The sequence below is a fragment of the Arthrobacter sp. AFG7.2 genome (assembly GCF_002892835.1).
Lineage (GTDB): Bacteria > Actinomycetota > Actinomycetes > Actinomycetales > Micrococcaceae > Arthrobacter.
The window spans coordinates 56,801-114,471 of sequence record NZ_PJMB01000007.1 but is presented as its reverse complement, the minus strand read 5'-3'; the positions used below and the strand labels follow the sequence as shown (position 1 = coordinate 114,471).

Here is a 57,671-nt window from a genome sequence, read left to right as displayed (position 1 = left end):
GGCTGCGGGGGCGGACGCGGCAGGTGCTGCTGCCGGGGCCTCTGCGGGAGCTGCCTTGGCTTCGGCTGCGGCCATAACGTCCTGCTTGCGGATACGGCCGCCGACACCTGTGCCCGAGAGCGAGGCGATGTCCACGCCGTGCTGGTTGGCCAGTTTCCGGACCAGGGGGGTCACGTAGCCTGACTCGGATCCGCCGGCCGGCGCAGCCTCTGCTGACGCCGGAGCTGCTGCGGGGGCCTGGGGAGCAGGTGCTGCCTTGGGGGCCTCCTGCTGGGGTGCCGCCTGGGCGGGAGCTGCCTGCGGCGCAGGTGCTTCTGCCTGCGGTGCTTCTGCCTTGGGCGCTTCCTGGACCGGCGCTTCGGTGGAGGGAGCCTCGGCCGGGGCGGCGGTTGCACCCGAGCCGATGACTGCAAGGACGGAGCCGACCTCTGCGGTCTCGTCCTCGCTGACGCGGATCTCCTGCAGGGTGCCGGCCACGGGCGACGGGATTTCGGTGTCAACCTTGTCGGTGGAGACCTCCAGCAAAGGCTCGTCAACCTCGACGGCGTCCCCAACAGCCTTCAGCCAGCGGGTGACCGTGCCTTCGGTGACGCTCTCACCGAGGGCCGGCAGTGTGACTTCGTGGCTTTCGCCGCCGCCGGCTGCCGGTGTCTCGGGTGCGGAAGCTTCCTGCGCTGGTGCTTCGGGGGCGGGCGCTTCAGTGGAAGGCGCTTCGGCGGGAGCAGGTGCTTCAGTGGAGGGGGCCTCGGCGGGAGCGGATGCCTGCTCAGCAGCAGGAGCTTCTTCGGCCGGGGCGCCGCCGCCGGAACCGTCACCAATCCGGACCAGGGGAGCGCCTACCTCGGCGGTCTCGTCCTCGGCAACCAGGATTTCCTCAATCACGCCAGCGACAGGAGAGGGGATTTCAGTGTCTACTTTGTCGGTGGAGACTTCGAGCAGGGGCTCGTCCACCTCTACCCGGTCACCTACCTGCTTCAGCCAGCGGGTGACGGTTCCTTCGGTGACGCTCTCACCGAGGGCGGGCAAGTTAACGGATTCAGACATGTCGTCCCCGTTCTCCTTATTGATCTTTAGTGCGGATGATTGCTGCCTGTTGGCCAGCCTAGTGCACCCGGCATTCCGTGCCGGGTGCACCAGGCTCTTTGGTGGTGGGGGAGACTAGCCGTGAAGCGGCTTGCCCGCGAGTGCCAGGTGGGCTTCGCCCATGGCCTCGTTCTGGGTGGGGTGCGCGTGCACCAGCTGGGCAACATCCTCAGGGTAGGCTTCCCAGTTCACGATCAGCTGGGCTTCGCCAACCTGCTCACCCATGCGGGCTCCGATCATGTGGACGCCCACAACAGGGCCGTCCTTCTGGCGGACCAGCTTGACCAGTCCGGAGGTGCCGAGGATGGAGCTCTTGCCGTTGCCGGCCAGGTTGTATTCCTGGGTCTGCACCTGGTCTTCGCCGAACTTCTCCTTGGCGGCCTTCTCGGTGTAGCCAACGGTGGCGATTTCCGGCTCGGAGTAGGTGACCTTCGGGATGTTGATATCCTCGACGACCACGGGCTTGAGGCCGGCAATTTCCTCGGCGACGAAGATGCCCTGCTGGTAGCCGCGGTGCGCGAGCTGGACGCCGGGGACGATGTCACCGACGGCGTAGATGTTCCCGACGCCCGTGTGCAGGCGCTCGTTGGTGATGACGAAGCCGCGGTCGATGGTGACGCCCGCTTCCTCGTAGCCAAGGTTGGCGGTGACGGGACCGCGGCCCACGGCAACGAGGAGGAGGTCGGCCTCGAAGGTCTTGCCGTCCACCAGGGTGACCTTGACGCCGTCGTTGTTCTGCTCGACGCCCTGGAAGAACACTCCGGTGGAGAACTTGATGCCGCGCTTCTTGAAGGCCCGCTCGAAGTTCTTGACGATGGTGGCGTCCTCGTTGGGGACGAGGGAGGGCAGGCCCTCCACGATGGTGACTTCCACGCCGAAGGACTTCCAGACCGAGGCGAACTCGACGCCGATGACGCCGCCGCCCAGGATGATGGCGCTCTTGGGAATGAAGTCCATGGTGAGCGCCTGGTCCGAGGTGATGACCTTGCCGCCGAGCTCAAGGCCCGGGAGGGTACGCGAGTAGGAGCCGGTGGCCAGGACGATGTTCTTGCCCTTGTAGGCGGTACCGTTCACCACGACGGTGTCCGTGCCCTGGAGCTTGCCTTCGCCCTCAATGACGGTGATGCCCTTGGACTTGATGAGTCCCTGCAGGCCCTTGAACTTGCCGGCGATGATGCCGTCCTTGTACGCGTTGACAGCGTTGATGTCGATGCTGTCCAGGGTGACGTTCACGCCATACTTGGCAGAGTCACGGGCGTGGTCGGCCAGTTCCGCGGAGTGCAGGAGGGCCTTGGTGGGGATGCAGCCGTTGTGGAGGCAGGTGCCGCCCAGCTTTGCTTTCTCCACGAGGCCGACGGTGAGGCCAAGCTGTACTGCCCGCAGCGCGGCGGCGTATCCGCCGCTGCCGCCACCGAGTACCAGGATGTCGAATTCTTGCGCAGTTGCCTGATCGGCCACTAAAACGCTCCCTCGCGTGAACGATGACGCGATCCTGCGCATCATCTGGTCTTGGAACTTGCACTGCCGTGATTATGCCAGCAGGCCTGTTCTCTTGCATTTGTGACTACCGTGGTTCACCTTAGCGAACCACTTATCCATGCTCCACCCTGGCACCACGTTTGTGGAGCGCTTGTGTCGAGTGTCACGCGGCTTTGTGGCACAGGGATCACCAGTTCCGCAAAGCCGCGTGACAACACGTTGGGGGCCGCCAAAACGCGTCAGGCGGCAGCCAAAATGTCTTCCACATAGGCCACCAGAGTCCGGACCGTGCAGCCCGTTCCCTGCTTGTGCGTGTAGCCATACGGGCTTCCGTTGTTAAAGGAGGGCCCGGCGATGTCGATATGTGCCCAGGGGATCTGTTCCCCGTCCTTGCCCTTACCCACGAACTCGCGGAGGAAAACGGCTGCGGTCATCATGCCGCCGTGGCGTTCCCCGATGTTTGCGAGGTCTGCGACCTGCGAATCGAGGCTGGGCCGCAGTTCCTCGGGAAGCGGCATGGGCCAAACGAGTTCCCCGGCCCGGTCCGCTGCCGCTTTCAGAGGCGCAGTCACGCTGTCGGATCCCATGACGCCGGCAGTCCGGTTGCCCAGGGCGATCAGCTGTGCGCCGGTGAGGGTGGCGACGTCAATGATGGCGTCGGGGTGCTCCAGGCTGGCGGCCACGATGCCGTCGGCCATCACCAGCCGGCCCTCGGCGTCGGTGTTCAGGACCTCAACGGTCTTGCCGCCGAACATCGTGAGGACGTCGGCGGGGCGGGAGGCGGCGCCGGAAGGCATGTTCTCGGCGATGCAGAGCCAGGCGGTGGCCTTGACGGGCAGGCCCAGTCCCGCAAGGGCCAGGACAGTGTTAAGGACGACGGCGGCACCGGCCATGTCGCTCTTCATGTCTCCCATGCCGAGGGCCGGCTTGATGGAGATCCCGCCGGTGTCGAACGTGATGCCCTTGCCCACCAGAGCGATTTTTGACGTTGCCTTGGCGGGCGAGTATTCCACCTTGACGAGGCGGGGCTGGCGGGCGGATCCCTTGCCTACGCCCATGATGCCGCCAAAGCCTTCCTTTTCCAGGCGCTTCTCGTCCCAGACCGTGACTTTCACCGGCAGGCCCTTGGCCAGGTCCTTCGCAGCCTCAGCGAAAGTCTCCGGGTAGAGGTGGCTTGGCGGCTGGTTGACGAGGGAGCGGGTGGCGTTGACGGCCTTGCCGATCAGCGCGGCCCGCTTGAGCGCAGGGGCCAGTTCTTTCTGGTCTGCCAGCTCCGTGAAAATCACGGCGTTGCGGACGGGATCCTTCAGGCCGTCCTTCGAGGACCGGAACTCGGTGAAGGAGTAGGCACCCAGGGCCGCGCCCTCGGCCACGGCCTCCACATCGGCAAGCGACGCCGTCGGAAACGCCAGGACAACTGTGGCAAGGCCGGCAAGCTGGCGTACAGCCGAGCCGGCAGCGCGCCGCAGTGCTTCCGCTCCCAGCGGGCCGGCCGCTGACACTTTGCCCACGCCGGCCAGGACCAGCACGCCCGCACCCGTCTCGGGGAGGCCAGGCAAACGCACCAGCTGATCGGCAGCACCTGTCACGCCGAGGCTCTTGAGGGAATCACCGAGAGCCTCGGCGGACCTGGCGGTCAGCGGGTTCTCCAGGAGGACGGGACCGTCCGCACCCTGCCCCACACCTATGACCACGGCGTCGCCGGGGCTCTTCTTCAGGTCCCGCGAGAGGGTACTAAGGTTGATTTCAGTATTCTTGACCACGCGGATCAGTCCTCGATTCTCGAAAGATGTTCGGGCAGGGGTGCATGTTCGGCGCTCTGCCATGGTTGCCCGGGTGCGGCCGTTCGGAACGCAGTCCGGGAGTCTGCGGGCCCGTCTGGCAGGCCAGTTCCGATCGTAGCCCGTCTGCGTCTGAGCTGGAGAATTTCCTGAGAGGTGCGCCACAGTGGCCGCCGGAATGCCCGGCTGTCCCGGGGCGTTGTAAAGAATGTCCACCCCACCTGTGAAAGGAACATGCCGTGCTTGAACGGATTTCCGGCTCCCTGCTGGACCCCGATGCGCTCTATGCGAGCAACATTGAGCTGTTCCACAGTCCCGACCTTCGCGGGCTGAACCTGGTGATGGGCTTCACGGGTTTTGCCGACGCCGGCCAGGTGGTGAAGCAGATCAATGCGGAGCTCCTGGACTCCCTCGACGCCCAGCCGGTCGCTGTTTTTGATGCGGACCAGCTGATTGACTACCGCTCGCGCCGTCCGCACCTGACGTTTGTTGAGGATCACCTTCAGGATTACCAGGAACCCCGGCTCGCGTTGTACCGGCTGGTGGATGGCCTGGGGAAGCCGTTTCTGCTGCTCGCAGGTTTCGAACCGGACCTTCAGTGGGAGCGGTTCGCCAGGGCTGTGGTGGGCATCGTGGAGAAACTGGACGTCAACCTCGTCACCTGGATCCACTCCATCCCCATGCCGGTTCCCCACACCCGGCCGGTGGGGGTAACCGTCCACGGAAACCGGCCGGACCTGATCGAGGGCATTTCTGTATGGAAGCCAACGGTGGAAGTTCCCGCAGCCGTAGGCCATATCCTGGAACTCCGCCTGGTGGAGGCAGGCCGCAACGTTGCCGGCTACGTCATCCACGTGCCGCACTACCTTGCCGAAGCTGAATACCCCACCGCCGCCGTCGCAGGCCTTGAATACCTGGGCGCCGCCACCTCCCTGATGCTGCCTTCAGACAGGCTCCGCGAGGCCGGCCGGGAGGTTGGCCGGCAGATCGCGGAGCAGATTGATGCCTCCGAAGACGTCCAGCAGGTGGTGTCACGGCTGGAGGCCCGTTATGACGAGAAGGCCGAAGGCACAGTCCGCCGCTCGCTCCTGGCGGACGAGAATGACGAGCTGCCCAATGCCGACGTTTTGGGCGCAGCAGTGGAGGCGTACCTGGCGCGGGAGAACCCGGCGCAGTAAGGGCTCTTCGGGGCGCGGGCATAATGAAGTGGTGACTGCACCCCGCGCCTGGCTCATCTGGACCATTGGAATCTTCGGGTACATGGTGGCCGTGGCGCAGCGCACGTCGTTCGGCGTGGTAGGGCTGGAGGCCACTGAGCGGTTCCAGGCCAGTGCGTCCGCGATCTCCTTTTTCACCGTCCTGCAGCTCCTCGTCTACGCCGGCCTCCAGATTCCGGTGGGCCTGCTGGTGGACCGGTTCGGCTCGCGCGCCATGATTGCCGGCGGGGCGGTCCTCATGGGACTCGGGCAGCTCCAGCTGGCTTTTGCCGACAGTGTTCCCGGGGGAGTGGCAGGCCGCATCCTGGTGGGCGCCGGTGACGCGATGACCTTTATTTCCGTGATCCGCCTGATCCCGCTGTGGTTTGCCCCTGGCAGGGTGCCGCTGGTAACCCAGCTGACGGGCATGTCGGGGCAGCTGGGCCAGCTCTTCAGCGTTATCCCCTTCGCCTTTGTCCTGCACCTCTCCGGCTGGACCACCGCATTCCTGATGCTGGCCGGGATGTCGGCTCTCGCCGTCGTGCTGGTCCTGCTGCTCCTGCAGGACGTCCCGCCCGGCACAGAGCGGCCGCATGCCCGGCAAGGCCTGAAGGCCACCGGGGTCTCCCTGGCCCGCGCCTGGCGCCAGCCCGGAACGCGGCTGGGTATGTGGAGCCACTTCACCATCCAGTTCAGCGGCACGGTGTTCGCCATGACGTGGGGCTACCCCTTCCTCATCTCCGGGCAGGGCCTGGACGCCGGAACGGTGGCTGCCCTCATGACGCTCTACGTTGCTGCCGCAATGGCGGTAGGTCCTTTCATCGGAAGGTTCGTGTCGCGGCATCCGCTGCGCCGTTCCACCATGGTGCTGCTGATCGCCGGGGCCACTGCTGCGGCCTGGGCTGCCGTCCTGTTGACTCCCGGGCGGGCTCCCCTGTGGCTGCTGGCGGGCCTCGTGGTGGTTCTCGCCGTCGGCGGGCCGGGTTCCATGATTGGTTTCGACTTCGCGAGGACCTTCAACCCGGCACACCGGATCGGCACCGCGACGGGCATCGTCAACGTGGGCGGGTTCATCGCAGCGCTGATAGCGATCTTCCTGATCGGGCTGGTGCTGGACGTTCTGTATACCAGCGGTTTCTCCAAGGGCGTGCTGTACGGGCTGGACCCGTTCCGGATCGCACTCAGTGTCCAGTTCCTGCTGCTCGGCTCCGGTGCCGCAGCAATGCTGGTATGCCGCCGGAAGGTGCGGCGGCAGATGGCTGCCCAGGGCATTGTGGTCCCGCCGCTGCGCAGTGCGCTGGCCCGGCAGCGCCGCGAAAACCTGGCCCGGCGCAGCCAGCCGGGTTCCCGGGACGACTGACTGGTCCTCCACAGGGCCGGCTGCAGGGCCACGGTTTCCACATACCAGCGGCCCTTACTGTCGGCTGGCCCCGTCGCCGCGAATGCTGGAGCCATGACACCTCCAGAACGGCTCACAGTCCGCGGCCCGGAAGACATCCTGGGTTTCATTCCCCACTCGCTGGGATACTGGCCGGCGCAGAGCCTCGTGGCGATGACACTGCAGGGCAAGAGGCTTGGCGCTACCCTCCGGCTGGACCTGCCTGGACCTGATGTCCTTGCGAATCCAGCCCGGTTTCTGCGGGCCGTCCGGCGCTACCTCGAGGCGGACAAAGAGGCTGACGGCACCTTGCTGGCGATTTTTACAAGCAATGGCGGCGCGGCGCCGCCGTCCCGGTACGATGGCCTGCTCGCCGCCCTGGACTCCATGCTGCAAGGGGCGCGGATGCCTGTCCGGGAGGCCTGGTACGTCGGGGAGGATTTCTGGCGGGAGGCGTGGTGCCTGGATGTCTCATGCTGCCCGCCGGCCGGACGTCCCATCGACGAAATCCGCGACAGCCTGCTTAACACTGAGATGGTGTTCCGGGGAAGCAGCATTGGACCTGCACCGGAACAGCGGCAGCCGGCGGGCCCCGTTCCTGCCCTGCATCGGGCCGCTGTGCTGGATGCGGAGGCTGTGTGGTCTGCGCAGCTGGACCTCCGGCGGCAAAGCCGGCCCCAGTTTGCCGCAGTGCTGGGCCAGTGGGAGGCGATGCTGGCCCGCCCGGTCGGGGACCTGCAACAGCCATCAGTACACCGGGATGCTTTCCTTCGGGCCACACTCCTGGTGCCGGCCTGGCGCGACGCCGTCCTCGTTATGGCGGCGGCAGGAAAAACAGCGGCCGCAGCGGGGGCCGAAGAGTTCGGCGTTTTCAGCCCCGACGCGCAGCTGGGGCCGATGACCCCAGCGGCGGAGCAGGCGGGTGAAGAGGAACTGCCGTCCGCAGCGGATGGCAATCAATTTCCATCCTTGGCGCTTCCGGACCACTTCGGGCACGGCATCCCGATCTCCGGTGGCCAGGATGGAACTCCCCGCTATGGCGGCGTCCTCATGGGGCAGGAGCCGGCCGTTCCCCAATGGCACAGCCTGGACGCCCTCGACCTCACACTGGAGCACCTCGCCCTGATGGGCGGGCCGCCGGCCGCCGCGGCACTGACGGGAAGGGGCTGGATCGCCTGGTGCCGGGGGCGCGGCTCCTATGCAGCGGCGTACCTTGGGCAGGCACTTGAAGCGGAGCCCGGATACCGGCTCGCGGAGTTGCTGCTGGACCTGGTCCAGCGGGGGACCATCTGCGGCTGGGCGGCACGGAAGGAGGCCGCCTGGCAGAAGTTCGGGCCGGAGGCAGCTTGATCGGGGGGCGAAAGCATGTCGGTGGCGTCCACGAAGGCACGGACATGCAGCACGGCCAGTGGCCAAAGAACGGCGGAGAGGCCCGAATCCGGGAAAACATGAGACAATGGAGGCCGAGACCCGGTTGGGTCCGTGTATCGAGCGTCCGTCTTTGCGCCCTTCGGGGAACATAACAGCGGCTCCGGGAGTTGTGTTAACAGACTCTGCCGGCCGTGGTGGCGCTTGGTTTTCACCACGGACTTGACAGGGTCATAGTGGTGTTGCCCGTATGGTGATTCCACAGACCACCGCTAGAAAGGTTTTCTGTGACCCCGTCTTCCACGAAGAAGGACCCCTCCGCCCAGGACGAACTGTCCGCCGAGGAGAAGCAGGCTGCGACTAACGCCAAGCGGGCAGCTACGCGCGCAGCCAACAAGGCATCGGCCGGTGCGGCCGCAGCGGACGGCAAGCGCGAGCCCAAAAAGCGCGGCCCCAAGCCCGGCGCGAAGGCTGCTGCCGAGGCTGCCGGAAAGTCCGGTGACAGCGACGAGGCAGAAGAAGTTGAGGCAGACCTTGACGACATCATCCTCGAAGGACCTGAGGTCGTTGAGGAGGACGCCGAGGCCGACCCTGCGAAGGCCGTGGCCGGATCCGGCAAGGGCTTCGTCTACTCCGACGCCGACGACGACGACGCCCCGGTCCAGCAGGTCATGTCCGCCGGTGCAACGGCAGACCCCGTCAAGGACTACCTGAAGCAGATCGGAAAGGTTGCACTGCTCAACGCCGAGCAGGAAGTGGACCTCGCCCTCCGGATCGAAGCCGGGCTGTTCGCCGAAGAGAAGATCAACGCTGACGACGGCTCCATGGATCCGAAGTACAAGCGTGAGCTCGAGTTCATCATCCACGACGGCAAGCGCGCCAAGAACCACCTCCTTGAAGCCAACCTTCGCCTGGTGGTTTCGCTGGCCAAGCGCTACACCGGACGCGGGATGCTGTTCCTGGACCTCATCCAGGAAGGCAACCTGGGCCTCATCCGTGCGGTAGAGAAGTTTGACTACACCAAGGGCTTCAAGTTCTCCACCTACGCCACCTGGTGGATCCGGCAGGCCATCACCCGTGCAATGGCGGACCAGGCCCGTACCATCCGTATTCCGGTCCACATGGTCGAAGTGATCAACAAGCTGGCCCGCGTCCAGCGCCAGATGCTCCAGGACCTGGGCCGTGAACCTACGCCTGAAGAGCTGGCGCTCGAACTGGACATGACACCGGAAAAGGTTGTCGAAGTCCAGAAGTACGGCCGGGAGCCCATTTCGCTCCACACACCCCTGGGCGAGGACGGCGACTCCGAATTCGGTGACCTGATCGAGGACTCCGAAGCTGTCGTTCCTGCCGACGCTGTGAGCTTCACGCTGCTGCAGGAACAGCTGCACTCAGTCCTGGACACCCTTTCCGAGCGTGAAGCAGGTGTTGTGGCCATGCGCTTCGGCCTGACCGACGGACAGCCGAAGACTTTAGACGAAATCGGCAAGGTCTACGGGGTAACGCGCGAGCGTATCCGCCAGATCGAATCCAAGACCATGTCCAAGCTCCGCCACCCGTCGCGGTCGCAGGTACTCCGGGACTACCTCGACTAAAACGGGCTGAGCCAGGAAAGCGGCCCGCCGGCTGCCGTGCCCCTCAGAGGGGCTGGCAGCGGGCGGGCCGCTTTCTTTCGCGCAGGCGTTCCTGGCGGGGCAATGCGTGGTGCGGTGGGACTGGTGCTTAAACGGATTGGGACCCCACCTTGCGGTGGGGTCCCAACAGCTTGAGGAAGCTAGTCGATTTCTACGGCTGCCTTCTCGCGAAGCTTGCCCGTCTCATCGTGCCAGTCAGAGCTCAACGGCTTGAGAGTCGCCTCGACTGCACGGGCGTGGTGGCCGCAGAAGAGCAGCTCACCGCCGGAGGACTCCAATACAACCCGGACGTAGGCCTGAGCTCCGCAACGGTCGCACCGGTCGAGTGCATTGAGTGTGCGGTCTGCCACTGCTGTTGTCATGTCGGCCTCCTTAGTAGATCAGTACGTCTATATAACCAGCATTCGTATCAAAACCATGGCAAGGATGGGCCAAGTTCGCTGTCCGCGTATCCGCAAAGTTGGCTCAAGATTCTCCGGGATGGCGGCGGCGCCGCGTAAGTGGCGGGGTCCACACCGGCTGCCAGGTGTGGCAGCAGGTCCATCGGCGCCGGGCCGACTACCCTAGGAAGAGCGTTCCAGCCCGCTGTTCCGTCCCTGAAGGAGTTCATCACCAGTGGCACCAAGCTCTGATTACACTGCCCGGCACCTGTCTGTACTGGAGGGCCTGGAGGCCGTCCGCAAGCGCCCGGGCATGTACATCGGTTCCACCGACTCCCGCGGGCTCATGCACTGCCTCTGGGAGATCATCGATAACTCCGTTGACGAGGCGCTGGCGGGGTTCGGCCACGACATCAAAATCATCCTGCACGCTGACAACTCCGTGGAGATCCACGACGACGGCCGCGGCATCCCAATCGACAAGGAACCCAAGACGGGCCTGACGGGTGTCGAGGTGGTCTTCACCAAGCTCCATGCCGGCGGCAAATTCGGCGGCGGTTCCTACACTGCCTCCGGTGGCCTGCATGGCGTGGGCGCATCAGTTGTCAATGCCCTTTCCTCCCGGCTGGACGTCGAAGTGGACCGCGGCGGCAAGACCTACAAGATGTCCTTCCGCCGCGGCGAGCCCGGGCGCTTCAAGGACACCGGCTCACGCAGCGACCCCGCCGCCCCCTTCACTCCGTTCGTTGACGACTCTGTGCTCGACATTGCCGGCAAGGCCAAACGGGGCGTCACCGGCACCCGCATCCGTTACTGGGCCGACCGGCAGATTTTCACCCCGGATGCAAAGTTCTCCTACGAGGAACTGGCCGCCCGCGCCCGGCAGACCTCCTTCCTGGTGCCCGGTCTCAAACTGACCGTGCGGGATGAGCGGAGAGTCGCAGGAACTCCCGGCGAGGCCGGAGTCCACGAGGAGGTGTTCCACCACGACGGCGGTATCTCCGAGTTCGTCGAGTTCCTTGCCGCTGATCCGGCGGTCACCGACGTGTGGCGGCTGCACGGCTCCGGCAAGTTCAAAGAGACGGTTCCCGTCCTGGACGAACGCGGGCACAGCCAACTGGCCGAGGTGGAGCGCGACTGTGAAGTGGATGTCGCGCTGCGCTGGGGGATCGGCTACGACAGCACTGTCCGGAGCTTCGTCAACATCATCTCCACGCCCAAGGGTGGAACCCACCAGTCCGGCTTCGAACAGGCCCTGGTCAAAACGTTCCGCAAAGCGGTGGAAAACAACGCCCGCAAACTCAAGGCCGGCAACGACAAGATTGAAAAGGACGATATCTTCGCAGGACTGACCGCTGTCCTGACTGTCCGCCTGGCAGAGCCGCAGTTCGAAGGCCAGACCAAGGAGATCCTGGGAACCTCTGCGGTCCGTGCCATCGTGGCTAAGGTCGTCGAGCGGGAAATCAGCGCCAAGCTCAGCTCCGCAAACCGGAATGACAAGGCCCAGTCCGCCCTGCTGCTCGAAAAGATCGTCAGCGAGATGAAGTCCCGCATCTCGGCCCGTGTGCACAAGGAAACCCAGCGGCGCAAGAATGCGCTGGAAACTTCCTCCATGCCCACTAAGCTTGCGGACTGCCGTACCGACGACGTCGGACGTTCGGAACTGTTCATCGTGGAAGGCGACTCGGCGCTCGGCACGGCCAAGCTCGCCCGGTCCTCAGATTTCCAGGCCCTGCTGCCCATCCGCGGCAAGATCCTCAATGTCCAGAAAGCGTCAGTGGGGGACATGCTCTCGAATGCCGAATGTGCTGCGCTCATCCAGGTGGTGGGCGCCGGTTCGGGCCGCAGCTTTGACATCAGCGCCGCACGGTACGGCAAAGTCATCCTTATGACGGACGCGGACGTGGACGGCGCCCACATCCGGACGCTCCTCCTCACCCTCTTCTTCCGCTACATGCGGCCCATGATCGACGAAGGCAGGGTTTTTGCCGCGGTCCCGCCGCTGCACCGCGTGGAAGTCATTAACTCCGGCCAAAAGGCCAATGAGATGATCTACACCTACTCGGAGGCGGAGCTCCACGTGCTGCTGGCCCGGCTGGCCAAGGAGGGCAAACGGTACAAGGAGCCCATCCAGCGCTACAAGGGCCTGGGCGAAATGGATGCCGAGCAGCTGGCCGAGACCACCATGGACCCGCGGCACCGGACCCTGCGGAAGGTGGGGATCGAGAACGCGAAGCAGGCAGAGGAAATTTTCGATCTGCTGATGGGTTCGGACGTGTCTCCGCGCAAGGACTTCATCATTGCCGGCGCCTCCAGCCTTGACCGGGAGCGCATCGACGCCTGACGGCAGCTCAGCCCAGCAGGCCGGGAACCACCAGCAGGGCAGTTGGCAGCGCCAGAAGCAGCACAGATCCCGCCATCACCAGGTTGCGGACAGGTGCCGGAAGCTCGGGCCGGGGCGAGAGCAGCCTGCTGACCCGTGACGCGGTGGTACGGGCCGAGTCGGCGCCGGAGGTCCCTGCAGCGGCGTCCAGTCCTGACAGCGCCAGACTGGAGGACCCCGGCCGGAGTTCGGCGGTGCCCGCGTTGGCTGCCGACCCGCTGGCAACAATGGCGATGGCCTTGATGAGTGTGGCCTTGCTTTCAGTCCTGAGCGCGACGTCGTCCGCCAGCATTTCAATCAGCGAGTTCACTGCTTCCTGGGCGAGGCGGGTGGTGGGAAGCCATGGCAGTGCCTGCCGCCAGGCCGCGAAGGCCCACAGCAGCAGGTGGTGGCGTTGGCTCAGGTGGGCGTTCTCATGGATCAGGACCGCACGGAGTTCGGCAGGCTCAAGGGCCGCCATCAAGCCATCCGAGAGGACTGTCACGGAACGAGAGCCGCCGGGAAGGCAATATGCCACAGGGGAGTTGTGGCTGATAACCAGCGTTCCGGTCCCTTCTGCCGACGGTGAGGCCAGCAGTGCCAGCAGTTCGCGGTGCCGCCGCCGCTGGCGCTCTATCTTGTAGTACGTCAACAGCAGGGTGAACACCAGATGGGCCGTGAGCAGTGCCGCCGCGGACAGGGCAAAAATGTGCCAGAAACCCAGCTCAGTGGTGGGGGCGTTGTACAGCACCATGCCGGCCAGGGCCCGGAGCCCTGCGATCAGGTTGTCGCCGATCGGCTCCAGGCCGTAAACCAGCATGGCACCGATCATGGACAGCCCGCCGGCCAGCGCGATTGCCTGCCACAGAATCATGGCAGTGAACGGTGAGCGGGCCGGCCACTGCGCCCGGGAGAGGAGGATAGGCACCGGCCACGCCAGGACTATCGCAAGGACCGCCAGCAGGTACGAGGCCCAGAACATGGTCCCTTAGATGTGGCCAAGCAGTTTGCGCAGAGTCTCGGCTTCGCCCTCGGAGACGGACCCGATAAAGCGGGCAAGTACAGCTTCGCGGTCGGGAGCCGAGCCCAGCACTTCATGCATCAGCTCAGCAGTGTGGTCCTCACGGCTGGACACTGCCTGGTAGCGGTGCGGGCGGGTGCCCCGTTCACGTTCAACCAGGCCTTTCTTCTCCAGGCGGGACAGTACGGTCAGCACGGTGGTGACCGCGAGTTCCTTGCCTTCGTGGCCGGCTGCGCCGTCCTTGCCGGCAGATGTCTGCGCCAGCCGGTCCCGGAGGGTATTAGCTGTGGCTGCTTCCTGGCCCGCCCAGAGCAGATCCATCACTGCCCGTTCCAGTTCACCAAGACTAGCCATTGCACTTTTCCTTTGTTTCCCCGCGCCGCCGCCGCAGATGCGGAGGAGGCGACATGCGTTTGTTTGGACTACAACCTCTAATTTACCCCGTTTTCTCGAGAGTTTCTACGTCGGGTAGAACAGCACGCCGCCCGCGGCTTTTCCGGCGGCTTTGAATGCCCGCAGCCAGTTTTACTTGGCTGCCAGCGTTGTTCTACACTCGGTAGAAGTTGGATTTCTACAAAACGTAGAAGATCCGCATCCGCTGACACGAGGAACCGCCTTGGACGCTTTGGACGCGCTGGAAATTGCACGCTGGCAATTCGGCATCACCACCGTTTATCACTTCATGATGGTTCCGCTGACTATTGGCCTCGGCCTGGTTGTCGCCGTCATCCAGACCGCCTGGCACCGGACCGGCAACCCGGAATATCTCCGCATGACCAAGTTCTGGGGAAAGCTCTTCCTGATCAACTTCATCATGGGCGTGGCCACCGGCATCGTGCAGGAATTCCAGTTCGGGATGGCCTGGAGTGAGTACAGCCGCTTCGTCGGAGACGTGTTCGGTGCGCCACTCGCCCTGGAAGCGCTGCTGGCGTTCTTTGTTGAATCCACGTTCCTGGGGCTGTGGATCTTCGGCTGGAAGCAGCTGAAACCCGGGATCCACCTGGCGTGCCTCTGGATAGCGGTCATCGGCTCGGTGTTCTCCGCCTACTTCATCATCGTGGCCAACAGCTGGATGCAGCACCCTGTGGGGGTGGAAATGGTGGACGGCCGCCCGGTCATGACCGATGCCTGGGCAGTCTTCACCAACAACACGGCACTGGTGGCTGTACCCCACACGCTGTTCGGCGCCCTCGCCGTCGCCGGCGGCTTCCTGCTCGGTATCGCCTGGTACCACCTCTGGCGGAGGCGGCGCGACGGCGTCGACACCGTGGGCCCTGACGGCAAGGTGGTTCCCGGTGAGTCGGCGGACATTTCCGGCCGCGACCGCGACGACCATAAGGTCTGGATCCGGTCCCTGCGCATCGGGGCAGTAGTGGCCATGATCTCCTTTGCCGGCACAGCCCTCACCGGCGACCTCCAGGGCAAACTGATGTTCGAGCAGCAGCCCATGAAGATGGCGGCAGCCGAAGCCGCCTGCCATGACGGCACCGGGTTCTCCGTCCTCAGCATCGGCAACCTTGGCTCACAGAACTGCGACGACATCGTTGCCCTGATCGAGGTCCCCGGCATCCTCTCCTATCTGGCGAAGGGCGACTTCACCACGGAAGTCCAGGGCGTCAACAGCCTGCTTCCCCAGTACAAGGAGGCCTACGGAACCCACCTTCCGGACAACCCCATCTACGGCGAACGCGCCGGCCAGGAAATCGATTACCTTCCCGTCATGGAGGTCACCTACTGGGGCTTCCGGATGATGATCGGTTTCGGCGGACTGGCTGCGCTGGCAGCGCTTGTGGCGCTGTGGATCACCCGGAAGGGAACCGTCCCGGAGTCCCGGTGGCTCATGCGGCTGGCCGTCTTCGGCATCCTGGCCCCCTTTGGCGCCAATGCGGCAGGCTGGATCTTCACGGAAATGGGCCGCCAGCCCTTTGTGGTGGCACCCAACCCCGACCCCAGCGGCATTGACCAGGTGTTCATGTTCACCGCCGCAGCCGTTTCCCCGGGCGTCTCGGCAGGAGAGCTGCTGGCTTCGCTGGTGACCCTGACAGCGGTGTACGCGGTCCTCCTGGTGGTTGAGGTCAAGCTGCTGGTCAAGTACATCCGCGGTGGGGTCGTCTCCGCCATGCCCGAACTGGTCCATGCGCCGGTGGACGAAAACGAGGACGCCACGCCGGGACCTGGCGGGCCCGGCGGCGGAAAGCCCGCCGACGACGTCCTGGCGTTCGCTTACTAAGCCGCTTACCAAGCAGAGGAAAACAAACAATGGAACTGCTGCCAACCATCTGGTTCATCGCCATTGCTGTGCTGTGGACCGGGTACCTCTTCCTGGAGGGCTTCGACCTCGGTGTCGGAATGCTCATGAAGGTGTTCGCCCGCAACAACACCGAGCGCCGGGTCCTGCTCAACACCATCGGCCCGGTCTGGGACGGCAACGAGGTCTGGCTCCTCACGGCCGGCGGCGCGACCTTCGCTGCCTTTCCACTCTGGTACGCCTCCCTGTTCTCGGCCCTCTACCTTCCGCTGCTGGTGGTGCTCGTTGCCCTGATTTTCCGGGCGGTGGCCTTCGAATACCGCGGCAAGGTGGACACAGCCCAGTGGCGGGCCCGCTGGGACTGGGCCATTGCGCTGGGTTCGTTCTTCGCAGCTTTCGGAGTCGGCGCCGCCCTGGCCCTCACCACCACGGGGCTTCCTCTGAACGCCAACGGCGACCGGGTGGGCGGCCCGCTCGCCTGGTTCAGCGGCTACGCAGTACTCGGCGGGCTCGCCGTGGTGGGGTTCTCACTGCTGCACGCCCTGGCATTCCTTGCGCTGAAAACCGACGGTGACATCCGGCACCGGGCCCGGCAGTGGTTCGTGCGGCTGCTGCCTGTCCTGCTGCTGCCCATCGCGGCCTGGGCACTCAGCATCCAGTTCCTGGACGGCAACCCCTGGACCTGGGCGCTGGTCCTGCTCGCCGTCGCAGCGGCAGCCGCCGCCTGGACCTGTGCACGCAAGGCAGCCGAGGGCAAGGCGTTCCTCGCCCTGGGCGCCTTCCTCGTCCTGGGCACGGCCTCCATCTTCGGTGCCGTCTTCCCCGTGGTGCTCCCCTCCACCCTGGACAGCGCTTTTGACCTCACCATTTCCAACGCTTCCTCCTCTGACTACACTCTTGGGCTTATGAGCGTTGTGGCCGCCTTCGGGCTCCCCTTGGTCATTGCCTACCAGGCCTGGACCTACTGGGTGTTCCGGCGGCGGGTCAGTGCTGCGCACATCCCCGAGGCCCATACCTTCCTGCCGGCCGTCGCCGCCAGGGCTTTCACCACGAAGGGCTGACATGCGGCCAAGTTTCCCTCCCGGCCCGGCCACGCGGTCCGCCATCTACCTGCTCGGACTGCTGGCAGCCCTCAAAGCCCTGTCACTGGTCCTGATGGGACAGGCGGTGGCATCGGTCCTGGCCGGACTGGTCGCAGGGGAGCCGGGCTGGGGAGACCAGCTTCCCCTGGGGCTGGCCGGCGTGGTCCTGCGGTCACTGACCGTCTGGGGGCAGGCTGTTGCTGCCCGCCGCGCGGCCCTTGGCATCAAGGAGGAGCTGCGCGCCGGTCTGCTTGAAAGGGCACTGCGGAACGGCGTCCGGGCGGCCGGACCTGCAGACGGCGGACTCGCCGTCCTGGCCACCCGCGGCCTGGACGCCCTGGACAGCTACTACACCCAGTTCCTCCCCGCCCTGGTGAACTGCGCCGCGATCCCGCTGCTGCTTGGCGCAAGGATCCTCTTCGCGGACTGGGTCAGCGCAGTGGTGATTGTCCTGACGGTGCCGCTGGTGCCGCTCTTCATGGTGCTCATCGGACGGTACACGGAAGACAACGTCCGGCAAGCGCAGGCCGCGCTGGGCAGGCTTTCCGCCCACATGCTGGAGCTGGCCAAAGGCCTGCCGGTCCTGGTGGGGCTCGGCCGCGCCACGGCACAGCGCAAGGCCCTCGAAGAAATTTCCGAAGAGTACCGCACCCGGACCATGGGAACCCTGCGGACAGCCTTCCTGTCCGCCCTGGCACTGGAACTGATTGCCACCATCTCCGTTGCCGTGGTGGCGGTGTTCATCGGCGTCCGGCTGGTGCATGGTGACATGCCGCTCGAGGCAGGGCTGCTGGCCCTGATCCTTGCCCCGGACTGCTACCTTCCGCTGCGTGAACTGGGCACGGCCCACCACGCGAGCGACGACGGCCGGGTGGCCCTTTCCGAAACCACTGCAGTCATGGAAGGCCCCGAACCCCGGCCGCTTCCGGCCGCCAAGGCGGGCAGGCCCGGAGCACCCCTCACCGTCACCAACCTGACCGTCAGTTACAGCGGAAGGTCAGGCCCCGCCGTCGGACCCCTCACCTTCACCGCGCCGCAAGGCAGGATCACCGCCCTTGACGGAGCCAGCGGCGCAGGAAAGAGCACAGTCCTCGGCGTGCTCGCCGGGACCGTTGGGGACGGGGCCGGGACCAGCGTCAGCGGTACAGTGCAGGGCCTTGACCGGACTGCGCTGGCATGGGTGCCACAGCACCCGGTCATGCTCGCAGAGACGGTCCTGGCAGAGGTGGTGCTGTACCTCTCGGGCGACCTCGACGATGGCACTGTCAGCCATGCCGGTGCGGAGGCAGCTGCACGCACCTGCCTCGCCCGCGCTGCCGCCGGCCACCTGGCCCACCAGAACCCCGCGGAACTGAGCCCCGGCGAGCTGCGGAGGGTGGCACTGGCGCGGGGCCTGGCGAGGATCGACGCCGGGGCCACTGTCCTGCTCCTCGATGAACCCACCGCCCATCTGGACGACGCCTCGGCCATGGTGGTGGAAGACGCGATCCGCCAACTCCGGGGCCGTGCCACGGTCATTTTGGTGGCTCACAACGAACGCACGCGCAACCTTGCCGACCACGTGGTCGCGGTTGGGGGAGCGGGCCGGACAGCCCCGGCCCGGCAGAACGCGGATGCCGGAAAGCCCCGGCCGGCCACCGCAGCCGTGCCGGTATCCCGCGAAAAAGCAGACGTAACAGCTGCAAGGACCAGCCCCGCCACGCCCGCCACCGGGGACAGCAGGGGCAGGCGCCGGACGTTGGGACTCCTGGCAGCCCTCCTGGCGCCGGTGCAGGGGAAGTTCGCCGCGGCTGCCATCGTGGGCACGCTGGCGGCAGTCTTCGCCGTGGCTTTGTCCGGTCTGTCAGGATGGCTGATCATCCGGGCCAGCGAGCAGCCGCCCATCCTGTACCTCCTGACGGCCATTGTCGGGGTGCGGTTCTTCGGGATCGGACGGGCTGTGCTGCGGTACTGGGAGCGGCTCCTCCTGCACGATGCGGTGTTCGCCGCCCTCACCGGGCTCCGCGGCCGGCTCTGGGAATCCCTCAGCCGCAGGGCCTTGTCGCTCCGCCGGCTGCTCCAGGGCGGAAACGTCCTCGGGACGATCATCGACGACGTCGATACGGTCCGCGACCTCCTGCCGCGCGTTGTCCTGCCGCCGGTCACTGCCCTGGCCGTGTCCACGCTGGCACTGGCCACCACCTGGCTGCTGGTTCCGGATGCCATGACCGCCGTCCTTGCGGCCGCGGCGGTCAGCCTGTTTCTGGCACCGGCTGTGGCCCTGTGGGCTGACCGGAAATCCGCCACCGCTGAGCAGGTCCTGAGGTCCGGGGTCCTGCGCCGCATCTCCTCAGCCCTGGATGCGCGTGCCGACCTGCACGCCAACGGGGTTTCGTTTCCGGTCCTGGCGGGCCTGCGCACCCGGGACCGCAGTGCGACGCATGCTTCCCAGCGGTCGGCCTGGGCTGACGGACTGGGCCACGCCATCACCACCGCCTCCTGCTGCGCGGGGGCCTTCGCGGCTGCCTGGCTCGCGGCTCCGGCCGTGCTGGAGGGCAGGCTCGCCCCGCCGACGGCCGCGGTGGTCGTGCTGCTGCTCCTCGCGCTGGTGGAACCTTACGCGGCCATGACGACGGCGGTACGCCAGTTCCCGGCGCTCCGGACGGTCATGCGGCGGGTGGCGGATTCCGGTGCCCTGGACGCCGCCACTGCACGTCCTGCCGACACAACCGTGGACGGACTGGAGAAGGTGCCTGCCCGCCGCGGTGGTGCTGCCGGCGTCGAACTCGTTGACCTTGCCGCTGCCTGGCCGGGCGGCGGACCCGTGTTCTCCGGGCTGGACGCCGTGGCGGAGCCGGGCCGTTGGCTGGCCGTCACCGGGCCGTCCGGGTCCGGAAAGTCGACGCTGCTCTCGGTCCTCCTGGGCTTCCTTCCTGCTGGCGCCGGGACTGCCCGCGTGACCGGGCGGGCAGCCTGGTGCCCGCAGGAAGCCCACCTCTTTGACTCGACCATCCGCGGCAACCTGCTGCTCGGCAGGGCTTCGTCCAACGGCCCTGCCGGGGACGGCGAACTGCGGGATGTGTTGGCGTCCGTTGGGCTGTCCGCCCTGGTGGAGCACCTCCCGGCCGGCCTGGACACCAGGATTGGGCCCGGCGGGGCGTTCCTGAGCGGGGGAGAGCGCCAGCGCCTGGCCGTGGCGCGGACGCTCATGACGGGCGCGGAGGTGATCCTGCTCGATGAACCAACAGCCCATTTGGACGCGGAATCAGCACAGGACATGCTGGCCGACCTCCGCCGCGGACTCCGTAACCGGACCGTGGTGCTGGTGACCCATAACCCTGCCGACATCCACCCGGACGATGCACGGCTTGTGTTGTCAGCCGGTGCCGGGCAGCCTGGACGCATCCCGGCTCCCGCTTATGCCGCCGTGGCGGAGGGCAGTCAGCCGTCCACGTCGTGAAGGTGGTGGACAACGTCGTGCAGGAAGTACCGGGCCAGGGTCAGGACCGTAAATTCGGACCCGTTGCTGCGCAGGCCTTTCCTGCCCCACTCCGCTTCCCGGACCCCCGCAAACGACTCCGCCACTTGCTTGCCCTCCGCCGTCAGCTCCGCGCTCACCACGGCGGGATCGGCGCTGGCGTAGTCCTTGTCCAGCGCTGTCCGGTCCTGGTCCCAGTCCTCGAACCGGGCGTCGTCTGAATCCAGCATGAGGTTAAGGCGCTGGTCGAAAAGGCTGAATACGTCCCTGACGTGGCAGGCGTACTCCAGGGGGGACCAGGTGTGGTCGTTGGGCCGTTCGGCCGCGTCCGGCCTGCGCAGGACGGCCCGCCAGCGGGGAAGCATGTTGTCGATGCTCCCCGGCACGGTTGATGGCGTGACCGTCGAGGCGTTGAACGAGCACTCCGGGCAGGGACGGGCCAGGACCCAGGTCCAGTCCTTCTCATCAGGAACGAAAGGCATGGAAGCAGTCTAAGCGGGATCAGGCCACGCCATGGCGGGACCCACCACCTCCACCGGCTGTGACAGGGGCACGCCGGAGCCGTCGCGCCGGCCGTGCTCCTGCGGCAGCGACCTGGCCACGCCTGCTGCTGAAGCGGCCTTGGCCGGACCGTGGCCCGCCCACGCCAGCAGCAGCGTGTCCTCGCCTTTCAGGAAGCGGTGGGCCCGGACGCCTGCTGTTGCACGTCCCTTGAGCGGGTACTCGGAGAATGCCGTCACCTTGGCCGTTCCGGGGGCGGTCCCGGGAAGGGCGCCTGTGGTCCCGGCAATGGTGACCACCACTGCTGCCTCGTCCTTGGGGTGGACTGCGCCGAAGAACAGCACCCGGTCACCCGCCGCCAGCTTGATGCCGGCCATGCCGCCGGCAGTCCGCCCCTGCGGCCGGACGCCGGCAGCAGCAAACTTCAGCAGCTGTGCCTGGCTGGTCAGGAACACCAGCTCGGCATCGTCGGCTCCCGCCGGCACGACGTTCACCACAAAGTCTTTGTCCTTCAGCGAAATGACGTCCCAGTCTTCCCGGTTCAGGGGGTAGTCCGGCTGCACGCGCTTCACTACGCCCTGGGCCGTGCCGATGGCCAGCACTTCGTCCAGCGGGACGAACGCCACCAGGGTTTCCCCCTTCAGCAGGGTGAGGAAATCCCTGGCCGGAACGCCGCCGGCGAGGTTGGGCAGGCCGGACATCGGCGGCAGGACCGGCATGTCCATCACCTGCAGCCGCAGCATCCGTCCCAGCGACGTGACCGCGGCGATCTCGCCCCGCGCGGAGGTTTTGACCACGGACGTGTACACATCGTGCTTGGCCCGGGGGCCGGCTTCCGCCAGTGGTTCCTGGTTGCTGGTGCGGGCCACCTGTCCGGAAGCGGTGAGGATGGCCCAGCAGGGGTCATCGGCAATCTCCAGGGCAAGCGGCGCGGGCTTGCCCTTCCTGCCCGCAGCCAGGGCAAGGTCAGCGGCGACGGTCGGGGCTACGGCTTCGGATTCCAGCAGGACAGTCCGTCGCGGCGTGCCGTGCTGCTCGGCAATCTCGCCCAGCTCGTCCGACACCAGGGTCCGCAGGCGCTCCTCCGAACCCAGGATCGCCTCGAGCTCCGCGATCTCGCGGCGCAGCTCATCCTGCTCCTTCTCCAGCTCGATCCGGGAGTACTTGGTCAGCTGGCGCAGCCGGAGCTCCAGGATGTAGTTCGCCTGGATTTCCGTGAGGTCGTAGATGGACATCAGCCGTTCCCGGGCAGCCGCCGCCTCATCAGAGGAACGGATGATCTGGATGACCTCGTCAATGTCCACGATGGCGATGAGGAGGCCCTCCACCAGGTGCAGGCGGTCCTTCTTCTTCCCCAGCCGGAACACGGTCCGCCGGCGGACCACGTCAATCCGGTGGGTCACGTAGACAGACAGCAGCTGGACCAGGCCCAGGGTCTGCGGCTGGCCGTCCACCAGGGTGACGTTGTTGATGCCGAAGGAGTCCTCCATCGGCGAGTAGCGGTACAGCTGCTGGAGCACGGCGTTGGGGTTGAAGCCGTTCTTGAGCTCGATGACCAGGCGCAGCCCGTGCTTGCGGTCGGTCAGGTCAACGATGTCGCTGATGCCGGTGAGCTTCTTGGCGTTGACGGCGTCCTTGATCTTTTCGATGACCTTTTCCGGACCCACCATGTACGGCAGTTCGGTCACCACCAGGCCGGTCCGGCGCGCGGAGAGCTGTTCCACCTCCACCTTGGCCCGGGTCTTGAAGGACCCGCGGCCGGTGGCGTAGGCATCGCGGATCCCCTCGAGTCCCACGATCCGGCCACCGCTGGGCAGGTCAGGACCCGGCACGAAGCGCATAAGGTCATCAAGGGTGGCATCCGGGTTGGCAATGAGGTGCCGGGCGGCGGAAATCACTTCCACCAGGTTGTGCGGGGCCATGTTGGTGGCCATGCCGACGGCGATGCCGGTGGCGCCGTTGACCAGCAGGTTGGGGAACGCGGCCGGGAGGACATCAGGCTGGGTCAGCTGGTTGTCGTAGTTGGGGACGAAGTCCACCACGTCTTCGTCGAGGTGGTTGGTGAGCGTCAGGGCGGCCGCCGCCAGCCGCGCTTCCGTGTACCGCGGAGCTGCCGGGCCGTCGTCGAGCGAGCCGAAGTTGCCGTGCCCGTCTATCAGCGGCAGCCGCAGCGAGAAGTCCTGCGCCATGCGCACCATGGCGTCGTAGATGGCGGTATCCCCGTGCGGGTGCAGCTTGCCCATGACCTCGCCCACCACGCGCGCGCTCTTCACGTGGCCGCGGTCAGGGCGCAGGCCCATGTCGCTCATCATGTAAAGGATGCGCCGCTGCACCGGCTTGAGCCCGTCCCGGGCGTCCGGAAGCGCCCGGGAGTAGATCACCGAATACGCGTACTCCAGGAAGGAGCCTTCCATCTCGGAGGTCACATCGATGTCCACGATGTTCTCCGTGTACGGGGTGCTGTCCACGGGAGGGGCTGAACTTTGGCGGCGTGCCATGGGGCTGGTAGGTCCTCTGCAGAGCTCTGGAAATGGTTAATTGGGCGCAAGCGGCGGTGCTGCGGGAGTTTTTGGCTAGGCTAAGCCTATGGTGGAACAGCCCGTGGACGGCGAATATCCGGAACATTGGGAAGCCGATGTCGTCCTGCGGGACGGCGGAACCGCGCATCTGCGGCCCATCCACCCCTCCGATGCGGACGCTGTCCAGAAATTCCACATGGGGCAGTCGCAGAACTCAATCTACATGCGCTTCTTCGCCTTCAAGGCCAAGCTTTCCAGCAAGGAGCTCAAGCGGTTCACGGAGGTGGACTACAGGGACAGGGTGGCGTTCGTCATCACCATTGGCGGTGAGATCGTGGGCATCGGCCGGTATGACCGGCTGGATGACCCCGCCGAAGCGGAAGTGGCGTTCAACATCGCTGACGCACACCAGGGACGGGGTATCGGCTCCATCCTGCTGGAGCACCTCGCCGCCGCTGCCCACGAAAACGGGATCCGGCGCTTCAGCGCCGAAGTGCTGCCGGAAAACCGGAAGATGCTGATGGTCTTCTCCGACGCCGGGTACGACGTCAAGCGGCATTTTGACGACGGCGTGGTGAGCCTTGAGTTCAACATCGACCCCACCGAAAAGTCCCGCGCCGTGATGGAGTCCCGCGAGCACCGCGCCGAGGCGAGGAGCGTGCGGGACCTGCTGACGCCGTCGTCCATTGCCGTGATCGGGGCCAGCCGCAAGTGGGGGACTGTTGGCTATCAGCTGCTCGAGCACATCATCGAGGGCGGCTTTCCCGGCCGGGTGTATGCCATCAACCCGGAAGCACTCGAACTGGCCGGCATGATCTCCTTCGGCAAGCTCGCCGAAGTGCCTGAACCCGTCCAGCTTGCCGTAATCGCCGTACCCTACGAGGAGGTTCCCGCCGTCGTCGCCGACTGCGCGGCAGCCGGCGTGAAGGGCCTGGTGATTGCTTCCGCGGGCTTCGCGGACGACGGCGAACGCGGCCTGATGCGGCAGCGGGACCTGGTGCGCCAGGCACGTGCCAACGGCATGCGGGTGATTGGGCCCGCGTCCCTGGGGATTGTGAACACGCACCCCGCAGTATCGCTGAACGCGTCGATGGCGCCTGCACTGCCGCTGCGCGGCGGGCTGGGGCTGTTCTCCCAGTCAGCAGCCATCGGCGTCTCCCTCTATGCCGCCTCCAGCAGGCGGCGGCTCGGCCTGTCCACCTTCCTTTCCGCCGGCAACCGCGCCGATGTGTCCGGCAACGACATGATGCAGTACTGGGAAGACGACGCCGACACGTCCGCCGTCGGCCTCTATCTGGAGTCGATCGGGAACCCACGCAAGTTCTCCCGGCTGGCGCGCCGGCTCGCGCGGATCAAACCGGTGATTGTGGCCAAATCCGATGCCATGGGGCTGCGGCTGCCCCCCGGTCACGCAGTCCGCACCACCCAGGCACCGGCAGGAGCGCTCGACGCCATGCTCCGCCAGTCCGGCGTAATCCGCGTGGAAACCATCGAACAGCTCGTGGATGTGGCGCAGGTGGTGTCCAACCAGCCCCTGCCCGCGGGCCCGGGCCTGGCCATCTTCAGCAACTCCCGGGCCCTGGGAACAGTGGTGGCGGACAGTGCTTCCGCGCATGGGCTCAGCGTTCAGGAACTGATGGCCGGGGTGGACCTCGACGTGGGCCAGTCAGTTGCTCTGCCCGCCCTGCGCTCGGCACTGCTGGCTGCGCTGGAGTCCGACACCGTCCACGCCGCCGTCGCTGCCTTGCTTCCTGCCCGGGGGCTCACGGTGGACAGCATCGCCGAGGTGCTTGCCGAATGCTCCGTCAAGACGGGGAAACCCGTGGTCGCCGCCTTTACCGGGATCCTGGATCCGTCGGTCTACGTTGAGGGCATGGTGGGTCCCACGGAGCAGGCCGTACCGTGCTTCTCCAACCCAGGGGCTGCCGTGGCGGCGCTCGCGGCCGTGGTGCGGTATTCAGAGTGGGTTTCGCGCGACCACGGACACTTCGTTGAACCCGAAGGCTGCCATCCCCAACGCGCGCGGGCGGAACTCGAAACCCTCCTTCGCGAGGTCAAGGGGGAGCAACTCAAGCAGCTGGACCCCGCGGCCACCCGTTCCCTTCTGGGCCATTACGGGATCACGGTGCTGCCGTCCGTTGGCTTTGACACCCCGGACCAGGCGGTCGAGGCGGCCGATGCACTCGGTTGGCCGGTAGCCCTGAAGACCACCGACCCCTCGCTGCGCCACCGCCTGGACCTTGGCGGAGTGCGACTGGACATCCAGGATGCCGAGTCACTGCGCCTGAACGTGCTGCAGATGCGGCGGATCCTGTCCCGGTACGGCGACCCTGCCCTGGAGGTGCAGAGCATGGCGCCGGTCGGCCAGGCCTGCACGTTCCGGGCAATCGAGGACCCGCTGCTTGGACCCGTCATTTCCTTTGGCCTCGCAGGGGATGCCGTGAATCTCCTTGACGACTGGGCGCACCGGGTGCCGCCGCTGTCCGCCGCGGACGTGCACGACTTCATCCGCGCGCCGCGGGCTGCCCGGAAGCTCTTCGGCTACCAGGGCTTGCCCGCGGTGGACGTGGCCGCCCTTGAAGACCTGGCCGGCAGGCTCGCCTGGCTGAAGGACAGCCATCCGGAGATCGCACTCGTGGAATTCAATCCCGTGCTCTGCGGGGCATCCGGTGCTGTAATCCTCGCCGCGGACGTCCGGATCGGCAACGCAGCCCAGCGCACGGACAGCGCCCGCCGCGCCATGCTCGGCTGACGCGGTTGGCAATGTGCGCGGCCGATCTGTGAAAATGGGGGAATGAGCTCACAGCCTCCCGCTTCGGCGCCCGAAACGCCCGGCAATGAAAACCAGGCAGTCCGCCACAGCTCACACAACCACAGCGCCCAGGGCCAAAGCCTTGACGGTGCACTGCAGAAGGCAGGCTTCTACCCGCGCCTGGTTGCCGACGTGGTGGACGATGCCCTGGACGGCCGCGAATGTGTAGCCCACCTGGTGCACCTGGAAACCCACTTTGACCGGGCCGAGGTCCGCCGCCACATCACGGTGCTGGTACTGACCGCGGACATGCTGGTGATCACCCATGTGGACGACCAGCAGCTGGATGAGGCCGGCGAACAGATCGTGGCCCAGATCTCCACCGAGTCCGTGCCTGTGGCGCAGATCCGTTCGGTGGTGCTCAGCTACATGTACGCCCAGCCGCAGAACTACAAGCCATCAGATCCGGTGCGCGAGGTCACGCTGTCCATCGCCTGGTCCGGCGGCCAGCGGCTGGACATGGGCCCGGCCAGCTGCGGGGATCCCCAGTGCGAGGCAGACCACGGCTACAGCGGCACCATAGCGCAGGAAGACATCGTCCTGCGGATCAGCGCTGAGGCGGATGGGCTGCAGGCAGTCCAGGACGCCAAGCTCTTCGCCCGTGCGTTGCGGGCAGTCAACACTGGCTCGGCAGCGCCGGCGCCCCATGTCCAGTCGCTCCCGCCCCGGCCGCGCCCGGGTGTGTTTGGCAACCGGCTGAGCCGCGGGCACCAGCAGCGCTGAGATGCCGGAAGAACGCCGCATCACCAGCTATGTCCCGTCAGCCCCTTCCAGCGGCTCATCCGTTCCGCCGGCCAACGCCCCTGACCTGCCGCCCGCTCCTGCCTACGGCCGTCGCTCAGTGGCGGATGTGCTGGGCAGCGCTGCGGCAAGCCTGGGCCTCGAAGGGTTCACCAATACCCTTGGCCTTCCTGCCGCCTCCCGTGTGTGCGTGGTTGTGGCCGACGGCCTTGGCCGGAACCTCCTGAAGCAGAAGTCCGCCCACACACCTTTCCTGCGCTCCGTCATCCAGGCCGGCCAGGGCGAGGTGCCCGTCTGGCTGGATTCAGCGTTCCCCTCGACCACCGCAGCCGCGCTGGCAAGTCTTGGCACCGGTCTGCCTCCCGGCCAGCACGGCATGGTGGGGTACGACGTCCTTGATCCGGACCAGGACAAAGTGGTCAACCTGCTGGGCAACTGGGACCCCGGAGTGGACCCACAGCTGTGGCAGCCGTTTCCCACGGTCCTGGAGCGTGCCGCGGAGGATGCCGCCGTCACCACTGTCAGCCTGCCCCAGTTTGGCGACTCACCCATGACCCGGGCCGCCCTCCGCGGCGGCACTTTCGTGTCCGCCACCACTTCCCACGCCCGTACTGCTGCTGCCGCAGAAGCGCTCGCCGCGCCCGGCCCCGCGCTCATGTACTTCTACCTCAATGAGCTGGATAAGGCCGGCCACCGCTACGGCTGCCAGTCGCAGCAGTGGGAACACCAGCTTGAGGAGCTGGATGCCACCATGAAGCGCCTGAACGCCTCCCTCCCGGCCGGTACCACCATCCTGTTGACGGCGGACCATGGCATGCTCGACGTTCCGGAGCAGCAACGCATCGATTTTTCCGCAGAACCGCACCTCGTGGAAGGTGTCAGGCACACGGCCGGGGAACCCAGGATGGTGCACCTCTACCTGGAACCCAACGCCGGCGCCCGTGCGCAGGAACGGCTGCTCGCAGCGTGGCGGGCCCGCTTCGGCACACGCATCTGGGCGTTTACCCGGGCGGACGCCATTGCGGCGGGACTTTTCGGATCGGTGCGGCCCGCTGTGGAGGGCAGGATCGGTGACGTGATGATTGCGGCCCGGGACGAACTGGCGCTCTACGACATCCGGCGGGTGCGTCCCGCCGCCATGGACGTGGTGGGTCAGCATGGATCCCTCACCAGGGCGGAGCGGGAGGTTCCGTTCCTGTGTTTCGCAGCAGACGGGAGGAGCGCACGCCGTGGCTGAACTCGTGTTTTTCTCGGGCACCATGGACTGCGGTAAGTCCACGCTCGCGCTCCAGATGGATCATAACCACCGGGCCCGGGGACGGGGCGGTGTCCGCTTCAGCCGCAACGACCGCGCAGGCGAGTCCCGCATCTCCAGCCGGCTCGGGCTGGAAACTGACGCCGTCGAGGTAGTGGACCGGACGGACTTCTGGGAGGAAGTCATGAAGCGGCGCACCCAGGGACAGCGCGTGGACTACCTCATCTGCGACGAGGCCCAGTTCTACACGCCCGAACAGGTGGAACAGCTGGCGAAAGTCGTGGACGAAATTGACGTGGACGTCTTTGCCTTCGGTATTACCGCTGATTTCCGCACCAGGCTCTTTCCCGGCTCCCAGCGGCTGATTGAACTGGCGGACCGGGTGCAGGTCCTGCAGGTGGAGGCGCTGTGCTGGTGCGGCCGCAGGGCAACCCACAATGCGCGGACCATGGACGGCGTCATGGTCACCGAGGGCGCCCAGGTAGTGGTGGGAGACGTGGACATGGCCGTGGACGGACCTGCGGCCGCAGCGGCGGGCCACGTCCCCCTGGTGGGGTATGAGACTCTCTGCCGCCGCCACTTCATGCGCCGCGTCACCGCACACGGCGCCAACCTGATGGCCGAACAGGACCAATTACTGCCGTTTGACGTGGATGCGTGCCTCTGGCGGGGCACGGGCGGTACGGCAACCGGGGCCTGACGGCCGGGTTGTCCAGCGTGCCCGCCCGTTTCCGGACTGTGGTCAGTCTCCCCGGGTACCGAAGACGATCTCGTCCCAGGATGGAACGCTTGAGCGCTTGGGCCTCGCGGGCTGCCGCTCGGGGGTAACTGCCTCAGGCAGTTGGCCTGTTGTGGGGGAGGCGTCATCGCCCCTGGAGGCCGGCCGCCTGGGACTGCCGCCCAACAGCTCGTCAAGGCCGCCGCCGCTGACTGCACTTCCGGCCTCCTCTGCTGCCTCGGCGTCCGGAGGGGCGGTCGACCCGCGGGTTGAGGCCACAATCGTGATTTCCCGGGTATCGGTACTGACGCCGTCGTGCAACCGCAGACTCTCGTCGGCGGGGTCCCGATGCGGAGGCATAAGGCTGAGCCGGGACAGCATGGACGGCCGGGCTTCCCGGCGCCGGATGAAGGAATCGCCCTGGGCGGCAGGAGCTTCGCCGCCGTCCGCTTCTGGTTCAGCGGCCGCTTCCCCGGCCTCCGGCACGACCTCGGAGGGCCGGGGATGGGCGGCGGGTACGCCGTTGGTTAGAAGCAACGCCAGGGCGTCGTCGGAATCCTCGTCCACGCCCAGCCGCTGGCCCCGCCGCGAGCGGAGCATGTCCAGGAGGCCGTCGGATTCCTTGTCCTTAGCGGAAGCCGTGCCTCCGGGGCCGTTCTGGTTGCCTGGAACGGCGTCGGCATCGGTCTCAAAATCAAAGGGCCTGTCGGACACCGCGGAAAGACGCCTGGCAGGCACCGGCCCGTCCAGAGGCTCCAGTTCGCTGAGCTGCTGGGCCCAGCGGTTGCCGTTGTGCAGGGATTTGCGCGCCGGACTGAAGGTCCACAGCGCCGGCGGTTCCTCGCCGATGCCCGGGCTGCCGCCGTTCTTTGTTTCGAAGGTGGCCGAGACGGTCCAGGTTCCATCCTGGCGGCGCCAGGAATCCCACTCAACAGTCCCGGGATCGATGCCATGCGCCGCAAGCCGGTGAGCCACCATGTCACCGAGGGTTGCCGGGTTATCACCGAAGGCCGAGCGGTAGACGTCGTGGCCCGGGGAGGGCGCGGCTACTTCCACCTTGCGGGCCTGCTGGGCAACATACTCCCGTTCTGCAAGGACGGGGCCCTCATAGCGTTCGACCTTGGCGAGCGGAAGCCCGGAAGCCTCGGCTACGTCCGCCGCCGTGGCGCCTGCCCGAATACGGGCCTGGATGTCCCGCGGGGACATGGGAACGGAGGGCCGCTCCGTCCGCGGTTTAACCGCAGACCTGCTTGCCGTCCTCAGCGCTTCATCGATCGGCAGCTGGAACATCTCGCCGCCGGCCCCGCTCAACAGGAGGTGAGTCCCGTCGTCGTGTACGCCTACAAGCCGTAGATCCTGCATACAAATCCTCCACCCTGGCATTACTATCACTCGAAACTTTGCCACCCGGCGGACACGTTTTGGGTCAAGGGGCAGGGCGCGCCGCGATTTTCCGGGACTTCCCGGCACATTGGAACGCCGGCTACTTGCGTGCGAGGGCCGCCGTCAGCTCGTCAGGACGGCGGGTGGAGGTCAGCCAGTAGGGCGTCGGATCGGACGGGTCGGTGATGTCAATCCTGACCACCGGATCGATCCAGCCCCTGATGCAGAGGTAGGCCAGGGCGTTCAGCCGGGTGCCGCGTTCCGCCGTCGCTTCCTCGCCGCGGAACGGCAGCGCGGCACCCACGTAGCGGCGCTCGATGGTGGCCCGGCCAACGGTCAGCGCCTTTTGGGTGACCACGATGCTGGGCGTGGAGAGGATCAGGAGGACGGCGATGATGGTGAAGAGCACTACCGCAGCCGTGTAGCCGGCGGCAGCGCTGATGGGCGCGAACACCAGGATTCCCGCACCGGAGACGCCCGCCGCAATGATCCAGATCCAGACATTGGGCCAGAGCTTCTCCCGGTACATCACGGCCGTCTCTGCGGAAGGAGTGCTGGGAACGGACGCGGCGGAACTTGATTCGGGCATGGGCCAAGCTTTCCACCTTTCCCTGGCTATTTCATCCCGGCCGGTTCCGCCCCGGCGAACGCTGGTCCGCCTGGCTCCGGCTGCACTCCTTCGGCCGCCAAGGGCGGCCTAGGTCCGATCCATGGGCGCGGGTTAGAGTGAGTGACTGTGACTGACCATTCCGCAGCAGTAGACACCTTTCCCACAGCAGCGACTGCCGGGGATGAGCCCGCCGCCGCAGCCCCCACCCTGCAGGTTCAGCTGAAGATGCTGGACCCGGGCCTGGAAGCACCCTCTTACGCACATCCCGGCGACGCCGGCGCGGACCTTCGCGCCAGGGAAGACGTTGTCCTGCAGCCGGGGGAGCGCAGGCTCGTTCCCACCGGGGTGGCGATCGCGCTGCCGGAGGGATTCGTGGCACTGATCCACCCGCGTTCCGGACTTGCCACCAAGCACGGCCTGACCATTGTCAATGCGCCGGGGACTGTGGATGCCGGGTACCGGGGGGAAATCGGCGTCACCCTGCTGAACACAGATGCCACCCACCCCATCGAGCTGCACCGCGGCGATAGAATTGCCCAGATGGTCATCCAGCGCGTCGAGTACGCGCAGTTCATACCCGTCAATGAATTGAGCGGATCGGTGCGCGGTACCGGCGGCTTCGGGTCTACCGGCGGATTCAACCGGCCTGGGGCCTAAAAGTAGAATTTTCCGTTCCGGCAGGCTCGTGCCGGGTCGCGGCACAGCACGACGGCGGGACCCGGCACGGGCCGGACCGGCACGATTTCACAACTAAGGAGACACCCTCATGGTCTTTGGGCTCGGCAGGAAAGCCAAGAAGGAAGAAGCAGGAGATCCGCTGGAGGACTCCCTCAGCGTTGAGGAGTCCTCCGACGCTGCTGCCGGCCCCGATGCCCGCGCCAATGGACCCTTCGATGAATCCGAAATCACCAGCCGTGACGGTTACGTGGACCTCGGTGCCCTGCTCATCACACCCAGCGAGGGACTGCAGTTGCGCCTCGAAGTGGAGGAAGCCACCCAGCGCGTGGTGGCAGTGACCCTGGACCTCAACGGATCCAGCCTGCAGCTGCAGGCATTCGCAGCACCCAAGACCGAGGGGCTGTGGGACGAAATCCGCGAACAGATCGGCCAGTCGGTGGGTGCCCAGGGCGGCCAGGTCGAAGAGATCGAGGGTGGGTTTGGCACCGAGCTGGTGGCAAAACTGCCGGCCGGGTTGCCGGACGGCAGCCAGGGCTACCGGGTGGCGCGTTTTGTCGGCATCGACGGGCCGCGCTGGTTCCTCCGGGGCGTGCTGGGAGGACCGGCAGCCCTGGAACGGGCGGCAGCAGAACCGTTGGAAGCGCTTTTCAGGCAGGTTGTGGTGATTCGCGGCGGCAGCCCCATGCCGCCGCGTGATCTGCTGCAGCTCCGCCTGCCCAAGGACACAGCCACCACCCCTCCGCCCTCCGACTCCTCCCTCCAGGAACCGGAACGTGGTCCGGAAACCACACAGATTGGCTGACCCGGGAGCGGGCGAGGGGCAGCAGGACACCGGAGCCCTCCCCGTCAGCCGGCTTCCGGAGAAAGGCCGTGTTACCTGCCAGGGACGGATCGACTCGGTGACCTTCCTTCCGGCAGACCAGGCTGCTGCCTTCAGCGCCATTGTTTCCGACGCCGGGCCCGGGAAAGCCCAGGCCGCCCCTGCAGGCGGACGGCGCGGGAGGCTCCGTGTTGTCTGGCTCGGGCGCCGGCGGGTGCCGGGCATTGAAACCGGCGCTGAGATCCGGCTGGAAGGAATGCTTTCCCGGAGTGCCGGATTGCCCACCATGTTCAACCCCCGCTACGAAATACTGTCCCGCCAGGAGGACGAATGACCGCGCCGCAGCCCGACCCTTCCGCCGGAGCCCCGAGGCCCGGCACTCCTGACAACGAAGCAAAGCCGGTCCCGGAGGCGTCACCCGTTGCCGGCTTCGCCGCCGAGTACGCGGCCAAGGCAGGACTGCACCGAACCCACGACGGCCGGGTCGACGTCCTGCGGAGCGCAGGCGGAGTCCAGGGCATTGCGGAGAGCATCATGCCTGGCCTGGTGTTCCTGGTGGCCTTCACCATCACCCGGGAGCTCACGTTGTCCCTCGTGGCGGCACTGGCGTCCGCTGCTGCGTTCACCGTGGTCCGGCTCATCCAGCGCAAACCGTTGACGCAGGCACTTGCCGGCGTGTTGGGCGTGGGAATCTCAGCGTGGCTTGCCAACACCACCGGCAAGGCGGAGGACTTCTACCTGCCCGGCTTCTTCACCAATGCCGCCTACATCCTGGCGATGGTGCTCTCCATCTTCCTCAAATGGCCGGTGGCCGGCCTGCTCTTCGGCTTCATCCGGAACGAGGGCCTTGACTGGCGCAAGGACCCGGTCCGGGTCAGGGCATACCAGCTGGGCACCTGGATCATCGTTGCGGTCCTCGCACTGCGTCTTGTAGTCCAGGTTCCCCTCTACCTCATGGGCCCGGAGGGACTGGCAGCACTGGCCACCACCCGGCTCATCATGGGCGCCCCGCTTTATATCCTCGGTGTCTGGGTTGCCTGGCTGGTGACTAAACCTGCCCCTGCCGACGACGACGGGCCGGGTACAGCCAAGGCCTGAGGTTACGGCGTGCGCGGCTGCTAACCGTCGAATCCGTCGTCCTCCAGCGCTTGCTGCCCTGCCCCGGCTCCCGCTGGTTGCGGTGGGCCTGCCGCACCAGACGTGTCCGGGGACGAGAGCAGGGCGCGCAGGTCGTCCTCCGCCGCAATGGTGGTAACAAAAAACAGTTCGTCGCCACCGTCGATCACGTCGTCCCGGCTGGGCGTAATGGGGGCATGGTCCCGCAGGATAGCCACCAGCGTGGAATCCTCGGGCCACCGGATATCCCCAACCGTCCGGCCAATCACGTGCGAGTCGTGCGGAACAGTGAATTCCACAATTGACGAGACGCCGGTCTGGAGGGTGAGGAGCCGGACAAGGTCGCCGATCTCCACGGCTTCCTCCACCAGTGCGGTCATGAGCTGGGGTGTGTTGACGGCGACGTCCACGCCCCAGGAATCGGTGAACATCCAGTCGTTTTTGGGGTTGTTCACCCGTCCCACTGTCCGGCCGACCCCGAATTCGGTTTTGGCCAGCAGGGAAACCACCAGGTTGACCTTGTCGTCACCGGTGGCTGACACCACGACGTCGGCCTCTTCCACTTTCGCTCCCTGGAGCGTGCTCAGCTCACAGGCGTCGCCCACAAGCCAGTGCGCTCCGCGAAGGCCGCTCCGTCCGATCACTTCGGGTTTGAGGTCGATGAGGAGGATGTCGTGCTTGTGCGCCAGCAGCTCCCTGGCGATGGAGGATCCGACGCTTCCTGCGCCGACGATCACGACTTTCACTGGTACTCCTTCACTGGGGCTTTGGCGAGGATCTGGGCGACCTGCGCGCTGCGGTCCACCTGGAGCATGGCGTGCACGGTGTCGCCGTCCTGGTACGCGGTGCCGGAAGAAGGCAGGATCCCTTCACCGAAGCGGGTCAGGTACGCCACGCGGATATCGGCGGCTTTCTCGATGCTGCTGACGCGGTGCCCGATCCATCCGGCGTCGAGGTCGAGTTCGGCCAGCACCAGGCGTCCCGAGGGTTCGCGGAAGTCGCCTGCGAGGTGCTGCTCAGGCAGAATGCGCCGGAGTACCTGGTCTGCACTCCAGCGGACCGCCGCCACGGTGGGAATTCCCAGCCGCTGGTAGATTTCGGCACGGCCGGGATCGTAGATCCGGGCCACGACGTGGGGAACGTGGAATGTTTCTCTCGCCACCCGGGTGGCGAGGATGTTGGAGTTGTCACCGCTGGACACGGCCGCGAAAGCGTAGGCTTCGGCAACGCCCGCCTGCTTCAGGGTGTCCCGGTCGAAACCGACACCCGTCACCTTGCGCCCGGTGAAACCTTGTCTCAGCCTGCGGAACGCGCGGTCGTCCTGGTCAATGATGGCCACCGAATGCCCGGCGTCCTCCAGTGTGTGGGCCAGCGTCGCCCCTACCCGGCCACATCCCATGATGACGAAATGCGCCACGGTCTCTCCTCTGTATTCCTGTCCAGGTCCTGCTGCTAGCACTCTACCGCCAGCGCCCGGGCTCCAGGCTGCCCACAGGCCGTCATGACACAGCCCGGGAATCAGACTAGCTTTGTGGGGTGCTGACAATATTGAACGCCGCCAAGCGTGTGCTGGTAGGCCGGCCGTTTCGGAATGACCGGCTGGCGCATACGCTGCTTCCCAAGCGGATCGCACTCCCGGTTTTCGCCTCCGATGCCCTCTCGTCCGTTGCTTATGCGCCGGATGAGATCCTGCTCACGCTGGCTCTGGCCGGCGTCAGCGCGGTGGCGTTCTCACCCTGGGTCGGGCTGGCGGTCATGGTGGTCCTGCTGACGGTGGTGGCTTCCTACCGCCAGAATGTCCACGCCTATCCTTCCGGCGGCGGCGACTACGAGATCGCCGGGGAAAACCTCGGCAAGTACGCGGGCCTCACGGTGGCGTCCGCACTGCTGGTGGACTACGTCCTGACCGTAGCGGTGTCCATGTCCTCGGCCGCCTCATACCTCACCACCGCCATTCCGGCGCTGCACGGCCGGCAGGCGCTCATTGCCACCATCGGCGTCGTGCTGCTTGCCCTGGTCAACCTGCGGGGGGTCAAGGAGGCCGGCAGCGTGTTTGCGGTCCCCACCTACATCTTCATGGCATCGATTCTGGGCATGACGGCCGTGGGCATCTTCCAGTCGCTCACCGGACAGTTGGGGCAGGCCCCCTCGGCTGCCTTCGAGATCGTTCCGGCGCCCGGGTTCGACGAGGGACTGGTGGGGCTTGCCGGCGCCTTTCTCCTGCTCCGCGCTTTTTCCTCGGGCGCGGCGGCGTTGACCGGCGTCGAGGCCATCAGTAACGGTGTCCCCAATTTCAGGCCGCCAAAGAGCAAGAACGCGGCCACCACCTTGCTGCTGCTGGGCGTTATCGGCGCCACCATGCTCGCCGGCATCATGTACCTGGCCAATGCCACCAAAGTCCGCATTGTCCTTGACCCGGCCACGGAGTTCCTGCTCAACGGCAGCCCCCTGCCGGAGGGATACATCCAGACCCCCGCCATCAGCCAGATTGCCCAGACTATCTTCGGGCCGGGATCCGTACTGTTCTATATCGTGGTGGCCGCAACCGGCGTCATTCTGGTCTTTGCCGCCAACACCGCCTTCAACGGCTTCCCCGTGCTGGGCTCCATCCTTGCCCAGGACGGCTACCTGCCCCGCCAGTTGCGGACCAGGGGTGACCGGCTTGCCTTCAGTAACGGCGTGCTTGCCCTCGCCGCGGGTGCGCTGGTGCTGGTCCTCGCCTTCAACGCCGACGTCACCAAGCTCATCCAGCTCTACATCGTGGGCGTCTTCATCTCCTTCACCGCCAGCCAGCTGGGGATGATCCGGCACTGGGGCCGGCAGCTCAAGCTGGCCAGGGACAAAGCGGTCCGGCGCCGGATGGCCAAGTCGCGCATCATCAACAGCATCGGCTTCGGCATGACAGCAACGGTCCTTGTGATCGTGCTGGTCACCAAGTTCGAGCAGGGCGCCTGGATTGCGCTGCTCGCCATGTTCATCCTGTTCCTGATCATGTGGAGCATCAGGGCGCACTACGACAATGTGGCCAGGGAACTGGCAGTGGACGAGGACTCTTCGCCGCGTGCCCTTCCCACCCGGGTACACGCCGTCCTGCTGGTATCTCACGTGCGCAAACCCGTCCTGCGGGCCCTTGCCTACGCCAGGGCGTCGCGGCCCTCCCGGCTGGACGCGGTGACAGTGGATATCGACGCCGAAGAAACCGCGCAGACGGTGGCGGACTGGGAGAAGCTGGAAATTCCGGTTCCGCTGACTGTACTCGCGAGTCCCTACCGCGAGACTGTCACGCCCATCATGGACTACATCAAACAGATGCGGCTGGACTCGCCACGGGACCTGATCGTCGTCTACATCCCGGAATACGTGGTGGGCAAGTGGTGGGAGCAGCTGGTCCATAACCAGACAGCCCTCCGTATCAAGACCCGGCTGCACTTTGAACCAGGAGTCATGGTGGCGAGTGTTCCCTGGCAGCTGAAATCATCCGAAGAAGCCAAAAACCTGCAGGATATCCAATGACTGAAAAGACACAAACCCAGCCGGCACTGACCGGAGAAGCGGGCACGGACGTAGTGCTCGACGTCGGACCCGTGGCGCATGGCGGCCATTGCGTCGCGAGGCACGAAGGACGCGTCATCTTTGTCCGCCACGCTGTCCCGGGCGAAAAAGTGCGGGCGCGTCTGACGGACGCTGACGAAAAGGCCACGTTCTGGCGCGCCGACGTGGTGGAGGTCCTCGAGGCATCACCGGACCGCGTGGACCACTTCTGGCGCCCTGCTGATTCGCGCCGCGCCTGGGGTCATGGACATCCTCCCGTGGGAGGGGCTGAGTTCGGCCACATCACCCTGGCCCGGCAGCGGAGCCTTAAGGCGGACGTGCTGAACGAACAGCTCAAGCGCCTCGCGGGGTTGGAACCGGTGCCGGACGGGGAGGCTGCCCTGGTGGAAGCAGTGGACGGCACCCCGGACAGCAGGGACGGCCTCCGCTGGCGGACGCGGGCCAGTTTTTCGGTAACCCCCGGCGGCAAGCTGGGGATGCACGCACACCGTTCGGGACACATTATCCCCATCCATGAGATGCCGCTGGCCATCGATGCCATCAACAACCTCCGCCTGTGGGACATCGACCTGCAGGGAATTGACCGCGTGGAGGTGGCCGCACCGGCCAACGGCTCGCGGCCTTTGGTGTTGCTGGCTGCTGCCAAGGGAACCAAGCCAAAACGCCTGGGCGCCATCGCGGCCCGGCTCCCCGCCGACGTGTCAGTGGCGGCTTTCGACCCCGCCACTGAGGACGTGCAGCAGGTGCGGGGACGCACCTGGGTGCAGGAATCAGCGGCGGGGCACGAGTACCGGGTGACCGGGGCAGGATTCTGGCAGATCCACCGCGACGCGCCCGGGACCCTTGTGGGGGCTGTCACAGAATTCCTGCAGCACGGCGGCTTCCTGCATGCCGGCGCCGTCGTTGCCGACCTCTACGCAGGTGCCGGACTCTTCACCGCGGTGCTGGCCGACGCGGTGGGGGAGACGGGGTCCGTCCTCTCGGTGGAGGGTGCTTCCGGAACCAGCCGGGACGCACGCAAGAACCTGCATGACGCACCCCAGGTGGAGATCGTCCAGGGCCGGGTGGAGCGGGTCCTCCGCCAGAAGCCGCGGGACTTCGACGCCCTCATCCTGGACCCACCGCGGGCCGGAGCGGGAAAAGCAGTGGTTAAGCAGCTTGTTGACGCGCACCCCCGCGCCATTGCCTACGTGTCCTGCGATCCGGCGTCGTTCGCCCGGGACGTGGGGTACTTCAGGCAGGCAGGCTGGGAGCTTGCAGGACTCCGGGCCTTCGACCTCTACCCCCACACGCACCACCTGGAGACTGTCGCGCTGCTGACACCGCGTCCCTGATACCGGAACCGGGATCGACTACTATGGCGGTAGTAGTCCCACGTCGCGCTCCGTAATCACGGCCGGCCGTGTGCAATTTTCGGGCCCTGCACTAATTAGGGCCTCCTAACTAGCAGGCGGTCAACCGCGCGACAAAGATGAAACTGTTGCGAGAGGAGTCCTGCGATGAGCACTGTGGACAGCTTCGGTTCAAAAGGCAAACTTAATGTAGCCGGAACCGAATACGAAATTTTCCGGTTGAACTCCGTTGAAGGTGCAGAAAACCTTCCGTTCAGCCTCAAGGTATTGCTTGAAAACCTGTTGAGGACCGAGGACGGCGCGAACATCACTGCCGATCACGTCCGCGCCTTGGCAGGCTGGGATCCAAATGCCCAGCCCGATACAGAAATCCAGTTCACGCCTGCACGCGTGATCATGCAGGACTTCACCGGCGTCCCCTGCGTGGTGGACCTGGCGACCATGCGTGAAGCCGTGAAGGAACTGGGAGGTGACCCGAAGCGGGTCAACCCCCTGGCGCCCGCCGAAATGGTCATTGACCACTCGGTCCAGATCGACGCCTTCGGCAACTCCGGCGCACTGGAGCGCAACATGGAGATCGAATACCAGCGCAACGGGGAGCGCTACCAGTTCCTGCGCTGGGGCCAGACCGCGTTCGATGACTTCAAGGTTGTACCGCCGGGAACCGGCATCGTGCACCAGGTCAACATCGAATACCTGGCCCGCACCGTCATGACCCGTGAAGTCGACGGTGTCCTGCGTGCCTACCCCGACACGTGCGTGGGTACCGACTCGCACACCACCATGGTCAACGGCATGGGCGTGCTCGGCTGGGGCGTCGGCGGCATCGAAGCCGAGGCTGCCATGCTTGGGCAGCCCGTCTCCATGCTGATTCCGCGTGTTGTGGGCTTCAAGCTGACCGGGTCCATCCCCGCAGGCGCCACCGCCACCGACGTGGTGCTCACCATCACCGAACAGCTTCGCAAGCACGGCGTTGTGGGCAAGTTCGTCGAGTTCTACGGCGAAGGCGTGGCGGCAGTGCCGCTGGCCAACCGCGCCACCATCGGCAACATGAGCCCGGAATTCGGTTCCACGGCAGCCATGTTCCCCATCGACGATGTCACGCTGGACTACCTGCGCCTCACCGGGCGTGCGGACCAGAACGTGGCCCTGGTCGAGGCCTACGCCAAGGAGCAGGGTCTCTGGCATGACCCCTCCCGCGAAATCAAGTTCTCCGAGTACCTTGAACTGGACCTGTCCACGGTTGTTCCGTCCATCGCCGGCCCCAAGCGCCCGCAGGACCGGATCGAACTCACCGAGGCCAAGGACGAGTTCCGGCACGACCTGAAGAACTACGTCTCCCACGAGGCCGACGCCGGCAGCCTGGACGAATCGCTTGAGGAGACCTTCCCGGCCTCCGACTCGCCCTCGTTCACCGCCGGCGCCACGCACATCTCCGACTCAGACCGCGAGCCGCCGAAGTACTCGGCCGGCCACGGGGGAGCAGGACGCATCTCGCAGCCCGTTCCGGTCAAGATGGCTGACGGCCGCGAGTTCGAACTGGACCATGGCGCCGTCACCATTGCATCCATCACCTCCTGCACCAACACGTCCAACCCCTCGGTCATGCTGGCCGCCGCGGTCCTGGCACGCAACGCCGTGGACAAGGGCCTCACGTCCAAGCCGTGGGTCAAGACGTCCGTTGCACCGGGTTCCAAGGTGGTCACTGACTACTACGAGAAGTCCGGCCTGACCCCCTACCTGGAGAAGCTTGGCTTCTACATCGTGGGCTACGGCTGCGCCACCTGCATCGGCAACTCGGGGCCGCTGGAAGCCGAAGTCTCGGAAGCCATCCAGGCCAACGACCTCGCCGTCGCGGCTGTCCTCTCGGGCAACCGCAACTTCGAAGGCCGCATCAACCCGGACGTCAAGATGAACTACCTGGCCTCCCCGCCGCTGGTCATCGCCTACGCCCTGGCCGGCTCCATGGACTTCGACTTCGAAACCGACGCCCTGGGCCAGGACAAGGACGGTAACGACGTTTTCCTGAAGGACATCTGGCCCAACCCGGTCGAGGTCCAGCAGGTCATCGATTCCTCGATCGACAAGGAAATGTTCGCCAAGGGCTACGAAGGCGTCTTCGAGGGCGACGACCGCTGGAAGGCGCTCGACACCCCCGCCGGTGACACCTTCGCCTGGGATCCGAACTCCACCTACGTCCGGAAGCCCCCGTACTTCGAGGGCATGCAGGCACAGCCTGAGCCGGTCAAGGACATCACGGGCGCCCGCGTACTCCTGAAGCTGGGCGATTCGGTCACCACTGACCACATCTCCCCGGCCGGTTCCTTCAAGTCGGACACCCCCGCGGGCCAGTACCTGCTGGCCAACGGCGTGGAGCGCAAGGATTTCAACTCCTACGGTTCCCGCCGCGGCAACCACGAGGTGATGATCCGCGGAACGTTCGCGAACATCCGCATCAAGAACCAGATCCTGGACGGCGTCGAAGGTGGCTTCACCCGCGACTTCAGCCAGGAAGGCGGTCCCCAGGCCTACGTTTACGACGCCGCGCAGAACTACCAGGCAGCCGGCACCCCGCTGGTGGTCCTGGCAGGCAAGGAATACGGTTCGGGTTCCTCCCGTGACTGGGCTGCCAAGGGTACCGCCCTGCTGGGCGTCAAGGCCGTCATCGCCGAGAGCTACGAGCGCATCCACCGCTCCAACCTCATCGGCATGGGCGTCCTGCCGCTGCAGTTCCCGGCCGGCGAGACCGCTGCGACCCTGGGTCTGTCCGGCACGGAGACGTTCTCCGTTGAGGGGGTCACCGCCCTGAACGAGGGCACCACGCCCAAGACCCTGAAGGTCACAGCGATTGCTGAGGACGGCAGCTCGACGTCGTTCGACGCCGTCCTGCGCATCGATACCCCGGGTGAAGCGGACTACTACCGCAACGGCGGCATCCTGCAGTACGTGCTGCGCCAGATCTCCGCGAACTAGCGGGCTCTGCCACCAGGCACCACCACCCGAAGCCCCGGCCGGTCACCGACCAGCCGGGGCTTCGGCTTTGCTGATGCGTCTGGTCCTGCGGACCAAGGCGTTAGAGTTAAACGGCACGTCTACCATCCGAAGGAGGGGTCATTGGGAATCTTGGACACCATCCGGAATCCGCAGGACCTGAACGAGTTGTCCGAAGAGCAGCTGACCCAGCTGGCTTCAGAGGTCAGGGATTTCCTGATCACGAACGTCTCGCAGACGGGCGGGCACCTCGGACCCAACCTTGGCGTGGTAGAGCTGACGCTTGCCGTGCACCGAATTTTCGACTCGCCCCGTGACAGCATCGTCTTCGACACCGGGCACCAGTCCTATGTCCACAAGCTGCTGACCGGACGCCAGGATTTCAGCACCCTTCGCCAGGAAGGCGGCATCTCGGGGTACCCGTCACGTGCCGAGTCAGAGCACGACATTGTTGAGAGCTCGCATGCCTCCTCGTCACTGTCCTGGGCTGACGGGATCTCCCGCGCCCGCCAGCTGACCGGTGAAGGCGACCGCTACGTCATCGCGGTGGTGGGGGATGGTGCGCTGACAGGCGGCATGGCCTGGGAAGCCATTAACAACATCGCCGCGGACAAGCGCCGCCGGGTGGTGATTGTGGTCAATGACAACGGCAGGTCCTACGCCCCCACAGTGGGCGGATTCGCCGACTACCTCGCATCCCTGCGTCCCACCATCGACTCCTTCCGGACAGCACCCGCCTACGAAGTGGCGCTCGACTGGTGGAAGAAGAAGCTCCAAAACGGAGGACCCGCCGGCCAGTTCACCTACAAGAGCCTCCATGCCATGAAAAAGGGCATCAAGGACTGGTGGGCCCCGCAAGGCATGTTCGAAGACCTCGGCATGAAGTACATCGGCCCCGTGGACGGCCATAACCTCCAGGCCATGGAAAACGCCCTGTCCACAGCCAAGCACTACGGCGGACCGGTCATTGTCCATGCGATGACCGAAAAAGGCCACGGCTACGCCCCGGCGCGCGCCCACGAGGCAGACCAGTTCCACGCCGTTGGCATCATCGACCCCGAAACCGGGGAACCCACCGGCACCGCCGGGGCCCAGTCCTGGACCTCCGTCTTCGCCGACGAAATCGCTGCCATCGCCGATGAGCGGAAGGACGTCGTCGGAATCACCGGGGCCATGCTGATCCCCGTCGGGCTGCACAAGTTCGCCGCCAGGCACCCGGACCGGGTGATCGACGTCGGCATCGCCGAACAGCACGCCCTCACCTCCGCCGCCGGCATGGCCTTCGGCGGACTGCACCCCGTGGTCGCTGTCTACGCCACCTTCCTGAACCGGGCATTCGACCAGCTCCTGATGGACGTGGCCCTGCACAAGGCCGGGGTCACCATCGTCCTGGACCGGGCTGGTGTCACCGGACCGGACGGCGCCAGCCACCACGGCATGTGGGACATGTCCATGGTCCAGATCGTCCCGGGACTCCACCTCGCAGCGCCGCGCGACGCCAGCCGCCTCCGTGAGGAGCTCCGCGAAGCCGTGGCCATCAGCGACGCCCCCACGGTGGTCCGTTTTTCCAAGGGATCTGTTGGCGCCGAGGTGGAGGCCCTTGAACGCCTGAGCGACGGCGTGGACGTACTGTCCCGTCGGCCCAGCGGCTCCACCGAAAACGATGTCCTGATCGTCAGCGTCGGCGCCATGTCCGAGCTTGCGCTGGACGTGTCCAACCGGCTCGGCGCGCAAGGCATCAGCACCACCGTGGTGGATCCGCGCTGGGTCCTGCCCGTCCCGCGGTCCATCATCGCGCTGGCATCCCACCACCGGCTCGTCATCTGCATCGAGGACGGCGTCCGCGCCGGCGGCGTCGGCTCCCGGATTCGCCAGGAAATGCGCGCTGCAGGGGTGGATACTGCCCTGAACGAGGTGGGATTGCCGGTCGAATTCCTGGACCACGGCACCCGTGCCCAGATCCTCGACCGCGTAGGCCTGACCGCCCAGCAGATCACGCACGACGTCGTAGCCCAGGTTCTCGGCACGAAGGTCCCGTTCGCGCGTCCCCTGCCCGGCCAGCAGCACCCGACCACCGGCAGCCTTCCGATCCTGTGAGGGGCGAGGTTGAGCTGAAATACCCCGGTGTCCTGGCGGAGCCGGCGGCGGAGGACCAGCACGGGACGACACGGATTCCGGAAAACCTCGAACCAGGGCAGCTGGTTGTAGCACGGAACCGGAAGTGGAACGGGAAAGCCCACTGGGTGGTGCCCGGACGTTACCTTGGCGAGGACCGGCACGGCTGGTGGATCTTCCAGGGAACCAACGAATTCTGTTCCCGCCCGGGAGCCGCGTTCTACACCAAATCGGACGCCGTGCTCCTGATCCCCCGGGAGGGGGACTGGGTGGCGACGTTTTACGACGACGCCCATCCCGGTGGGGTGCGGATCTACATCGACCTGGCCGTGGCGCATGAGTGGAACACCATCCGTCCGGCAGTTACTGAGTTCCACGTTATCGACATGGATCTTGATGTGGTCCGGACGGCGGGCAGGGGTGTGTTCATTGACGACGAGGACGAATTCGCGGAGCACCTGGTGGCAATGGACTATCCCGCGGCCCTGGTTGACTCCCTCGAGGCATCCGCGGACCAGCTTTACCAGGCCGTGAAGGCGCAGCACGCGCCCTTTGATGGCAGTGACATTGAATGGTTTACCAAGGGACGGTCATGAGCGGAATTGTCAGGGTCTACAAACGCGACGACGAGGGCAGCCTCCACTTCCGGGAGGCCTGGTATGACGAGGACTACGGCCAGTTCGTTATGAACTACGGCGCTGTGGGGCACCAGAGCACGACCGAGGAGACTGACGTCGCCACAGCCGAAGCCGCGGAGAGCCTCCTGGATGCCTTTGCCGTCCAGTGCGACGAGGACGGCTACGCAGAAATTCCGGACGAGGAACAGTTCTGGGTCGTGGCCCAGTTTGCACTGAAAACCCGGGAGGGCACCGACAGGGACCGCTACCTGGAAGGGAAGGCAACGGACGCCTTGATCAGTCATCTCGCCTGGCGCGGGCTGGGCACGGTTGAGCGCTCTGAATTCACTGACTACAAGCTCAACATCTTCTGCCTGTGCCCTGACGTGAACAAGGCAGTTGCCGCCATCAAAATCTGCGCCCGCGGCGATGACCTGGACTTCACCAAACTCAGCATCGGCGCAGCACCGTTCAGCGACCCGCAGAACTTCAAGCTCAAGCACTCAGCAAAGCCCGCCAACAGCTTCAGCCTCTAAGGAGCGTCCGTGACCACTTACCGCCGCGTCGGAAAATCCGGCCTGACTGTCTCCACCGTCGGCCTGGGCTGCAACAACCTGGGCCGGGCCCACACTGTCACCGAATCGCAGGAGGCCACCGACGCCGTGGTGCACGCGGCAGTGGACGCCGGGATCACCCTGTTCGACGTCGCCGATACCTACGGCAGGGAGCCCGGACTCAGCGAGACGATGCTCGGCAGGGCGCTCGGAAACAAGCGGGCCGACGTCGTCGTAGCCACCAAGTTCGGCATGGACATGAAGGGGGCCAGCGGCCCGGACTTCGGCGCGCGTGGCTCGCGCCGCTACATCATCCAGGCGGTGGAGGCTTCACTGCGGAGGCTGGGCACGGACTGGATCGACCTCTACCAGTTCCACACCCCGGATCCGCTGACCCCCATCGACGAAACCCTGTCCGCGCTGGACACCCTCGTCGGCAGCGGCAAGGTCCGCTACATCGGGCACTCAAACCGGTCCGGCTGGCAGATCGCCCAGGCGGAGTATGTGGCCCGTGAACTGGGCAGCGCCCGCTTTATCTCCACCCAGAACCACTACAACCTCCTGGACCGGCGGGCCGAGCTTGAGGTAACGCCGGCCGCAGCGGAATTCGGCCTCGGCGTCCTGCCGTACTTCCCCCTCGCCAATGGCCTGCTGACGGGCAAGTACGCGCCCGGCCACGCCCCGGACGGCTCCCGGCTCAGCCACACCCGCACGCACCTGATCCACGACGCAGACTGGGACCAGCTCGGCAGATTCAGCACCTTTGCCAGCGAACGCGGCCTGACCGAGATCCAGGTGGCTTTCTCATGGCTCGCGGCCCAGCCCTCGGTGGCCAGCGTCATTGCCGGCGCCACCAGGCCGGAGCAGGTCCGCCAGAACGCCGAATCAGCCGACTGGTTGCCCTCCGAAAAGGACCTTGCGGAGCTGGACAGCATCTTCCCTGCCGTGCCCAAAGTTGCCCTGTTCTAGAAGCCGGGAATGACAGCCTTCCTGATCGACGTGGACACGGGCATCGACGATGCCCTGGCCCTCACCTACCTTGCCGCACTGCCGGACACCGAGTTTGTGTCAGTCACAGCAACCCCCGGAAACGTGGATGTGGACCAGGTTGCGCTCAACACCCTGGCATTGCTGGAACTCTGCGGCCGGCCCGGAGTCGAAGTGGCCGTGGGTGCATGCGGGCCACTGGCCATACCGCTCCTCACAACCCCGGAGACGCACGGGCCCCAGGGCGTCGGCTACGCGGTCCTGCCCCAACCGGCCGGCAAAGTCTCGGCGCGGAACGCCGTCGACCTGTGGGTTGAACACGCACGCAACCGGCCGGGCGAGCTCACGGCACTCATCACCGCTCCACTGACCAACTTCGCGCTGGCCCTGCGACAGGAACCAAAACTGCCGGAACTGCTGGCCAAGGTGGTGATCATGGGCGGCAGCTTCTACCACCAGGGAAACACCACGCCCACCGCCGAGTGGAACACCCATGTGGACCCGCACGCCGCCAAGGAAGTCTACGCCGCCTTCCAGGGCCAGCCTTTGGAAAAACTTCCCATTGTCTGCTCGCTGGACAGCACCGAGCGGATGGAACTGCACCCCGCCCACGTCCGGCAGTTGGCGGAAGCGGCCGGCGCGGATGTTCCGGAACTGGTGCTGCCGGAACAGCCGGAGGGCCGGCGCAGCACCTCGGACAATACCCTGGTCCGGCACCTGTCCGATGCCCTGCGGTTCTATTTCGAGTTCCACCGGCACTACGACCAGGGGTACCTGGCCCATGTCCATGATTTCTTCGCCGCAGGCGTGGCTGCAGGCACCCTTGAATTCCAGGCCCGGCCCGCAACCGTTGACGTGGAGACCGGCTCCCGGATGCTCATGGGCACCACCGTGGCCGATTTCCGGGGCCTCTGGGGACAGCCGCCCAATGCCCGCGTGGTGTCGACGAACCATCCTGAAGCCGCTTTCCGGGAACTGGTGTCCGCCGTCGGCGCCCTGGCCCGGCGCGTCGGCTGACCGCTACGCCTCAACCCTTCGCCATGGTGCCTGCCTGGCAGCGGTAGAATAGTCCGCGGACCGGACAGGCGCAGCTGCCTGGCGGCAGCTGCCGAGGTGACATAAGCAGCGTTCCATCGGCCCGGGATCCCGGGCCTTCCGCGCTCACCCCGAAGGAACCCCCATGTCATCGCCCTCCCTGACGCTCCCGTCCCCGGCCCCGGCAGCGGCCCGCAAGCGCCGGCTGCTCGAAATCCTGGGGGCGGTGGCCATTGCCGGCACCTACATCTACCTGGTCCTCAACCAGCCGGCTGACATCACCGGGGGCCCGGGCAGCGCGTCCGCCCTTATCGCGTTGTCCGGATTCCTGGCCGGTGCCATCCTGCTGATCGTGGCCGTCCTGCCGACGCTGCCGGCCTCCACGGTAGTGCTGATCCCCGTGGCGCTGGTCCTGAACATCGTGCTCGGACAGTTCGTGGGCAGCACCCTGGTCCCGTTCTACCTGGACGCGATCGGCACCGTCCTGATCGCGGTGCTGGCAGGACCGGCAGCCGGCGCCGCAACAGGAGCGCTCAGCAGCATCGTCTGGTCCTTCTTCAACCCCACGGTCCTGCCCTTCGCGGCCGGTGCCGCCCTGATCGGCTGCCTGGCTGGACTCGCCGCACGCCACGGGATGTTCCGCCGCTTCTACCTCGCGCCCGTGGCCGGCTTCCTCACCGGGATTATCGGCGGCGTGGTGTCCGCTCCGGTGGCGGCATTCGTCTTCGGCGGGACATCCGGCGTGGCCACGGGTGCCATTGTCAGTGCCTTCAGGTCAATGGGCGACACGCTCCTGGCGGCCATCACGAAGCAGGCCCTGATTTCCGATCCCATGGACAAGGCAATCGTCTTCACCGTGGTTGCCATCCTGGTCTACGCCCTTCCCGGCCGTGCGCGCCTTCAGTTTCCGTTCATCCGCCGGTACCGGGTGCTTGCGGGCCAAGCGCCCAAACAGGGCTGCTGACAACCCGACGATGCGCCTGCACCCGCTGACCTCCCTTGCCGCCGCCGGCAGCACGGCAGTGGTAACGACGGCGGCAGCCAGCTGGCCGCTGTCCGTCGCCGTCATGGGGGCCGCCCTCGCCGTGTCCGTCCGGGTCGGTACGGCACGGAGGCTGCTGCCGGCCGCCGCTGTTGTGCTGCTCCCGCTGGGCTTGTCGCTGCTGATGGTGCACGGGCTGTTCTTTCCCGAGGGGCGGACCGTCCTGGGACAGTGGGGACCGGCCCGGGTGACCATGGAGGGGCTTGCCTTCGCCTTCGAAAGGGCGGCTCAGCTGGGGGCCGTGGTCCTTGCCCTCCTGGTGTTTTCGTTCAGCGTCAGCGTTCCGGACCTCGTGGCTGCTTTGTCCGCCCGCGGGGTGCACGGACGGTTCGCGTTCGTGCTGGCATCCACCCTCACCCTGCTGCCGGCCATCGCAGCCCGGGTGGAACGGATCCGGCAGGCCCAGGAATCGCGCGGTCTGGTGATCCGCCCGGGGCTGCTGCACCGGGCAGCTGCCTTCCGGCTGCAGGCGGTTCCTTTGGTCCTGTCCCTGATTGAGGATGCGGGAACACGGACAGCGGCACTTGAGTCACGCGGCTTCAGCAATCCCGGGCCGCGGACCAGCTACCGGGAGGTGCCGGACTCTGGGCGCCAGCGCGTGCTGCGGGCTGTCCTGGCAGTGTCCGCCGGAGCCGCGGTTGCGGCGCGGCTCTGGCTGTCCCGGGCGGGAGGCTAAGGCATGGCCGGCACCGGGCAAACGATCCGGACGTCGCGGCCGGTCCTGTCGGCAGGGATCCGGAGCTTCACGTTCCACGGCGATGCTGCCCCGGCCCTGGAAGCCGTGGACCTCCAGGTGGTCCCCGGGACGCTGACCGCTGTCCTCGGCCCGTCCGGCAGCGGGAAGTCCACACTGGGACGGTTGCTGGCCGACTGGCTTCCGCCGGAAGGCGCAGGCACCCTCGAGGGCTTCCTTGAGCTCGCAGGAACGCGTCTGCAGTTCCGCGGCCGCGAGGACCCGCGGATCAATCCCGCCGAATGGGGCCGGCACGTGGGTTTCGTTCCCCAGGACCCTGCCGCCGTCCTGTCCACGGTGCGGTCAACGGTGGCGGAGGAACTCGCCTTCAGCCTCGAGAACGCAGCAATGGAACGGCCTGCGATGAAAGCTGCAGTGGAACACTCCGCTGCGCTGCTGAAGCTCACGGAGCTCCTGGACCGGAATCCCGCCGGGCTTTCCGGCGGCCAGCTGCGCCGTCTTGCCATTGGCTGTGCCATCATCTCCGGTCCGGAGGTGCTGATTATGGACGAGCCCTTCGCGTCACTGGACAGTGCCGGAGCTGCCGACCTGGCACTCCTGGTGGAAGACCTCGTTCGGCGTGGCACCGCCGTCGTGGTCCTCAGCCAGGTGGTCGACGCGCCGCTGCTGGCAGCGGAAACCTGGATTGTCCTGGCGCGGGGCACGGTGACGGCAAGCGGTCCGCCGGTTGAGCTGCTGGGCCAGGGGCAGCTGCCGTCCGGCATCCGGTCTTCGGGCAGCGGGCCGGCAGCGGAGCCGGGCGTGCACCAGCCGGCAAAGGCGCCGGATACAGTGCCGCGCGCGCCAGTGCTGGAGCTTCGCGGCGTCTCCTTTGACTATCGCCCCGCCAACAGGACAGGGCGACGACGCCGGGCCCTGCGGGAAGCCACTGGGAGCGACCGGCGCGGGCACGGGGTGTTGAGCGGCATTGACCTGAAGGTCCGGCCCGGGGAAATCGTGGCAGTGACCGGACCCAACGCGGCAGGCAAATCAACCCTCCTGCGCCACGTCAACGGGCTGCTGCGGCCCACCGCCGGCAGTGTCCTGGTCCATGGCACCGACATCACCGGGGCACCGGCGGGGGAGACGGCGCGCTCTGTCGGCCTGCTGTTCCAGCAACCCCGCGACCAGCTGTTCGAACGGACCGTCCTCCGGGAGGTGCAGTTCGGCCTGGACCGCCTGTTCCATCCCGGCGAGGCCGCTGCACGGGCCCTTGCGGCACTGTCCGCCGTCGGCCTCGCAGCGGCGGCACCCCGGCACCCGGCTGAACTGCCGGCGTCAGGCCAGCGCCTCCTCGCCCTTGCCACCGTGCTTGCCCGCAAGCCCTCAGTCCTCGCCCTGGACGAACCCACGGTGGCGCTCGACGGCGACGGCCTTGCCCTGCTCGATGCTGCGGTGCGTTCCGCGGCAGGGGAGGGCGCCGCCGTCGTGCTGGTCACCCATGACCTCGACTATGCCCGGGCGACGGCCCACCGGGTTGTAACGCTCGACGGCGGCCGGCTGAACGGCTGACTATGCCGGGCGGGACGCCGCTCCCGGCGGCATGAACCGCCGGCCGTTGACCCGCTCCGAGGCGCCCACCCTGTCAAGGTAGGGGGTGATGCCGCCGAGGAACATGGGCCAGCCGGCGCCCAGGATCATGCAGAGGTCGATGTCCTCCGGGCCGGCAACCACATCCTCCGAGAGCATCAGCCCGATTTCCTCTGCCAGGGCGTCCTGCGTACGCCGCAGCACCTGCTCCGCGGTGGAGGGGGAAGTGCCAAAGGACATCAGCGCCAGGGTGGACTGCGGGATCTCCTGTGATCCGTCCGGACCGGTCACCCACAGGCTCTTTACGCCGTTGTCGATGAGCTTCTGCAGGTTGGCGGACACCGTGAAGCGTTCCCCGAAGGCCGCGTGCAGCGACTCCTGGACGTGCTGGGCCACGGGCAGTCCCACCATGGCGCCGAGCGTGAAGGGAGTCATCGGCAGGCCCATGGGCCGCAGGGCACTGTCCGCCACCTCAGCGGGGGTCCCCTCGTCAAAGGCTGCCGTCACCTCGCCCATGAGCCGCAGCAGGATCCTGTTGACCACGAACGCGGCGGCGTCCTTGACCAGCACCGCCGTCTTTTTCAGGCCCTTGGCCAGTTCGAAGGCGGTGGCCAGCACGGCGTCGTCCGTCTTCGGGGCGCGGACGATTTCCAGGAGCGGCATGACGGCCACGGGGTTGAAGAAGTGGAAGCCCACCACGCGCTCCGGGTGCTGCAGGTCCTCCGCCATGGCGGTGACGGACAGCGAGGAGGTGTTGGTGGCCAGGATGCAGTCCGGGGAGACAATTGCCTCTAGTTCCGCAAAGACCTGTTTCTTGACGTTCAGCTCTTCGAAAACGGCTTCGATCACAAAGTCAGCATCCGCGAAAACGTCCTTGGAAACTGAACCTGTCACCAGCGCCTTGGTCCGGTTGGCGGCGTCCTGGCTGATCCGCTTCTTCCCCAGGAGCTTGTCCACTTCGGCGTGGACGTAGCCCACACCTTTGTCCACCCGGGCCTGGTCGATGTCCGTCATCACCACGGGAACCTTCAGCTGGCGGGCGAACAGCAACGCCAGCTGGCTGGCCATCAGGCCGGCACCCACCACGCCAACCTTGGTGACGGGACGGGCCAGCTTGCGGTCCGGGGCACCGGCAGGCCGCTTGGAGCGTTTCTGGACGAGATCCAGGAAGGCGTAGACGGTGGCACGGAACTCGTCCGTCTGCATCAGGTCGGCGAGGGTTTCGCATTCCAGGGCAGCGGACTCGGCCCGGCTCATGGTGCGGTTGGCCTCAAGAATGTCCAGGACCTTTCCCGGAGCGGGTGCCGCGTTGGACGTCTTCGCGTCCACGAAGGCCCGGCCGGCCTCGATGGCGGCGGCCCACCGTGCGGCGGTTGCAGCATCGGCGGGATCGACGGCGTTGGCGCGTTCAGCCGTCACCTCGCCCGTGATGACTTGCGCGGCCCAGGTGAGGGACTGCTCCAGGAAATCGGCAGGTTCGAACATTGCGTCGGCGATGCCGAGGCCGAAGGCCTGGGGTCCGGTCAGTGTCCGGTTGTTGCTGAGCGGGTTTTCGATCATCACCTTCACGGCGTTCTCCGGGCCGATAAGGCGCGGAAGGATGTAGACGCCGCCCCAGCCGGGCACCAGGCCAATGAAAGCTTCCGGCAGGGCAAGTGCTCCCGCTCCCGTGGAAACTGTGCGGTAGGTGGACTGCAGGGCAATCTCCAGGCCGCCGCCCAGGGCTGCCCCGTTGATGAAGGCGAAGCTGGGCACGCCCAGGTCCGCCAGCGTGGCGTAAACGTCGTGGCCCAACTGGGCCATCCACAGCCCGTGTTCGCGCTTGTCCAGGTTCTTCACCGCGGAAAGGTCCGCGCCGGCCACCAGATAATAGGGCTTGCCCGTTACTCCGACGCCGACGATCTCACCCCGGCCGGCCCGGTCCCGAAGACCCTCCAGCACCGTGCCGAGTTCCACCAGGGTATTGGGCCCCAGGGTGGTGGGCTTTGAGTGGTCCAGGCCGTTGTCCAGGGTGATGAGGGCAAAGGTGCCGGGGCTGGGCTTCCCGGCCGGCGCGGGAAGCCGGATGTCCCGGACGTAGGAATGCGTGACTGTTTCGTTGGGAAAGAGATCGGCAAGTTCGGTGAAATCAGCGGCGCTCATGCTGCTCCTTCGGAAACGGTTTCGGTGGCTGCGGAATCCCCGGGCCGGGCTCCGCTGTAGTCGGCATGGTGCGGGTTTTCCCAGATCACGGTGGCCCCCATGCCCAGGCCGACACACATGGTGGTGATGCCGTACCGGACAGACGGGTCCTCCTCGAACTGCCGGGCCAGCTGGGTCATCAGCCGTACTCCCGAGGAGGCCAGGGGATGTCCGACGGCGATGGCGCCGCCATAGCGGTTGACCCGGGGGTCGTCGTCGGCAATGCCGAAGTGTTCCAGGAAGCTCAGCACCTGGACAGCAAAAGCCTCATTGATTTCAAACAGGCCGATGTCGTCTATGGCCAGCCCCGCGTTCTTCAGGGCCTTTTCCGTGGCGGGGACGGGGCCGATGCCCATGACCTCGGGTTCAACGCCGGCATAGGCGTAACTGACCAGGCGCATTTTGACGGGCAGCCCAAGCTCGATTGCGGCGTCGGCGGAGGCCAGGACAGCCGCTGTTGCACCGTCGTTCAGGCCGGCAGCGTTGCCGGCGGTGACGCGGCCATGGGCCCGGAAGGGTGTGCGGAGGCCGGCAAGGTCGGCGGTGGTGGTCCCGGGACGGGGCGGTTCATCCGCGCTATTCAAGGTCCAGCCCTGGCCCGGCTTCATGGCTGCTACGGGTACGAGGTCCGGCTGGATCCGGCCGTCACGGCGGGCAGCCTCATACTTGGCCTGCGAGGCCACCGCATAAGCGTCGGTGCGTTCCCTGGTGATGGACGGAAAGCGGTCGTGCAGGTTCTCAGCGGTATTGCCCATGTTGAGGGCGGCGGGGTCGACCAGCCGCTCCGACATGAACCGCGGATTCGGATCGGCGCCGGCGCCCATGGGGTGGTTGCCCATATGCTCGACCCCGCCTGCCAGTACCACATCGTAGGCGCCAAAGCTGATGCCGCCGGCAGTAGCGGTCACTGCGGTCATGGCCCCTGCGCACATCCTGTCGATGGCAAAGCCAGGAACCGTCCTGGGCAACCCTGCGAGCAGGGCGGCAGTCCTGCCCAGCGTGAGGCCCTGGTCTCCGGTCTGGGTGGTGGCGGCGATGGCCACCTCATCGATGCGCTCCGGCGGCAGGGAGGGGTTGCGGCGCAGCAGTTCCCGGATACATTTCACTATCAGGTCGTCAGCGCGGGTGCCGGCGTAGATGCCTTTGTCCCCGGCCCTGCCGAACGGTGTGCGGAGGCCGTCCACAAAGACGACGTCCCGGACAGTGCGCAAGGATGCGCCGCTTTCCTGGTGGCTCACGTATAACTCCTCATCGAGACGTAGGCGCCGGGTGCATGCCGGTATGCGGCAGCCGGCCTGGCGGCAGTACGTCCGATGTTACTCGTGAGTAACTTAGCCTGCAAGGGGTGCCGGGCGGGAGGAGCAACTGGCGCGGCGCTGCTCCCGGCGGGGCTACTGTTCGCCGGGGCCTGTATCCGGCCTGGGCTCCTTGGCCGGCAGGGGCAGCGGGCGGAGGAACGCTTCGGTGATCAGGGGTGCAGCCAGTTCCACCTGCCAGGGCCGTGCGCCCAGTGCGCGCAGATCCGACGCGACGGCCGCTTCGCTGACATCCGCGGGCGGCCGCCATGCCACCCTCCGCAGGTAGTCGGGTGTCAGCAGGTTTTCCAGGGGGAGGCTCAGTTGCTCGGCCTTGGCCTGCAGCAGCGGCCGGGCGGTGGCCAGGCGGGCCGCGGCCTCGGGGTCCCGGTCAGCCCAGACCCGCGGCGGGGGCGGCGCGTTGGTGGGCAGGTGCAGCGGCGGCAGCTCTTCCAGGTCCCGGGCTGCTGCAATGCAGCGCAGCCAGCGTGGAGCCTCGCGCTGCGCGGCCCGGCCGTGGAAGCCCTTGGTGCCCAGCAGTTGCGGCACTGTGGACGGCATGGCTTTGGCCGCAGCCACCAGGGCGGAGTCCGGGATCAGCCGGCCCGGAGCCACATCCCGTTTCTGCGCCAGGGAGTCGCGCTCCAGCCACAGCTCCCGCACGGCCGCGAGCTGCCGGCGGTCCCGGATCTGGTGGAGGCCGGAGGTTTTCCGCCAGGGGTCAACGCGCGCCGGCGGAAGCCCCGCGGCCAGGATCGCGGCGAACTCCTGTTCCGCGTACTCCAGCTTGCCGTCAGCTTCCAGGAGTTCAATAAGTTCCTCGCGCAACTCCGTCAGTACTTCTACGTCCAGGGCAGCGTACCGGAGCCAGGGTTCAGGCAGCGGCCGGGTGGACCAGTCTGCAGCGGAGTGCTCCTTGGCGAGTCCGAAGCCCAGCAGTTGTTCAATGACGGCAGCGAGTCCCACCCGGGGCAGTCCCGCGAGCCGGGCGGCCAGTTCTGTGTCAAAGAGCTTGTCCGGCCACATTCCCAGCTCGGAGAGGCAGGGCAGGTCCTGGCTGGCGGCGTGCAGGATCCATTCGACGCCGCGGAGGGCATCATTGACAGTGTCCAGGTTCTCGAAAGGTTCGGGGTCGATCAGCCAGGTACCTGCGCCCTCCCGGCGGATCTGGACCAGGAAGGCCCGCTGGCCATAGCGGAAACCGGAGGCCCGCTCAGCGTCCACGCCCGCTGGTCCCGTCCCTGCGGCTATGGCTGCGGCGCAGCGTTCCAGACCGGACTGCGTTTCGATGACCAGCGGAACGCCGTCCCGGGGCGAAGCGAGTTCAACGATTTCGGGGACGGGGCTGTCAAAGCCTTCCACCGTGATGTGGGGCGCGGTATCAGCAGCCGGGACGCCGGCCGTGGTGTTTTCCGGAATGTGAGGGGTCATGATGCCTTTAGTTTACCGGCCGGCCGGTAAACGCCTGTGATTGGCCCTCCAATCGTGCCTGCCGCCGTATCTGCGCTGTGGTGTGCCATGTAGCCGGGGGCGTCAGTTCCGGCGCCGGTGCGTCAGGGGCGTGACGCCGTCCGGGAGCGGGGGCAGGCCGGCGAAGGTGCAGACCATGTCCGACCACGCCTCGAGGTGGGCCCTCACATCGGAGGTGGCCGGTGTCCAGGAGGCGCGCAGTTCGATATCGATGGACCCCGGCCTCCCGGCAAGGGTTCCGAAGCTCTCCGAGAGGACCCGGGTGGCAGTGCCGCCCGCGGCCCGGTATGGCGCCTTGTGGTTCTCCAGCGCCTCCACCAGCCAGGTCCACGCCACTGTTCCAAGCATCTCGTCGTTGCCCATCTCAGGCTCCAGTTCCGCACGGATATAGGTGACGATGCGGAATTCCCCGCCCCAGACGTCCGAGCCGTCCGGGTCATGGAGGAGGATGAAGCGGCCCGTTGCCAGCTCAGTCCGGTCCTCGTCATCGTCCCCGGTTCCGGAAGCGGCAGCGAGTGCCATGGCGGCGGGGCCGTGCAGGGGCGTTCCGGGCGTTCCTGCCCCGGGAGCGAAAACCTCAGCGCCCAGGGCCACGGCAAAAGGCGCCAGCCGGGCGGGCGCCGGAATCTCCGCCAGGCGGAGCTCCCGGCGGCACTGGGCTTTCCTGAGGGTTCCCAAGGCGTGGAGAAACTCCGGGGGAACCTGGTCAAGTGCGTTCACCCTCGCAGGTTACGCAACTGGACCGGGGAGGGCGGGTAGGCTCGCCGCCGGCTGCCGCGCTGACCTGCAGCGTTACCCGTTGTGGTGCCCCTGCGGGTGCGCACGGAGCTCATGGCGGATTGCGGCAACAAAGGAATCAACATCCTCTTCGGTGGTATCGAAGGAACACATCCAGCGCACCTCCCGGGCGGCTTCGTTCCAGTCGTAAAAACGGAAGGAAGCGCGCAGCCTGTCAGCCACCCCTTCCGGGAGGATGGCAAAGACGCCGTTGGACTCGGTTTTCTGCGTCGGCTGCACACCGTCAATGGTGTCGACGGCGGCGCGTAGCCGCGCTGCCATCGCGTTGGCGTGGGACGCGGACCGCAGCCAGAGGTCACCTTCGAGGAGGGCGATGAACTGGGCCGACATAAAGCGCATCTTGGATGCCAGCTGCATGTTCATCTTCCGCAGGTAGACGAGCCCGTGCGCGGCTTCCGGATTGAGCGCCACCACCACTTCACCGAACAACAGCCCGTTCTTGGTGCCGCCGAAGGAAAGGATGTCCACCCCGGCGTCGCGGGTGAACGCCCGCAGCGGCACCTGGAGGTGGGCTGCGGCATTGGCCAGTCGGGCGCCGTCCATGTGCAGCTTCATGCCCTTGGAATGTGCGTGGTCCGCGATGGCCCGCACCTCTTCCGGCGTGTAGCAGGTTCCGAGTTCCGTGGTCTGGGTGATGGAGACGGCGAGCGGCTGGGCGCGGTGCTCGTCGCCCCAGCCCCAGGCCTCCCGGTCGATCAGTTCGGGCGTGAGCTTGCCGTCCGGAGTGGGCACGTGCAGAAGCTTGATGCCGCCAATCCGTTCCGGCGCTCCGTTCTCGTCCATGTTGATGTGGGCGGTGGAGGCACACACCACGGCACCCCAGCGGGGGAGCAGCGACTGCAGGGACAGCACGTTGGCGCCGGTGCCGTTGAAGACCGGAAAGCACTCGATGCCGGGCCCGAAGTGTTCCTCCATCAGTTCCTGCAGCCTGGCGGTGTAGTCGTCCTCGCCGTAGGAGACCTGATGGCCGTCGTTCGCGGCTGCCAGTGCGGCGAGGACTTCCGGATGTACTCCGGAGTAGTTGTCCGAGGCGAACCCCCGGACGTTCGGATCGTGGAGGCGGACCCCGGCGGCGGTTTCAGCGGTTGTTGTCATGGCTTTGGTCACGCTTTCAGTCTAAGTAAAGTCAGGCCGCCAGCAGCAGTCGGGTGCCGTTCAGTTCAGTGGCCGGGGCATCAAAGAGTCCGACGACGGCGCGCGCCAGGTCCTCGACGTCCGTTGCCCCCGGGAAGGAACGCTCCGGGTGGCTGCGGCGGAGCCCCTCATCCACGAGCGCCTTAACGACCAGGATGACGGCGGCTGCCGGGCCGCCGGTGCCCTGCGCCGCAGCCCGGCGGAAGCCGTCCGCGACGGCCATGGTCCAAGCCTCGGCTGCGGCCTTCGCCGCAACGTAGCTGGCCGTTGCTGCGGAGGGCCTGCTGACGGCAGTGGAGGACACCATGGCGAACCGCCCGTTCGGGGAGGCGGCAACGTCGTCGTAGAAAACCCGTGAGACGTTGCGGAGCGTGCTGACGGCTCCCCGTTCGAGGAAGTCCCAGTCCTCGTCGGTCTGGTCGGCGATTCCCTGCGCGCCCCGCCAGCCGCCCACCAGATGGATGACGGCATCGACCGGACCGGCAACGGCGGACACGTCTTTCCGCAGCTGCCGGACGTCGTCAAGCCGGGCGAGGTCGCACACGAACGGGGTAACGCCGTCGCCCGCCTGTTCCGCCGCCGTCGTGATCCTTGCCTGGTCCGTACCGACGGTGAAAACGCGGTGGCCCGCGTTCCGAAGCGCGCGGGCCACCGCTACGCCGG

45 protein-coding genes (2 of these 45 running past the window's edge) are annotated in these 57,671 nt (G+C 66.5%); 27 read left to right on the top strand and 18 right to left on the bottom strand.

Translation table 11 applies throughout. The annotated features are described in order from the left end of the window. The 3 genes from sucB to CXX84_RS13535 all read right to left on the bottom strand — a co-directional run. A protein-coding gene (gene sucB / locus CXX84_RS13545; protein WP_102977236.1) for a 2-oxoglutarate dehydrogenase, E2 component, dihydrolipoamide succinyltransferase crosses the window boundary here: on the bottom strand, positions 1 to 1,044 show its 5' portion. 753 nt of this gene lie to the left of the window's left edge; the window shows 1,044 of its 1,797 coding nt (coding positions 1-1,044); the start codon lies at positions 1,042 to 1,044; the stop codon falls past the left edge of the window. Between the two features lie 114 nt (positions 1,045 to 1,158). Next, positions 1,159 to 2,541 carry a dihydrolipoyl dehydrogenase gene (lpdA, locus tag CXX84_RS13540; RefSeq protein ID WP_102977235.1) on the bottom strand — a complete coding sequence of 461 codons (1,383 nt, stop codon included), beginning with the start codon at positions 2,539 to 2,541 and terminating at the stop codon, positions 1,159 to 1,161. Positions 2,542 to 2,801: 260 nt separating this feature from the next. Next, the gene (locus CXX84_RS13535; protein WP_102977234.1) at positions 2,802 to 4,325 is read right to left on the bottom strand and encodes a leucyl aminopeptidase; all 1,524 of its coding nucleotides are present in this window, start codon (positions 4,323 to 4,325) and stop codon (positions 2,802 to 2,804) included. A gap of 257 nt (positions 4,326 to 4,582) precedes the next feature. Between CXX84_RS13535 and CXX84_RS13530 the strand changes: the two genes are divergently transcribed. The 4 genes from CXX84_RS13530 to CXX84_RS13515 all read left to right on the top strand — a co-directional run bounded on the left by CXX84_RS13530 (position 4,583) and on the right by CXX84_RS13515 (position 9,880). Beyond that, positions 4,583 to 5,521, top strand: a complete 939-nt coding sequence (locus CXX84_RS13530; protein WP_102977233.1) for a proteasome assembly chaperone family protein — start codon at positions 4,583 to 4,585, stop codon at positions 5,519 to 5,521. A gap of 31 nt (positions 5,522 to 5,552) precedes the next feature. Then, the gene (locus CXX84_RS13525) at positions 5,553 to 6,899 is read left to right on the top strand and encodes an MFS transporter (protein WP_102977232.1); all 1,347 of its coding nucleotides are present in this window, start codon (positions 5,553 to 5,555) and stop codon (positions 6,897 to 6,899) included. Positions 6,900 to 6,992: 93 nt separating this feature from the next. Beyond that, positions 6,993 to 8,267 (top strand): DUF4192 domain-containing protein, encoded by a 1,275-nt coding sequence (locus CXX84_RS13520; protein ID WP_102977231.1) that lies wholly within the window; start codon positions 6,993 to 6,995, stop codon positions 8,265 to 8,267. A 305-nt stretch (positions 8,268 to 8,572) separates the two neighbouring features. After that, the gene (locus CXX84_RS13515; RefSeq protein WP_102977230.1) at positions 8,573 to 9,880 is read left to right on the top strand and encodes an RNA polymerase sigma factor; all 1,308 of its coding nucleotides are present in this window, start codon (positions 8,573 to 8,575) and stop codon (positions 9,878 to 9,880) included. A 179-nt stretch (positions 9,881 to 10,059) separates the two neighbouring features. On the opposite strand, the gene CXX84_RS13510 is transcribed toward CXX84_RS13515, so the two are convergent. Then, the gene (locus tag CXX84_RS13510) at positions 10,060 to 10,281 is read right to left on the bottom strand and encodes a hypothetical protein (protein WP_102977229.1); all 222 of its coding nucleotides are present in this window, start codon (positions 10,279 to 10,281) and stop codon (positions 10,060 to 10,062) included. A 253-nt stretch (positions 10,282 to 10,534) separates the two neighbouring features. Between CXX84_RS13510 and CXX84_RS13505 the strand changes: the two genes are divergently transcribed. Then, positions 10,535 to 12,643, top strand: coding sequence for a type IIA DNA topoisomerase subunit B (locus CXX84_RS13505; RefSeq protein WP_102977228.1), 2,109 nt, complete (start codon positions 10,535 to 10,537; stop codon positions 12,641 to 12,643). Positions 12,644 to 12,650: 7 nt separating this feature from the next. Here CXX84_RS13505 and CXX84_RS13500 read toward each other — a convergent pair whose 3' ends face one another. Continuing rightward, entirely contained in the window at positions 12,651 to 13,643 is a 993-nt protein-coding gene (locus tag CXX84_RS13500) for a M56 family metallopeptidase (RefSeq protein WP_102977227.1), read from the bottom strand. Positions 13,644 to 13,649: 6 nt separating this feature from the next. Next, positions 13,650 to 14,036, bottom strand: a complete 387-nt coding sequence (locus tag CXX84_RS13495) for a BlaI/MecI/CopY family transcriptional regulator (protein ID WP_102977226.1) — start codon at positions 14,034 to 14,036, stop codon at positions 13,650 to 13,652. A gap of 271 nt (positions 14,037 to 14,307) precedes the next feature. Between CXX84_RS13495 and CXX84_RS13490 the strand changes: the two genes are divergently transcribed. From CXX84_RS13490 to cydD, 3 genes are read left to right on the top strand one after another with little or no spacing between them, the layout of a single operon-like run. Continuing rightward, positions 14,308 to 15,912, top strand: a complete 1,605-nt coding sequence (locus CXX84_RS13490) for a cytochrome ubiquinol oxidase subunit I (RefSeq protein ID WP_102977329.1) — start codon at positions 14,308 to 14,310, stop codon at positions 15,910 to 15,912. Positions 15,913 to 15,941: 29 nt separating this feature from the next. Beyond that, positions 15,942 to 16,991, top strand: coding sequence for a cytochrome d ubiquinol oxidase subunit II (gene cydB, locus CXX84_RS13485; RefSeq protein ID WP_102977225.1), 1,050 nt, complete (start codon positions 15,942 to 15,944; stop codon positions 16,989 to 16,991). A gap of 1 nt (position 16,992) precedes the next feature. Beyond that, complete coding sequence (gene cydD, locus CXX84_RS13480; protein ID WP_102977224.1) at positions 16,993 to 20,451, top strand: thiol reductant ABC exporter subunit CydD; 3,459 nt, start codon at positions 16,993 to 16,995, stop codon at positions 20,449 to 20,451. On the opposite strand, the gene CXX84_RS13475 is transcribed toward cydD, so the two are convergent. After that, positions 20,433 to 20,951: a DinB family protein gene (locus CXX84_RS13475; RefSeq protein WP_102977223.1), complete on the bottom strand. Its 519-nt coding sequence runs from the start codon at positions 20,949 to 20,951 to the stop codon at positions 20,433 to 20,435. The genes cydD and CXX84_RS13475 overlap by 19 nt on opposite strands. Positions 20,952 to 20,960: 9 nt before the next feature. Further along, a complete protein-coding gene (locus CXX84_RS13470) occupies positions 20,961 to 23,468 on the bottom strand; it encodes a DNA topoisomerase (ATP-hydrolyzing) subunit A (protein WP_102977222.1) in 2,508 nt (835 codons plus the stop codon). An 88-nt stretch (positions 23,469 to 23,556) separates the two neighbouring features. Here CXX84_RS13470 and CXX84_RS13465 point away from each other — a divergent pair, with 88 nt between their 5' ends. From CXX84_RS13465 to CXX84_RS13450, 4 genes are read left to right on the top strand one after another with little or no spacing between them, the layout of a single operon-like run. Then, entirely contained in the window at positions 23,557 to 26,241 is a 2,685-nt protein-coding gene (locus tag CXX84_RS13465; protein WP_102977221.1) for a bifunctional GNAT family N-acetyltransferase/acetate--CoA ligase family protein, read from the top strand. 42 nt (positions 26,242 to 26,283) lie between these two features. After that, positions 26,284 to 27,024: a DUF5998 family protein gene (locus CXX84_RS13460; protein ID WP_102977220.1), complete on the top strand. Its 741-nt coding sequence runs from the start codon at positions 26,284 to 26,286 to the stop codon at positions 27,022 to 27,024. Position 27,025: 1 nt separating this feature from the next. Then, the gene (locus CXX84_RS13455) at positions 27,026 to 28,279 is read left to right on the top strand and encodes an alkaline phosphatase family protein (protein WP_102977219.1); all 1,254 of its coding nucleotides are present in this window, start codon (positions 27,026 to 27,028) and stop codon (positions 28,277 to 28,279) included. Next, positions 28,272 to 28,997, top strand: a complete 726-nt coding sequence (locus CXX84_RS13450; RefSeq protein WP_102977218.1) for a thymidine kinase — start codon at positions 28,272 to 28,274, stop codon at positions 28,995 to 28,997. The genes CXX84_RS13455 and CXX84_RS13450 overlap by 8 nt, the downstream gene beginning before the upstream one ends. A gap of 42 nt (positions 28,998 to 29,039) precedes the next feature. Here the strand turns inward: CXX84_RS13450 and sepH are convergent, their stop codons facing one another. Together sepH and CXX84_RS13440 are read right to left on the bottom strand one after the other, a co-directional pair. After that, entirely contained in the window at positions 29,040 to 30,377 is a 1,338-nt protein-coding gene (gene sepH / locus CXX84_RS13445; protein ID WP_102977217.1) for a septation protein SepH, read from the bottom strand. A 121-nt stretch (positions 30,378 to 30,498) separates the two neighbouring features. Beyond that, positions 30,499 to 30,987 carry a DUF3093 domain-containing protein gene (locus CXX84_RS13440; protein WP_102977216.1) on the bottom strand — a complete coding sequence of 163 codons (489 nt, stop codon included), beginning with the start codon at positions 30,985 to 30,987 and terminating at the stop codon, positions 30,499 to 30,501. Positions 30,988 to 31,134: 147 nt separating this feature from the next. On the opposite strand from CXX84_RS13440, the gene dut reads away from it, so the two are divergent. From dut to CXX84_RS13420, 4 genes are all read left to right on the top strand, one after another. Further along, positions 31,135 to 31,665: a dUTP diphosphatase gene (gene dut, locus CXX84_RS13435; RefSeq protein ID WP_102977215.1), complete on the top strand. Its 531-nt coding sequence runs from the start codon at positions 31,135 to 31,137 to the stop codon at positions 31,663 to 31,665. Positions 31,666 to 31,774: 109 nt separating this feature from the next. Then, positions 31,775 to 32,488, top strand: a complete 714-nt coding sequence (locus CXX84_RS13430) for a DUF3710 domain-containing protein (protein ID WP_102977214.1) — start codon at positions 31,775 to 31,777, stop codon at positions 32,486 to 32,488. Further along, entirely contained in the window at positions 32,481 to 32,840 is a 360-nt protein-coding gene (locus CXX84_RS13425) for an OB-fold nucleic acid binding domain-containing protein (protein WP_102977213.1), read from the top strand. Before CXX84_RS13430 ends, CXX84_RS13425 begins: the two co-directional genes overlap by 8 nt. Then, a complete protein-coding gene (locus tag CXX84_RS13420) occupies positions 32,837 to 33,604 on the top strand; it encodes a DUF3159 domain-containing protein (RefSeq protein WP_102977212.1) in 768 nt (255 codons plus the stop codon). The genes CXX84_RS13425 and CXX84_RS13420 overlap by 4 nt, the downstream gene beginning before the upstream one ends. A 20-nt stretch (positions 33,605 to 33,624) precedes the next feature. On the opposite strand, the gene CXX84_RS13415 is transcribed toward CXX84_RS13420, so the two are convergent. Both CXX84_RS13415 and CXX84_RS13410 read right to left on the bottom strand, forming a co-directional pair. After that, the gene (locus CXX84_RS13415; protein ID WP_102977211.1) at positions 33,625 to 34,368 is read right to left on the bottom strand and encodes a potassium channel family protein; all 744 of its coding nucleotides are present in this window, start codon (positions 34,366 to 34,368) and stop codon (positions 33,625 to 33,627) included. Beyond that, entirely contained in the window at positions 34,365 to 35,039 is a 675-nt protein-coding gene (locus CXX84_RS13410) for a potassium channel family protein (protein ID WP_102977210.1), read from the bottom strand. Before CXX84_RS13410 ends, CXX84_RS13415 begins: the two co-directional genes overlap by 4 nt. A 119-nt stretch (positions 35,040 to 35,158) precedes the next feature. Here CXX84_RS13410 and CXX84_RS13405 point away from each other — a divergent pair, with 119 nt between their 5' ends. The 11 genes from CXX84_RS13405 (at position 35,159) to CXX84_RS13355 (ending at position 50,112) form a co-directional block, all read left to right on the top strand. Then, positions 35,159 to 37,135, top strand: coding sequence for an APC family permease (locus CXX84_RS13405; RefSeq protein WP_102977209.1), 1,977 nt, complete (start codon positions 35,159 to 35,161; stop codon positions 37,133 to 37,135). Then, positions 37,132 to 38,508: a class I SAM-dependent RNA methyltransferase gene (locus tag CXX84_RS13400; protein ID WP_102977208.1), complete on the top strand. Its 1,377-nt coding sequence runs from the start codon at positions 37,132 to 37,134 to the stop codon at positions 38,506 to 38,508. Before CXX84_RS13405 ends, CXX84_RS13400 begins: the two co-directional genes overlap by 4 nt. Before the next feature lie 165 nt (positions 38,509 to 38,673). Next, complete coding sequence (locus CXX84_RS13395; RefSeq protein WP_102977207.1) at positions 38,674 to 41,499, top strand: aconitate hydratase; 2,826 nt, start codon at positions 38,674 to 38,676, stop codon at positions 41,497 to 41,499. 141 nt (positions 41,500 to 41,640) lie between these two features. Then, a complete protein-coding gene (gene dxs, locus CXX84_RS13390; protein ID WP_102977206.1) occupies positions 41,641 to 43,614 on the top strand; it encodes a 1-deoxy-D-xylulose-5-phosphate synthase in 1,974 nt (657 codons plus the stop codon). Then, entirely contained in the window at positions 43,611 to 44,228 is a 618-nt protein-coding gene (locus CXX84_RS13385; RefSeq protein ID WP_102977205.1) for a DUF402 domain-containing protein, read from the top strand. Before dxs ends, CXX84_RS13385 begins: the two co-directional genes overlap by 4 nt. Next, the gene (locus tag CXX84_RS13380) at positions 44,225 to 44,785 is read left to right on the top strand and encodes a hypothetical protein (protein WP_102977204.1); all 561 of its coding nucleotides are present in this window, start codon (positions 44,225 to 44,227) and stop codon (positions 44,783 to 44,785) included. Before CXX84_RS13385 ends, CXX84_RS13380 begins: the two co-directional genes overlap by 4 nt. Before the next feature lie 9 nt (positions 44,786 to 44,794). Then, entirely contained in the window at positions 44,795 to 45,772 is a 978-nt protein-coding gene (locus tag CXX84_RS13375) for an aldo/keto reductase (protein ID WP_102977203.1), read from the top strand. Between the two features lie 9 nt (positions 45,773 to 45,781). After that, the gene (locus tag CXX84_RS13370; protein ID WP_102977202.1) at positions 45,782 to 46,807 is read left to right on the top strand and encodes a nucleoside hydrolase; all 1,026 of its coding nucleotides are present in this window, start codon (positions 45,782 to 45,784) and stop codon (positions 46,805 to 46,807) included. 163 nt (positions 46,808 to 46,970) lie between these two features. Then, entirely contained in the window at positions 46,971 to 47,789 is an 819-nt protein-coding gene (locus tag CXX84_RS13365) for a glycosyl transferase family 9 (protein WP_102977201.1), read from the top strand. Positions 47,790 to 47,799: 10 nt separating this feature from the next. Next, entirely contained in the window at positions 47,800 to 48,543 is a 744-nt protein-coding gene (locus CXX84_RS13360) for an energy-coupling factor transporter transmembrane component T (RefSeq protein ID WP_102977200.1), read from the top strand. A gap of 3 nt (positions 48,544 to 48,546) precedes the next feature. After that, entirely contained in the window at positions 48,547 to 50,112 is a 1,566-nt protein-coding gene (locus tag CXX84_RS13355) for an ABC transporter ATP-binding protein (protein WP_102977199.1), read from the top strand. Here the strand turns inward: CXX84_RS13355 and CXX84_RS13350 are convergent, their stop codons facing one another. From CXX84_RS13350 to CXX84_RS13325, 6 genes are all read right to left on the bottom strand, one after another. Then, complete coding sequence (locus CXX84_RS13350; protein ID WP_102977198.1) at positions 50,113 to 52,272, bottom strand: 3-hydroxyacyl-CoA dehydrogenase NAD-binding domain-containing protein; 2,160 nt, start codon at positions 52,270 to 52,272, stop codon at positions 50,113 to 50,115. Next, positions 52,269 to 53,549, bottom strand: coding sequence for a thiolase family protein (locus tag CXX84_RS13345; RefSeq protein WP_102977197.1), 1,281 nt, complete (start codon positions 53,547 to 53,549; stop codon positions 52,269 to 52,271). Before CXX84_RS13345 ends, CXX84_RS13350 begins: the two co-directional genes overlap by 4 nt. A 153-nt stretch (positions 53,550 to 53,702) precedes the next feature. Further along, complete coding sequence (locus tag CXX84_RS13340; protein ID WP_102977196.1) at positions 53,703 to 55,037, bottom strand: HRDC domain-containing protein; 1,335 nt, start codon at positions 55,035 to 55,037, stop codon at positions 53,703 to 53,705. Between the two features lie 102 nt (positions 55,038 to 55,139). Further along, positions 55,140 to 55,796: a DUF3000 domain-containing protein gene (locus CXX84_RS13335; protein WP_102977195.1), complete on the bottom strand. Its 657-nt coding sequence runs from the start codon at positions 55,794 to 55,796 to the stop codon at positions 55,140 to 55,142. A 72-nt stretch (positions 55,797 to 55,868) separates the two neighbouring features. Next, complete coding sequence (locus CXX84_RS13330; protein WP_102977328.1) at positions 55,869 to 56,969, bottom strand: threonine aldolase family protein; 1,101 nt, start codon at positions 56,967 to 56,969, stop codon at positions 55,869 to 55,871. A gap of 31 nt (positions 56,970 to 57,000) precedes the next feature. Continuing rightward, positions 57,001 to 57,671, bottom strand: partial view of an SDR family oxidoreductase gene (locus CXX84_RS13325; protein WP_102977194.1) — the 3' portion only. The gene runs 67 nt beyond the window's last position; 671 of the gene's 738 nt are visible here — the last part of the coding sequence; its start codon lies beyond the right edge, outside the window; its stop codon occupies positions 57,001 to 57,003.

Excerpts from the sequence above, each read along its gene's own strand:
- CXX84_RS13520 (WP_102977231.1), top strand. The coding sequence starts at position 6,993 with ATGACACCTCCAGAACGGCTCACAGTCCGCGGCCCGGAAGACATCCTG.
- CXX84_RS13330 (WP_102977328.1), bottom strand. The coding sequence starts at position 56,969 with ATGACAACAACCGCTGAAACCGCCGCCGGGGTCCGCCTCCACGATCCG.
- CXX84_RS13455 (WP_102977219.1), top strand. The coding sequence starts at position 27,026 with ATGCCGGAAGAACGCCGCATCACCAGCTATGTCCCGTCAGCCCCTTCC.
- CXX84_RS13370 (WP_102977202.1), top strand. The coding sequence starts at position 45,782 with ATGACAGCCTTCCTGATCGACGTGGACACGGGCATCGACGATGCCCTG.
- CXX84_RS13430 (WP_102977214.1), top strand. The coding sequence starts at position 31,775 with ATGGTCTTTGGGCTCGGCAGGAAAGCCAAGAAGGAAGAAGCAGGAGAT.
- CXX84_RS13395 (WP_102977207.1), top strand. The coding sequence starts at position 38,674 with ATGAGCACTGTGGACAGCTTCGGTTCAAAAGGCAAACTTAATGTAGCC.
- CXX84_RS13495 (WP_102977226.1), bottom strand. The coding sequence starts at position 14,036 with ATGGCTAGTCTTGGTGAACTGGAACGGGCAGTGATGGATCTGCTCTGG.
- CXX84_RS13465 (WP_102977221.1), top strand. The coding sequence starts at position 23,557 with ATGGTGGAACAGCCCGTGGACGGCGAATATCCGGAACATTGGGAAGCC.
- CXX84_RS13460 (WP_102977220.1), top strand. The coding sequence starts at position 26,284 with ATGAGCTCACAGCCTCCCGCTTCGGCGCCCGAAACGCCCGGCAATGAA.
- cydD (WP_102977224.1), top strand. The coding sequence starts at position 16,993 with ATGCGGCCAAGTTTCCCTCCCGGCCCGGCCACGCGGTCCGCCATCTAC.
- CXX84_RS13360 (WP_102977200.1), top strand. The coding sequence starts at position 47,800 with ATGCGCCTGCACCCGCTGACCTCCCTTGCCGCCGCCGGCAGCACGGCA.
- CXX84_RS13355 (WP_102977199.1), top strand. The coding sequence starts at position 48,547 with ATGGCCGGCACCGGGCAAACGATCCGGACGTCGCGGCCGGTCCTGTCG.
- CXX84_RS13420 (WP_102977212.1), top strand. The coding sequence starts at position 32,837 with ATGACCGCGCCGCAGCCCGACCCTTCCGCCGGAGCCCCGAGGCCCGGC.
- CXX84_RS13475 (WP_102977223.1), bottom strand. The coding sequence starts at position 20,951 with ATGCCTTTCGTTCCTGATGAGAAGGACTGGACCTGGGTCCTGGCCCGT.
- CXX84_RS13440 (WP_102977216.1), bottom strand. The coding sequence starts at position 30,987 with ATGCCCGAATCAAGTTCCGCCGCGTCCGTTCCCAGCACTCCTTCCGCA.
- CXX84_RS13510 (WP_102977229.1), bottom strand. The coding sequence starts at position 10,281 with ATGACAACAGCAGTGGCAGACCGCACACTCAATGCACTCGACCGGTGC.
- CXX84_RS13400 (WP_102977208.1), top strand. The coding sequence starts at position 37,132 with ATGACTGAAAAGACACAAACCCAGCCGGCACTGACCGGAGAAGCGGGC.
- sepH (WP_102977217.1), bottom strand. The coding sequence starts at position 30,377 with ATGCAGGATCTACGGCTTGTAGGCGTACACGACGACGGGACTCACCTC.
- cydB (WP_102977225.1), top strand. The coding sequence starts at position 15,942 with ATGGAACTGCTGCCAACCATCTGGTTCATCGCCATTGCTGTGCTGTGG.
- CXX84_RS13340 (WP_102977196.1), bottom strand. The coding sequence starts at position 55,037 with ATGACCCCTCACATTCCGGAAAACACCACGGCCGGCGTCCCGGCTGCT.
- CXX84_RS13470 (WP_102977222.1), bottom strand. The coding sequence starts at position 23,468 with ATGGCACGCCGCCAAAGTTCAGCCCCTCCCGTGGACAGCACCCCGTAC.
- CXX84_RS13350 (WP_102977198.1), bottom strand. The coding sequence starts at position 52,272 with ATGAGCGCCGCTGATTTCACCGAACTTGCCGATCTCTTTCCCAACGAA.
- CXX84_RS13365 (WP_102977201.1), top strand. The coding sequence starts at position 46,971 with ATGTCATCGCCCTCCCTGACGCTCCCGTCCCCGGCCCCGGCAGCGGCC.
- CXX84_RS13500 (WP_102977227.1), bottom strand. The coding sequence starts at position 13,643 with ATGTTCTGGGCCTCGTACCTGCTGGCGGTCCTTGCGATAGTCCTGGCG.
- CXX84_RS13380 (WP_102977204.1), top strand. The coding sequence starts at position 44,225 with ATGAGCGGAATTGTCAGGGTCTACAAACGCGACGACGAGGGCAGCCTC.